Consider the following 53,416-nt stretch of genomic DNA (forward strand, 5'->3'; position numbering starts at 1 on the left):
AGATCCTCGATCTGGTTCATCTTCGTCTTCTTCTTCTCGAGGGCGCGCCGGGCCAGATCTTCCCGGTCCTGCTGGACGGCCGTTCGGGCCTGTTCGTTGTGTTTCTCGACGTTCTCCTCGAGGCGCTTCTTTTGCATCTCCAGGCGCTTCTTCTGGGTCGTCAGGTCGGCGATACCCCGTTTGACCTCCTGGAGCTGATCGCGCATCTGCTCGTAGGAGTAGTCGAGCGTCTCGGTCGGGTCCTCGGCCCGGTTGAGCACCGAGTTGATCTTCGAGCGGATGACGTAGGAGGTCCGAGAGAGGATGCCCATACGGCTACGTATGGTTCCCCGGCCTTAAAAACATCACATCGGCGACAGTCGAGCCGCATATCGCCGCCGTCGAACGGATGACGGCAGCGATTTTCGCCCTCGACGGCCGACCGTTCGGCCCGGGGCTTCCGACGGGTGAACTGCAGTAGCTACTATACCGTTCGGACACAACGGGCGACCGTGACCGACGTCCTCGTTCCCGGCGGTCGCGACGTCCGGGGTCGACTCGACGAACCCGACGAAGCGCCCGCGGGCGTCGTCGTTGCCTGCCCACCCCACCCCCAGCACGGCGGCTCCCGTAGCGATCAGCGACTGGTCGCAGTAAGCGAGACGCTTCGCGAGGCGGGGGTCGCCTGTCTGCGGTTCGACTACGGCGAGTGGGACGAGGGCCGCGGCGAGCGCGAGGACGTCCGGAACGCGGTCCGGTGGGCCGACGACCGGTACGACCGGGTCGGGCTCTTCGGCTACAGCTTCGGTGCCTCCCAGGCGCTGCTGGCAGCCGCCGACGTCGACCGACCGCTCGCAGGCGTGGCCGCGCTGGCACCGACCGAGTCGCTGGGACCGGAGCTCGACGCGACCGCCGCGCTGGCCCACGTCGACGCGCCGACGCTCGTGCTGTACGGCGAGCGGGATACGACCGTCAACTGGGGGCCGGTCGTTGAGCGGGTCCGCGAGCGAGGCGACGAGACCGTCGCGCTGCCGGCCGACCATTTCTTCCTCGGAACCCGCGAGGAGATCGCCAGGAACGTCCGGACGTTCTTCGCGGAGCGGCTCGGGACGGGCTAATCGACCCGAGAAACCACCGGTTACACCGGCGTAGTCTCGGCCTGATACGTTCGCGGCCTGGCCGCAGGTCGAGTGCTTGCCCCGTCGTCCGATTCCCGTCCCGCCATCGCCCGGATCCGCGTTACGCAGTGACATCCGTCGACGGCCGCGTCTTTCTCGAGCGCTTAACAATGGTTCCGGGACCGTTCGGATCGACCGACGTATCAATGAGATCGGAAACGTCTCGGGACCGTCACCCGTTCGGACGCGACGGCAGACGTCGTGACGGAGCCGTCCCGGGAAGGGAACGGTGGGGTGGTGTACCGTGAGCGAATCGACCGACCGACCGCTGCGAGTAGCCGAGTCGGGCGCTGCGGGATCGGCAGCCGACGAGGACGATCGCACCGTCGCGATCCACCAGCCCAACTACCTGCCCTGGCTGGGCTACTTCGAGAAGATCCGCCGGAGCGACGTCTTCGTCCTCCTCGACGACGCCGAGTACTCCTCGGACTCCTGGATCAACCGGAACAGGATCAAGACGCCACACGGATGGACGTGGCTCACCGTCCCGGTCCGGGGATCGAGCAGGCCGATCGAGGACGTCGAGATCGTCGACGATGGGTGGCGCGAGACCCACCGCAAGAGCCTGCAGGCGAGCTACGGCGGCGCGGCCCACTACGACGAGTTCGGGGCCTTCTTCGCGGCGACCTACGCGCGCTCCTGGGAGTCGCTGTGCGAGCTGAACGTCCACCTGGTTCGGCAGCTCGCCGATCGGCTCGAACTCGACTGCGAGTTCGTCCGCGCGTCGACGCTCGAGGTCGACGCGACGGGCAGCGAGCGGATCGTCCGGCTCTGCGAGGCACTCGCGGCCGATCGGTACTACTCGGGCGAGGGCGCCCGCTCGTACAACGACCCCGAGCTGTTCGAGGACGCGGGGATCGTCCTCGAGTACCAGTCGTTCGACCCGCCCCGGTACGACCAGCGGTTCGGCGAGTTCCTGCCGAACCTCTCGGTCGTCGACCCGCTGTTGAACGTCGGGGCCGAGCGGACGCGGGAGCTGTTGGGGGTGGGAAGCGACGATGGGTAGTGCCGACCTCGAGGGGTGGGCCGAGGACTTCAGCTACGACTACTACCGGGCGCTGATCGGAGCGGTCCGGACGAACTTCGAGCTGCGGACGCTCTCGGAGTACCGCCCGGACCGCTCGCCGGACGAGCCCGTCGCGTTCCTGCGTCACGACGTCGACGTCTGTCTCGAACGCGCGGTCGAACTGGCAGAACTCGAGTACGAGCTCGGGGTGGAGGCGACGTACATGATCCTGCCCGACTCGCCGCTGTACGACCTCGAGTACGAACGGGATCTGGTCCACCTCATCCACGAGTTCGGCCACGAGATCGCGCTGCACTGCGATCTCTCCGGCGCCGATCCCGCCGATCCCGGCGGCGAGAACGGGCTGGTACCCGCCGAGCGCCGTCGGATCGACGCCGCCAGACGATACCTGGCGGAGCTGGGGATCGACCCGGTGGCGTCCATCTCGTTTCATCGGCCCTCCGAGCGCGTCCTCAGGGGGCCCCGAATGATCGACGGGATGACCAATGCCTACAATCCCGACCTGCTGGCGGCGTACCTCTCGGACTCCAGCGGGCGGTGGCGGGAGGGGGACCCGCTCGAGTCGATCCTCGAGCGCGCCGGCGCCGACCGGCTGCAGGTGCTCACCCACCCGGTCTGGTGGGGCGAGCGCCACGCGCCGCCCCTCGAGCGGTTCGCCGCGGTCGCCGCGGAGCTCGACGCGATCGATACCCGAACGTACGAGGAGCTGGTCTCGATCTACCCGCCCTACGGCGAGCGGATCGACGCGGATCGCGTCCTCGCCTGAGACGCCGACGGAGGGCCCGTCCCGTCTTCGGCGCGGCCCGCGTCCGCGGCCGAAGCCCGAGCGGTCAGTCCCGGCCGTGTCGAGTCACGCACTTCGGGAGCCCGATCAGTTCGACGGGTTCCGAGTTGTCCGGCGAGTAGACGACCATCTGGCCTTTCTCCATGTAGGGCACCTTCGACTCGAGGTTCGAGGGGATGTTGACGCTCTTGATCGCGTCCTCGTCGCCCAGGTTGAGGACGACGGTGGTGTTGATCTGCTTGAAGACGGCGTCGTCGATGTCCTGGGGGTCCTGCGTGATGAGAAAGAGCCCGAGCCGCTCCTTGCGGCCCTGCTTTGCGGCCTCGGTGAACTTCGTGATGACCTTCCCGGCCTGGACGCTGTCGGCGTCAGTGAGAAAGTTGTGGGCCTCGTCCATCCCCAAGATTAGCGGCGTCTCCTTGATCCGCTCGTAGGTCGGATCGTTCGAGAGCTTCTGGTCGATCAGCAGCGAGGACAGCGCGAGGACGACCGTCTCGGTCGCTCGCGAGTCCGAGACGTGGTAGGTCGGGACGACGGTCAGTCCGCCGGGGCGGACGAACTCGTGGACGAGGTCGGTGATCGGGCGGGCGTCCTGATCGAAGACGTGGCCGAACCCGAGGACGCGACGGCGGACGGCGTCGAAGGTGGCCTCATGGACCCGCCCCGACTCGTCGAGTTCCTCGCGCAGGGCGGGATCGTCCAGAAACGAGGTGAACTGCTCGTAGCTGCCGTCGGCGCCGTACTGCTGGCGGAACCGGGGAAGAAGGACGCTCACGAGCGCGCCGTACTGGTTGTCGTTGAGCCCGCTGCCGGCGACGAGAAACGGGTTGTCGTGGACCATCGAGAACGGAATGGTGAACTCGACCTGCTCGGCGCGGTGGTGGCCCGCCGAGTAGCTGGCGTCGCCGACCTTCGGGACGAACGCCGTGGTGTCCGCGACGCCGCCGTGGGCGACACCCTCGCGCTCGAGACGGCGGGCGAACTCGTCGTCCAGCTCGGGGTTGTCGTCGTGCATCTGGGCGTACTCGTCCTGGGGGTCGAACTGGACGACGGCCGGCCCCACGGTGCGGCCGTCCTCCATCGGATACTGGCGCTCGTCGGCGAGATACTGCCGCAGGACGTTCTTCGCGGCGTGGGTCTTCCCCGAGCCGGTGCCGCCCGCGACCAGCGTGTGTCGGAAGACGAGCGGATCGCCCGCGGCGTAATCGTCCTTCAGTCGATAGTCGATCGTCGGCGGCGTCGCCGCCGTCCGCACCTTCTCGCCCCCGACCGAGAGGTGGCCGAGGAAGACGCCGTCCTCGGGCATCTTCAGCCCCGTCTTGATCTCGGTCGTGTCGTTTGCCTGCCGGACGACCGTCTGAGGTTTGGGGACGCGGTCGGTCATCCGACGCTTGAGTTCACCGCCCTCCTCGTAGAGGACGGCAACGGGTTCGAGCGAGGCGACGAACTTGTAGTCGGCCTCGTCGACGTCGTCCCGGCGCATCGCGCGGCGGGCGTGGATCTCCGTCGCGTCGTCGGCGTGGTACTGCTGGGCGTACTCGAGGCCGGTGATCCGACAGAACAGCGTCTCGCCATCGGGGTAGGGCGCGACCAGGTAGCTGCCGATCCGGACCGCCGAGCGGTTGCCGCTGGTGACGTAGGCCCGCAGCGACGTCTCCTCGGCGTCCTCGGCGATGCGCAGCCCCTGGGAGACACAGATCGTTCCGATGCCGACGTCCTCGCCACGGGGGGCAACACGCGTGGACTCGAACTCGTCTATGTCCTCGGTCGACGACGTGTTCGAGTCCGCCGGGTCGGCGGCGTCGAACTCGCTGAAATCACCCAGATCCGTCATATCACGCCCATGAGGGGCCGTCTACAAACGCGTTTCCCTCCGGGGCAAACAGCGGAGTCGGACGTGTCTCGGAGGGCGTTATCGGCCCGGGCCCCGTACCGTCCCGGTGCGGGGATCGAACTCGACGGCGCCGACGTCGGCCATCGCGGGGAGATGCACGTGGTGAAGCGCGATCCGCGCCTCCGACCGGTCAGCGAACGAGCCGACCTCGTGATCGAGGAGCTCCGCGGCAAGCGCCTCGATCGAGACTGGCCGGTCGAATTCCGAGAGAATTACGTACAGCCGCGTTCGAACCGGGTGGACGAGCGTTTCGAGCGTTCGCTCGTCGGCGCGATCGCCGTCCGCGAACAGCGCCGAGAGGTCGTCGACCGGCAGCGGTCGGTCGACGCTTCGAGAGACGGTCTCGCCGTCCCACTCGAGGATCCCGTAGTCGGACAACCGCGGCAGGTGGTTGTGGACGAGCCCGATCCGGATCGTCTCCCGGTCGGTTGCCTCCCGCGACGCGATCGCGTCGACGAGCTCCTCGAGGGTGGACGCGCCGTCCTCGAGAGCTGCAAGCAGATGGAGTCGTTCGGGATGGCGGAGTACGTCGTACCATTCCCGCGAAGCAGTTGCTGTCCCCCCTCGTGACCCATCACCGCTGATCTGTGCGTCCGAACTCATTAACGAAAGGCAGCACTGCTAGGGGAATAAACCCGGCCCCGAAACAGTTTGGGTTGAATTTCTTATACGTATTCGGTACGTTCGGAGAAGCAGCCGTTGACGGTTGGAAACGGCTAACCAGATGGGTAGCGTCGTTGCGAACGGGTCGGCGCTAGGTCACCCACAGCTCGGACGCGTGGAAGCGTTCGGTTCGGATATTTTTTGCGTCTCGGCGCCGTAGTTAGACACATGTTTATCGTACGCGGTCGTGCGGGCGGAACCGAACTCACCGGAACGGTGTACGAACGTGGGGAACGCCCCCCGACGTTCCGTGGCGCACCCGACGAGGACGCCGCGTACGTCTGGATCTGTGACGAGTTCTACGAGGTCGACAGCGGCGGCAGCGTCCAGATCATCGACGGCCGGGAGGTCAACCTCGCCTTCGAGTCGCCGATGCCCCGCGGGTTCGACACTCGCGAGCAGGCCCTCGAGGCGGCCAGAGAGCACGTCCGTACGCAGTTCGCCAGGATCGGCGTCGACCGCCACGCCGTCGAGATCGAGATCGAACAGGAGCCGTAGCGCCAGTGGATCCGTAGCTTGTGGACTCGTGCGTCTGCTACGTACTGTTTTCTGGAAACGGGGGACACGCCTGCATGGCTTGCCTGATATGATAGTCCTTTTCGGAGGGATCGTCACATCGTAACGCCGTTTCGAGATTGGCAGTACACGTTTCTCGCAAACCGAGCATGGTGTCTCTCATCGAAGTACCCAGTTCTCGCCCGGAAACCATCTCGGGAGTTAACCGATAGAGTCTGCAAGAGAGCTCCGCTGTGGGGGTGTCCGGACTGACGTTTAGCGTTGGAATCGTCGCGTTCTCTGCGATAACAGCCATCGCATCGGTTTCCTCGTCTTCTGGCACGGGGTCGAGTTTCCCTCTTACGATGACGCTTTTCGTCGGACGTTCGGTATAGACAGTGAACGTGGCAATGTCGGTCGTTTCGATAAACGCTACCTTCGTACTGTCTGCCGTACAGACGAGTTGAAAGTACAGCGAACTCCCATCGTAGCCGAATGATTGCGGGATAGCGTACGTTTCTGTCCCATCAGTTAACGACAGCACACCCGAATTTGCGTTGCGGAGCAACTCGGCGGTCTCGCTCTCTGTCAGCTCGCTGGTAGCCATATCTAACAGTTCCCTCTCCGAGAATATACCACTGAGGAGAATTATTGGAGAATGGGAACAACAATTCGTATTGAAGGCTGCTCTAGCAGCGGTCGAAAGAAGATAAGCAACCCGGCCAGACGATAGCGCACGAATCTCGAAGACGATCTGTTGTCTGATTACAGATACTACAGGAGAAAGCCCACGGCTTTAGCCGTGGGATGAATCCGTCACTGACGCTACCCGTGCCTGCAACTCCCCCTATCCGTCCAGTAATCGAAATCGACTGCTCCGAAACGGCTCGTCGTCGGTGCCTCCTAAAGGTGTTATTTCGCTCGACCACCGAGGATGTGTATGCAGTGGTGTGACCAGCCGACGGGATCGCTCGGGAGCGAGGACGGACGGTTCCGGACCCGACGCCGGAGGGAAAAAGCGTGACCGACGACCGTCTCCCGGCCGAACATCTCTCGCCGCTTGCCACGCTCGTCGACCGCGTCCTCGCGGGCGTCGGCTACGAGGTGGCGACCGCCACCGACGCCGTCGACGACGCCGTCCCCGGCTACGGCGGACTGTTCGACCCCGCGACCACCCGGGACGAGTTGCGTTCCGCACTCGAGGAGCTGCTGGCGTCGGATCTCTCCCGGCCGCCCGCTCCCGAGCCCACGGGCGACGCTTTCGTCCTCTACGTCGACGGCAGTTCGCGCGGCAACCCTGGCCCCGCAGGTGCTGGTGCCGTCATCATGGACGCTGCGGAGGACCAACTTGCCCGTCTCGGCCGTCCCGTCGGCTCCCGGACGGGGAACAACACCGCCGAGTACGTCGCCCTCCAGCTCGGGCTCTCCGAACTGCTGGCCCGCTACGAGCCACGCAGGCTGGAGGTACGCATCGATTCGAGGACGGTCATCCGAGACGTCTGGGGTGGCGAGGACCCGACGGAGCCGGGCGTCGAGGTCTACAGCGAGGCCGTCGCAACGGCGCTGTCGAGCGTCCCGGACCACCGGTACACGCACCTGGCCGACAGCGACCCGAACCCCGCCGACGCGCTGGCGACGGTGGGGGCCGATATCGCGGCGTTCGGGCCGGGGTAGCAACCGATGGACTCGATTGCCGTTCCGTTACTCCTCGTTTGGCGGAGCGATTTCGTTATGCAAAACGTCGTGTGAAACTCGTGCTACGTACAGATGTGTATGGAACGGAGCGGGTCGGAGAAGCGTACGCCGAGCGAAGCGAGGCGTTTCACCGACGGCGAGCCCGACGGGCGAGCTGTCGGCCTTTTTTCATCGAAGTTTTTTGCCGGGGGTTGAGGCTGACGCCTTCGGCGTCAGCCGATGCCCTCGGTAAAAAAGTTCGCTGTACGTAACGATCCAACGACTCAGATTCACGACCCAAACTGGATACCGAAACCGGACTACCAACTGCTGTTAGGCGTCCTCGATCCAGCGGTGCTCGTCGTAACTGCGGTCCTGACTCGTCTCGAATCGGCCCTCGAGGGTCTCGCGGAGCGAGCGCTTCTCGGGGGCGCTGATCCGGGCGAGTTCGTCGGCCTTGCCGACGATCGTGGGTGGACCGTGGGCGACCGCGACGTCCTGGAGCAGCTGCCGGGTGAGCCGCTCGCGGGTCTCCGGGTCGCGGGTAACGGCGTAGGGAGCCTCGACCCGGTACAGCAGGTCGTCACGGGGGTCGTAGACGACAAAGAAGGTGACCTCGTAGGCCTCGCGGGGGAGCTCGCGGTCGATTCCGAGCGCGTCGCCCTCCGCGGAGAGGGGGCGATCGACCCCGGCCCGCGAGCGAAACCAGTTCGTGTAGGTCAACGCCGAGGTGTCTCGCACCCAGCGTTCGCCGTCGACGTCCTCGACGTACTCGCCGCGCTCGAGCAGCCGGGTGAACATCGCGGCGTCGTTCGTCCAGGGGGCGCTCGCGTCGGTCGTCCCCCGCACCGCCCGGGTGATCGCCTTCGTCGCCGGGTTCTTGACGAACCCGACGAGAGGAACCTCGCGCTCGACGAACCGTTCGACCAGCCGGACGTAGTTTTCCAGCACCGTGGTCGGTCGCGGGTCCTCGAGCAGGAAGTCGGCGAGGTCGGGGTGCTGGTCGGCCCAGCGAAGCAGACCGCGCGGGTACAGCGGCCCGTCGAGGACGAGCAGATCCGAGACCTTGTCGGCGTGCTCGTGAGCGTGTTCGCTCTCGGCGAGATAGAGCGCCAGCGCGTGGACGACCCCCTCGGCGAACCGATCGAGCCGGCCGATCTGGATCACCCGTCGCTTGCTCGTCCCCTCGTCGAAGCGGTCCCAGTCGTCGTTCTCGACGCGGGCGGTCGCGTCGCTCGAGTGGACCGTCATCACGGCGGTCCGCGAGCGGTGGAGCTCGAGATCACTGGGGGTCGCGCTCATCGCCGCCTGGGCGACGTCGATGACGAGGCCGTTCTTGAACGTCGTCGGGTTGATCGTCCCCGCGTCGAGGCCGTGCTCGGTCGGGAACGGCGGATCGATCAGGGCGACGTCCTCGCAGTCGACCAGCCGTCGGGACTGCTCGTCGATCGGCTCGAGGACGACCCGTCCATCCTGGCGGAGCGGGTCGAGAAACTGTTCCCAGACGGTTTCGGCGAACGCGCGGCGGTCGCGCTCGTCGGCGCCGTGGTCGATCCGTCCCGCGAGCTGAGCGATGCCGTCGAAGTGGACGGGATCGAGGGTCATGCCAGTGGCGTTCCGCCCCACTGTCAAATATCCCGCGGTCGGCACCGCGACGTTGGCCGACAGCGACAGCTAGTTACGCCAGGCGGCGCAGCCCTCGGGTATGGACGCTGCGCTGATCATCCTCGATGGCTGGGGGCTCGGCGACGACACCGGACGCGACGCAGTGAAAGCGGCGGAGACGCCGGCGTTCGACCGCCTCTCGGCGGCGGGCGCCAGCGGCCGCCTCGAGGTCGCGGGCCGACGGGTCGGCCTGCCGGACGGCCAGATGGGCAACAGCGAGGTCGGCCACCTGAACATCGGCGCCGGGCGGGTCGTCTACCAGGAGTACACCCGCGTCTCGGATTCGATCGCCGACGGCTCGTTCCGCGAGAACGCCGCGATCGAGGACGCCTTCGAGAACGCCCGCGAGAACGATGGGCGCGTTCACTTCGTCGGGCTTGTCAGCGACGGCGGGGTCCACGCCGACCACGAGCACCTCCACTCGCTGATCGAGCTGGCCGGCGACCGCGAGGTCGAGGCCGTTACCCACGCGATCACCGACGGTCGCGACACCTCCCCGACCGGGGGCCGAGAGTACCTCGCGACCCTCGAGGACGTCGTCGACGAACATGGCACCGGCGACGTGGCGACCGTCACGGGCCGGTACTACGCGATGGACCGAGACCAGAACTGGGAGCGCACGAAGCGGGCCTACGACGCGATCGTCGAGCGCGAGGCCGACTTCGCGGCCGACTCGGCCGTCGAGGCCGTCGAGGAGTCCTACGACCGGGGCGAGACCGACGAGTTCGTCGAGCCCACGGTGATAACGGGCCAGCCTGCACTCGATGACGGCGACTCGGTCGTCTGGTTCAACTTCCGGTCCGACCGGGCGCGCCAGCTCACGCGGATGCTCGCGGACATCCGAAGCGAGGACTGGACCGACGAGTTCCAGACCAGTCCGCCCGACGCCGAGGTCGTCATGCTGACCCAGTATGACAAGACCTTCGACCTCCCCGTCGCCTACCCGCCGAACCAGCCCGAGAACGTGCTGGGCGAGGTGCTGGCCGACGCCGGGCGGAGCCAGCTTCGGATCGCCGAGTCCGAGAAGTACGCCCACGTCACCTACTTCCTCAACGGCGGCCGCGAGGTCGAGTTCGACGGCGAGATCCGCAAGATCGTCGAGAGTCCGGACGTTCCAACCTACGACCGCCAGCCCGAGATGAGCGCGCCCGCGGTGACCGACACGGCGATCGGGGCGATCGAAGGCGAGGGGCGAGCGAAGCGAGCGCCTCGAGAAAGCGAGCGGGGAGGAACGACCCGCGAGCAGTCCGACGATCCGGACGTCCTCGTGCTCAACTACGCCAACCCCGACATGGTCGGCCACACGGGCGACTACGAGGCCGCGATCGAGGCCGTCGAAGCCGTCGACACCCAGCTGGGTCGGCTCGTCGACGCCCTCGAGGACGCTGGCGCCCACGTCCTCATCACCGCCGACCACGGCAACGCCGACGATATGGGGACCGAGGAGGACCCCCACACCGCCCACACCTACAACGAGGTGCCGTTCGTCTACGTCGCCCCCGACGGCACCGGGGACGGACGGACGGTTCGGCCGGCCGGCACCCTCGCCGACATCGCGCCGACGATCCTCGAACTGATCGGGCTCGATCAGCCCCCCGAGATGACCGGCGAGCCGCTGCTCGAGTAGTCCACTGTCCCCCTACGAGCCGTTCGCGTCCGTTGATTTCCCGAACATAATCGACTGGTGACTTTATTAGCTACGGGGCAGAGGTCACAGCCATGAGCGACGAGCAGGACGACCACCGATTCGCGACCGACAGCGTTCACGCGGGTCAGGAATCCGACCCGACCACGGGCGCGCGAGCGCCGCCGCTCTACCAGACCACCTCCTACGAGTTCGAGGACACCGACCACGCCGCCGCGCTGTTCGGGCTCGAGGAGGTCGGCAACATCTACTCGCGGATCATGAACCCGACCAACGCGATGCTCGAGGAGCGGATCGCGACGCTAGAGGGCGGCGCCGGCGCGCTCGCGACGTCCTCGGGGATGGCCGCGTTCGATCTGGCGACGTTTATCCTCGCGGACGTCGGGGACAACATCGTCTCCGCGTCGTCGCTGTACGGCGGCACCTACACCTACCTCACACACACCGTCGCGAAACGCGGTATCGAGACGAAGTTCGTCGACACGCTCGATTACGACGCCTACGCCGAGGCGATCGACGACGACACCGCCTTCGTCCACCTCGAGACGATCGGCAACCCCGCGCTCGTGACCCCGGATATCGAGCGCATCGCGGATATCGCCCACGAGCACGACGTCCCGCTGTTCGTCGACAACACCTTCGCGACGCCGTATCTGTGTCGCCCGCTCGAGCATGGCGCCGACCTCGTCTGGAACTCCACGACCAAGTGGCTCCACGGCGCGGGCTCGACGGTGGGGGGCGTCCTCGTCGACGGCGGTTCGTTTCCGTGGCCGGAGGGCGACTACCCCGAGATCACCGAGCCAAACCCCGCCTACCACGGAATCAACTTCTCCGAGACGTTCGGCGAAGGGGCATTCGCGGCCGTCGCCCGCACCCGGGGACTACGGGACCTGGGCAACCAGCAGTCGCCGTTCGACGCCTGGGTGACCCTCCAGAAACTCGAGTCGTTGCCCCTTCGGATGGAGAAACACTGCGAGAACGCGATGGCCGTCGCGGAGTATCTCGATGGTCACCCCGAGGTCGACTGGGTTACGTATCCGGGACTCGAGAGCCACGAGACCCACGACAACGCAAGCGAGTACCTCGAGGGCGGGTACGGCGGGATAATCACCTTCGGGCTCGAGGGCGGGTACGACGCAGCCGAGACCGTCTGTAACGAGGTCGAGCTGACGAGCCTGCTGGCGAACGTCGGCGACGCGAAGACCCTGATCATCCACCCCGGGAGCACGACCCATCAGCAGCTCTCCGAGGAGGAGAAACTCGCCAGCGGCGTCACTGACGACCTCGTTCGCATCTCGGTCGGGATCGAGGACGTCGAGGACGTGATCGCCGATCTGGACCGGGCGATCGAGTCGGTCTGACGACGATGGGGACGCGGCCGCGACGCAATATTTATCCTCCGCCCTGAACAACCGTTCGGTCAGTACCGTTCCGACCGACGCCCTCCCGAGAGCTACTCACGTGACTGACACACTGGAACCACCCGTCGTCGAACGCGGAGCCGCGTGCGCCCGTCGACCGGCGATGGATCGACGAGAACTGCCATGAGACGGACGATAACGCGGCGACGAACGACGATCGAGAGCGCGCTCCGGACCCACCTGCCCGAGGCGTTCGATCGATCGCCCGAGGAGTTGCTGGAGCTGGACCGTCCGCGACTCCAGGGTCAGGTCTTTCTGGCGCTGGTCGACGGGTTCGGCCACGACCGACCGCTCGAGGACGTCGTCCCGATCGCGGCCGCGCTGGAGCTGGTCTCCCTGCAGCGCCGTCTCCACCGGGTCGCGGTCGACCAGTCTCGTCGGACCGGCGACCATCCCACGGACGACGTGCTGGTCGGCGACCTCCTCGAGTCGAAGGCATTCGAACTGACCACCGGGTTCGACGCCGAACCGGAGCTGGTCGAGCGCTGTTTTGCCGTCCTCGTCGAGGCGACCCGGTCGACCCAGGAGGGGGAGTGGGTGCTTACGGCCCCGAAAGCGGAATCCGAGACGCCCGATCGCGTCGACGATCGACGCCTCGGTGCGGTGACCGGCTGTGCGGCCGAGATAGCGGCGCTAATCGCCGATATCGATTCGCACCGGGAGCTGGCCAGGAAAGCGAGTGCGCTCGGCGTTCGCGTGCGGCGATACCGCGACGACGGCCGACTCCCGGCCGACCGGGAGCGGTTTCCCGCGGATCGGTCCGCGTGGATCGAGCCGATCCTCGAGTCGTGTCCGCCGACCGCCCGAGCGCCGGTTCGCGACCAGCTGTCGGCGATACTCGCAGAGAGCCTCGATCGGGAGCCGACTGATCCGATCGCGTAGCTGTCCGGCACCGCTGGTTCGTCGTCGTTCCGCCGACTGACTGAACGTTCAGTTTAAGCGTGTGCGGCACGAAGAAACACTCGTCCCATGAGCAACCAACGGATCTCCCTGTCGGACGACCTCCGGAACGCACACGAGCAATCGCGGTTCCACGTCTGGAACGGGATCGGCGCGGCGATCATCTCGCTGTTCGTGCCGATCTTCGGTCCGCTGGCGGCCTACAGTGGGTACAACCTCGTCCAGTTGATGGAACGGCAGTGGTTCGGCGTTCTGCTTGGCGTGTTCGGTGTCGTCAACTTCGCTCTGTGGATCGTCGCCGTCCTGTTTCTGCTCTGAGTCCCGGAGCCGTCCGAGGACGAACTGTCGGTCCGGCGTCGGTTTTGGATCGCCGTTATCAGTTCGTCCGCTCGGCCGTCCCGATCACTCGGCCTCGAGCAGCCACCGCTCGATTCGGTCGTAAAGCGTGGCCCTGTTGCGTTCGATGAGCGACCGATCCTCGAGCGCGACGCCACGCTCCATGATCCCGTAGCTCGTCGAAAAGAGGAGTTCGGCCTCCCGCTCGGGATCGACGTCGACGAACCGTCCCTCCTCGACGCCCCGGCGGATCGTCTCGGTCAGGGCCTCGAGGACGATCTCGTCGGAGCGCTTGATCTGTTCGTGGTAGGACTGGTTGTGGGGTGCCTGCGAGCGGATCTCGAAGAAGGCCCGCCGGAATCGGAGCGCCTCGTTGTCCATCTCGGCGGGGAGCAGTCGATCGATCAGCGCCAGCAGCTGCTCGTAGGGATCGTCCGGGGCGTCCTCAACGAGCGTCGCTTCGAGGTGTTCACAGAGGTGGGCGAAAAAGTCGTTCAGAATCTCTTCTTTGCTCTCGTAGTGGTAGTACAGCAGGGACTTGCTCTTCTCGAACTCCGCGGCGATCTCGGACATCGTCGTCTCCGGATACCCGTTTCGTGACAGCGCCCGATACACCGCGTCCATGATCGCCGCAGTCGTCTCGTCGAGATCTTCGCCGAGCGTCATCGACCGTTTCCCACCGGAGGTTCCGCCCATAGCGAACGAATCGTCGATGACCCATAAATACTTCAGGATCTCTCGACTGCGCTCGCAAGCGGTACGGCGGCTCCGTCACCCCTTCGGTATCGAGCTCGGCGTGACTCTCACCGAAACGACGATAATTGTTAACACCGGTGTAGCGCCAAGCCCAGTCTATGTCGAACGCCGCCGCGGTGCTTACCCGGTTGCGGTCGGCCTCGTCGCTGGCCGTGGTCTGTCACGATGATCCGGATCCGGACTCGCTGGCGTCGGCGATCGCACTCGAGTCACTCGCAAGGACGTGTGGCGTCGAGACCGTCGACATCCTGTACGGGGGGTCGATCGTCCACCAGCAGAACCGCGCCTTCGTCGACCTGTTCGACGTCACGCCCCGTCGCTACAGCGACGCGAGGCTCGAGGCCAACGAGCTCGTCGCGTTCGTCGACCACTCGGTGCCCGGCGAACACAACCAGGTTCCACGGGGGACGCCGATCGATATCGTGATCGATCACCACCCCTCGGAACGGACGGTTCCGAGCGACGTGATCGACGTTCGTGAGTCCTACGGGGCGACTGCAACGATCCTCGCGGAGTACTTCCTCGAGTCAGAGCTCGAACTCACGCCCCGGATCGCCTCGGCGCTGTTGTTCGGGCTTCACCGCGAACGGCTCGATTTCTACCGCCAGCCGACCGACCGGGAGTACGCGGCTGCGGCCGCCCTCCACGAGCGTACGGACCCCGAGCGGCTTCGCGAGCTGTACGGCGTTTCCTTCCTGCCCGGCAGCGTCGACGCGTTCGGCGACGTGATCCACAACCGGATCCGTCAGGGTTCGTGTCTGGTCTCCTGTATCGGTCGCCTGGAAAACAGGGTCGCGCTCGCACAGGGAGCCGACTTCCTCCTCAACATCGACGGCGTCGACACCGTCCTGGTCGGCGGCGTGATCCGGGACGAGGTCCATCTGAGCGGTCGGACCACCAGACCGGATCTCGACCTCGGCGAGTCGTTCGGTCGACTGTTCGGCGATCGGGGCTCCGTCGGCGGCCACGACGATATGGCCGGCGGACAGCTCCCCCTCGAGGACGTCGCCGGCACGACCGACGCCGAGGACGTCCTCGTCGAGCGACTCCGGGACCGAGTCGGCCGTCGGTTCCTCGATGCGGTCGCAGGCGACGCCGCCGAACCGGACGCCTGATTCGTCAGGCGTGTCGTCTGGAGGCGAGAAACCACACACTACAGTGACGACGACCGCCCGGGATGGGACTCAGCGCTCGCGCGCGCTCGCGGCGTCCCGATCCTCACCCTGCGGGTCGGGCTCGTCCCCGTCGGGGTCGCGGCGGTCAAGGCCGATCGGCAGGCCGAGCCCGTCGCTTCCGTCCGTGCCGAGCAGGCGAGCGAACCGTCGTCGGTCCGCGGCGTGTCTGTCGAGACTCATGCCGTTCGAAGACGGGAGCGTCCCCGATAGTAATGCGGCCCGTTTTCGAGGAAATATCGGACTTCGTCGCGAAACGAACCGTCCGGTCCACGCGAAGCGCAACACCCTTTCGGCGCAGGCCCGTCTACGACGGTAATGAGCGAGCTTCCCCGGTCCGTCGAGCGCGAGCTCGAGGACCACGACGCCTTCGCCGAGCGCGAGAACGGCTACGAGCTGACGACGACGGTGTTCGAGACGACGGTGACCGCGACCGACGCGGACGGCAAACGCGACGGTCGGTTCCGTGTCGTCGTCTCGCTGCCCGGCCTGGACGCCGCGGTCGCCGACGAAACGGTCGCTCCCGTCGTCGAGGACGGCTGGTTCGAGACTCTCGAACGACGCCTCGCGGACACGTTCACCGTCGCCCACACGAGCACCCACGAGGAGCCGACCGTCGAGCGCGACGGCGAGACGGTGCGTGTCACCCTCGAGTACGTCGCCTGGGACGCCGGCGAGGGCGTCGCGGACGCCAAGGCGCTCATCGAGTACGTCGAGGGAACGTACGCCCAGGGGTTGATCCCCGGCTACGAGTACCGCGGTCCGGCCGCGACGCTGCTCGAGAACGCCCAGGGCCGCGGCCAGGAGGCCGCGGAGGGTGGCGGCGAGAGCGGCGGGATGCCGATGTAGCGACGACGACACGCGAGCGCCACAGAAGAGCGTCGCTACGCTCGAGGGTCTCACGAACGCCGACGGTGCCGGTTCGGCCGTGGAACCGTCAGTCCATCGCGATGTAGGTCTGGGTGTCCTCGACGCCGTTGATCCCCTGGATCTCCGTCGCCGCGATCTTCTTGACCGCGGCGGGAGTGTCGACGGTCGCCTTCGCGATGATGTCGACGTCGCCCGCGACGATATGGGCCGTCTCGACGCCGTCGATCGACTCCACGCTGTTTTTCAGCCGGTCCGCCTCGCCCGTGTTCGCCTTGATCATGACGTACGCTGTGACCATCAGTTGACACCTCCCGTGCCCGCGTTCGCCGCCGCGCGAGTCGCCGATTCGCCGACGATCAGCTGTCTGACCTCGCTCAACACCTCGTAATCCGCCAGCACGACGATCCGATCGCCGGTCTCGAGGGACTCGTCCTCGGAGGGGATGCCGAGTGGATCATCGCGCTTGCCGAAGGCGACGACGGTCGCGTCGGCCGGTAGCTCGAACTCGCTGATCGAGTAACCGTTGATCGGAGCCTCCTCCGTGAAGGTGAGTTCGACGATCTGGAGGCTCGGCGCGATGTCGGCGATCGCCCGGATCGTCCCGCCCAGCAGGGCGTTTTTCGCGCCGATCGCGCCCAGCCGTTCGGGGTAGATGATCTCGTCGACCTCCTCGGCGTACTTGCGGTAGATCCCCTCGCGGTAGGCCTCGTCGATGCGCATGACCGTCCGACAGCCGTGGTGTTTGGCGATCATACAGGCCGTGAAGTTGACGTTCATGTCGCCTGTCAGCGCGCCCACGGCGTCGGCGTCGCCGACGCCGGCGTCCTCGAGGATCGTCTCGCGGGAGCCGTCGCCCTCGACGGCGGGAAACTCCTGGTTTCGGGCGCGTCGTACCTTCGTCTCGTCGCGTTCGATGACGGTCACCTCGTGTCCCTCCTCGCGCAAGACACGCGCTGTGCGCAGGCCGACTCGTCCGGCACCGATGATCACGAACCGCATGAACGGAGGGTACGCCCGCCCCCGCCAATAAGTTTGCCCTGGTGACTCATACCATTCGGCTCTCCGCCGACAAAAGGCTTTAGTCATGTCACGGTGTACCACACCAGCGAGATGGTTCACGCCTTCATCATGGTGAAGACGGCCGCCGGAAAGTCCGAGGGGCTGCTCGAGTCGATCAGGGAGCTCGGCTCGGTCGCCGAGGCCCACATCGTCGCGGGCAACTACGACATCATCGTCGAGGTCGAAACGGAGGAGGTCTACGAGATTCTCAAGGCCGTCTCGTCGGACGTACAGGGGCTGGAGGGCGTGACCGATACCAAGACCTACATCGCGATGGACTGATCGCCGCTTCGCGAGGCCGTTCCGTTCGCTCGCGCTGTTTCGTTTGCTCCCGCAGCTTCGAGCCTGCGTGTTGTGGCCGCGAACCTTTCGGACAGCGAGTGGGACGCCTGGCCATGACAGACGATCGTCCCGACTTCCTCGAGGACGCACCCGACGTCGAGTGGCCGGAGGAGGGGGATTCCGACGGCCCCGACGACCTCGGTCCCGCCTCCGAGGACGACGTCGAACTGATCGGGATGGCGAGTACGGGGACCCCGGTGTTACACGGCGCCGAGTCGAGCATGCTCTACCACGGCGAGGTCACCGAGGACGGCCGCGTCACGCCCCGGTTCGACGACGAGGGCGACGTCGATCTGGGCGACGATGACGACGGCTCGCTGTCGGACGCGATCGCCGAGATCGGCGAGCGGCTCGGCTGGGACTCGCTGACCGAGTACGGCCGCGACCACTGGGACGGGTCGGAGTCGCCGAAGGAGTGAGGATCTCCCTCGCGGGACGGCTCAGCGGTCGAGTCCCCGCAGCTCCTCGCGCTCGGCAAACGCCTCGAGCCACGCCCGCTGGTCGTCGAGTCGCGGCGTCGGCTCCTCGTAGACCGGCTCGAAGACCGCTTCGGGGTCGGGCTCGGGCGCCGACTCGGCGATCTCGACCGCCTCCTCGAGCTCCGCCTCGGCTTCCGCCTCGACGTCCTCGACGAACGCGTCGTCGAGGACGCCCTCCTCGCGGAGGTAGTCCTCGTAGCGCTCGAGGGGGTCGGCTGTGCGCCAGTCGGGGAGGTCGTCGGGCTCGTCGCGGTACCGCGAGGGGTCGTCGCTGGTCGTGTGGGCCCCCTGTCGGTAGGTCAGGCTCTCGACGAGGACGGGATGGCCCTCGCGGGCCCGGTCGAGGGCGGCCGCGACGAGCTCGCGCACGGCGAGGGGGTCGTTGCCGTCGACCCGAACGCCTTCGAAGCCGTAGGCCTCGGCCTTCCGCGCGATGGTGTCGCTCGCGGTCTGGCGCTCTCGGGGCGTCGAGATCGCCCACCCGTTGTTCTCACAGAAGAAGACGACGGGTGCCTCGAAGACGCCCGCGAAGTTCAGCCCCTCGTGGAAGTCCCCCTCCGAGGTCGCCCCGTCACCGAGATAACAGCAGATCGCCCGGTCGTCGCCCGCGTAGTTGGCGGCCATCCCCAGCCCGGCGGCGTGGGGGATCTGGGTCGCGATCGGCACCGCCTGCGGGAAGACGTTCAGCTCGTGGCCGGAGGCGTACTCGGGGTACCCCCGACGGAACAGCAGGATGTCGCTCATCGGAACCCCGTGGGCGAGTTGCATCGCGTTCGAGCGGTAGGTCGGCACGAACCAGTCCTCGTTCGCGAGGGCGTGGGCGGCGCCGACCTGGGAGCCCTCCTGGCCCCTGTAGGGTGGGTAGCCGCTCATCCAGCCACGGCGCTGCAGGGCCAGCGCCCGCTCGTCGAACCGACGCGCTCGCACCATGTCGCGGTAGATCTCCAGGGCCTCCTCGACGGAAACGCGACTCTCCTCGAGGACGGTGTCGCCGATCACGCGGTGCATGCGAGTTTCCTCGAAGCAGACCCTGAAAGCAATTGTGGTGAGTGGCGACGCGGCGGGATCGGCCGCGGGCCAGGACTGGGTGGCGGCGACCGCGAACGGTCACCCCTTCCGGTGAGCGTCGAGCCGGCTCTCGAGGACGTCCTCGACGCGCTCGAGGACGACCTCCGGCGGCTGGGTAGCGTCGATCCGAACGAACCGGTTGGGATAGCGCTCGATCAGGCGCTCGTAGTTGTCTCTGACCTTCGAGAGATATTCGACGCGCTCGAACTTGTTGGTCGCTCCCGCCCGCGCCGCGGCCGTCTCCGGATCGACATCGAGGTAGATCGTCAGATCGGGCTCGATCGAAAACGCGGTGTGGATCCCGACGACGTACTCCAGCGGACGGGTGATTCGGCCGTCCTCGGCCAGCGTCGCCCCCTGGTAGGCGTACCGGGAGTCCGAGTAACGATCCGAGATCACCAGCTCGCCGCGCTCGAGGGCGGGCTCGATCACCCGCGTGAGGTGGTCGGCGTGGTCGGCGGTGTACAGGAACAGCTCCGCGAGGGGGTCGGCGTCCTCGTCTTGAATCGATCGGTAGACCGCCTCGCCGTACCACGATCCCGTCTCGCCGGAGGTCGGTTCGGTCGTAAACGTCGCGTCGGGGTAGACGTCCCGCAGGGCCTCCCAGACCGTCGTCTTCCCGCTCCCGTCCAGTCCCTCGAGGGTCACGAGCATACCCGCACGTCGCTCGGGCGAATACAAGACGCCATCGGCATCGTTCCGACGACCCTACCAATGTCGCCGTCCATTATTTGTCCGTCGAGAGACCTAGTACAGCTATGAACGTTCTCGTCGCCGGCGGCACGGGCTTCATCGGAACGCACCTCTGTACGGAACTCCACGAGCGAGGCCACGACGTGACTGCGCTCTCACGGAACCCCGACGACGCCGACCTCCCGTCGGGGATCGACCTGGCGATGGGCGACGCCAGCGCCTACGACTCGATCGTCGAGGACGTCGACGGCCACGACGTCGTCGTCAACCTCGTCTCGCTGTCGCCGCTGTACGAACCCCCCGAGGGAACCAGCCACCACGAGGTTCACCTCGGCGGGACCGAGAACCTCGTCCGGGCCTGCGAGGAACGCGGCGTCGACCGGTTCGTCCAGATGAGCGCGCTCGGGGCCGATTCCGACGGCACGACCGACTACATCCGCGCGAAAGGCGACTCCGAGACGGCCGTCCGGGAGTCCGACCTCGACTGGACGATCGTTCGCCCCTCCGTCGTCTTCGGGGAGGGTGGCGAGTTCGTCGAGTTCACGAAGGAGCTGACGACGCCGTACGTGACGGGGCTCCCCGGGGGCGGGAAGACCCGGTTCCAGCCGATCTGGGTCGGCGACCTCGTTCCGATGCTGGCCGATATCGTCGAGGACGACGCCCACGTCGGCGAAACCTACGAGTTCGCGGGACCGCAGGTCGCGACGCTGGCCGACGTCACCGAGCTGGCTTACGAGGCCGAGGGGAAGTCGGTCACCATCGTTCCGATCCCGATGGAGCTGACGAAGCTCGGGCTGACGGCCGCCAAACCGGTCCCGTTCATCCCGTTCGGTCCCGACCAGGCCCGGTCGCTCGAGATGGACAACACCCTCGCGGACAACGACGTCACCGCCTTCGGCTTCGATCGCGAGGAGTTGACGACGCTCCGGACGTACCTCGAACTCGAGGTCGAGGCGCCGGCGGCGGACTGAGCGCTCGGGGAAGCACGGGTTAGCGGGAAATATAGACGATTCTGAAATTCATCTTTGACACAAAACTTATGCCCGCGATCGCACTCGTTGGGAGCGAACGGAGCTCCCTGATATCAAATGAAACTGGCGATGATCGGATTCGGGCAGGCTGGCGGCAAGATCGTCGATCGCTTCCTGGAGTACGACGATCGGACCGGCAGCGGGATCGTCCGGGCCGCGGTCGCGGTCAACTCCGCGAAGACCGACCTGATGGGCCTCGAGCGGATCCCCGAGGAGAACCGCGTCCTCATCGGACAGGCCGAGGTCAACGGCCACGGCGTGGGCGCCGACAACGAGCTCGGCGCGGAGATCGCCGAGAACAACGTCGACGAGATCCAACACGCGATCGACTCGATCCCGACCCACGAGGTCGACGCCTTCCTGATCGTCGCCGGGATGGGCGGAGGAACCGGCTCCGGCGGCGCGCCGGTGCTAGCCGACCACCTCAAGCGGATCTACACGATCCCGGTCTACGGGCTCGGCGTGTTGCCCGGCGCCGACGAGGGCGGGATCTACACGCTCAACGCTGCCCGCTCGTTCCAGACGTTCGTCCGCGAGACGGACAACCTGCTGGTTTTCGACAACGACTCCTGGCGCCAGACCGGCGAGTCCGTCGAGGGGAGCTACGAACAGATCAACGGCGAGATCGTCCGTCGCTTCGGCATCCTCTTCGGCGCCGGCGAGGTCCGCAAGGGCCAGGAGGTCGCGGAAAGCGTCGTCGACTCCTCGGAGATCATCAACACCCTCGCCGGCGGGGGCGTCTCCACGATCGGCTTTGCCAGCGAGGACGTCGATGTCGACGCCGGCGGCGGCCTCCTCTCGCGGTTCACCGGGGGCGACCCCGGCGACGAGCTCGACACCGCCGAGACGACCAACCGCATCACGAGCCTCGTCCGCAAGGCGACCCTCGGGCGGCTCACCCTCCCCTGCGAGGTCGAGGGCACCGAGCGGGCGCTACTGGTACTGGCCGGTCCCTCGGCCTACCTCAACCGCAAGGGGATCGAGCGGGGCCGAACCTGGCTCGAAGACGAGACCGGGAGCATGGAGGTCCGGGGTGGGGACTACCCGCGCCGGGAGAGTGAGGTCGCCGCGGCCGTGCTCCTCTCGGGCGTGACGAACGTCCCGCGGATCAAGCGCCTCCAGGAGGTCGCGATCGAGGCCCAGGACCGGATCGACGACATCGAGGCCGAACGCGAGCAGAACCTCGAGGACCTCGTCGAGGACGAGGAAGACGAGCTCGAGCCGCTGTTTTGAGCTCCGACGCGTTTTTGGGCGCGTGCCGGCAACGGTAGCCGAATGCGCGTCCTCGTTCCGTTCGCTGCCGACGAGCCGAAAACGCGCCTCGAGGGCGTCCTCTCGCCCGCCGAGCGGACGGCGTTCGCACGGGCGATGTTGTGCGACGTCGTGGCCGCGACCGACGCCGCGGGCGGCGAGCCGACGGTTCTCTCGACGGCACCGCTGGAGTTCGAGCTCCCGCGGGCGACCGTCGTCGTCGACGACCGCCCGCTCACTCCGGCCGTCGACGCCCGGCTGCCGACCGCCCCGGGCGACGAGCCCGTCGCCGTCGTGATGGCCGATCTCGCGCTGGCGACACCCGACGTCCTCGCGGAGCTGTTCGACACCGCGGGAGACGTCGCGATCGCCCCCGGTCGCGGCGCAGGGACCAACGCCCTCGTCGTGCGCCACTCCGAGTTTCGCGTCGACTACCACGGCGGTTCCTTCCTCGATCACCGCGAGATCGCCGCCGAGATCGGGGCCGAGCTCGCGGTCGTCGACTCCTTCCGGCTGGCCACAGACATCGACGAGCCGGCCGACCTCGTCGAGGTGCTGGTCCACGGCACCGACCGCGCGCCCGCCACCCTCCGGGAGCTGGGGTTCGAGCTCGACGCCGACGACGGACGGGTCGGCGTCGCCCGGGTCGGGAACGCGTCCTCGGGCTGAGTTCGGACGCTGCGGTACGCGCCACCGTGAGGCCGAGGCAACGTGAAGTCCTTATGTACTCGGGCCGGACAGTTCCGGGTGATGATCCCCGGCGCGAACGAGTACGGCGTCGCCCTCGAGATCGACGAGACGGCCGTCGAGCGACTGCTCGCGGTTACCCCCGAGGACGTCGCCGCGCCGCCGGAACTGCGCTTCGCGCGGAACGTCTTCGTCCCGCTGACGACGGCCTGCCGGTATACCTGCACCTACTGTACGTACTTCGACCCGCCGGGGGAAGCCTCGCTGCTTACCCTCGAGGAGGTCCGTGAGATCTGCCGGCGGGGCGCCGACGCCGGCTGCACGGAGGCGCTGTTTACGTTCGGCGATGATCCCGACGACCGCTACACCGAGATCCACGCCCGGCTCGACGAGTGGGGGTACGACTCGATCCACGACTACCTGCGGGCGGCCTGCGAGGTTGCCCTCGAGGAGGGGCTGCTTCCCCACGCCAACCCCGGCGATCAGACCCGCGAGCAGATGGAGACGGTGGCGGATGTCAACGCCAGCATGGGCGTGATGCTCGAGACGACCGCCGAGGTCGACGCCCACGCGGGTCCCAGGCAGAAGGAACCGGGCCAGCGGCTGCGGACGATCGCGAACGCCGGAGAGCTCGATATCGCCTTTACTACGGGGATCCTGGTCGGCGTCGGCGAGGACTGGCGCGATCGGGCGCGGAGCCTGCTCGCGATCCGCGAGCTCCACGAGCGCTACGACCACGTCCAGGAGGTGATCGTGCAACCGGTCGTCGAGAACGAGCGCTGGTCCGACGGGAGCCCGGACCTCGAGACGATGCGCCGAGTGACGGCGATGGCCCGCGTCGCCCTGCCCGATGTGATCTCGGTGCAGGTCCCACCCAATCTCGCCCCGGCCCGCGAGCTGATCGACTGCGGCGTCGATGACCTGGGCGGGGTCTCGCCGATCACCGACGACCACATCAACCCCGATTACAAGTGGCCCGCGCTGCGGGAGCTCAAGGAGATCGCCGACGCCGCGGACGTCCCGCTTCGCGAGCGGCTGCCGGTGTACGAGCGGTTCCTGCCCGACGACCTGCGCACGGCGGCGTTCGACGGCGTTCCGGCGGACGGAGCCGACGCCGGAACGGCCGACCGCGAATGGATCTCGCCGCGGATACGGGACGCCCTCGAGGCCGAGGACGCATCCGGCGAACGGTACCGACGCGTACTCCGGGGCGCCGCACCCGAGTGACGACGCGGGAGTCCGGCGACGCCTTCTCGATTCCGGGACCGCCAGCGACGGGAACCACCCCACGGCGTTCCCGTGGCCGTTGCAACGCGATCCGTTTTCCCCGTTCGTCCCGAACGCGGACTCATGGGGGGCGCCGACGCCGACGAAACGCTGGAGTCGTACGGTACGACCGTCGACAAGCGGGAGCGGCCCCTGTACGCGATCCTCGACTGGATACTCCTCAGAGGGGATCGGCTCTTCATCGCCGTTGCGCTCACCCTCGTCGCGTTTCTGCTCCTGCTGACGGGACGCGTCCTCGGCGTCGTCTCGTTCGTCAGTGACGACTCGCTCACGCGACTCGTCGACGGGATGATCGCGGGAACGATCTCCGTTACCACGCTCGTCGTCACCGTCAACCAGCTGATCCTCTCGCGGCAGTTTCAATCGACCGGCGAGTTCCGAGACAGGGTCACGGGCGTCATGGAGTTCCGCGAGGACGTCGAGGCCAGCACGGGCGTTGCGGCGGCGCCGGCGGCGCCGAGCGGACAGTTCGCGCTGCTCGTCGACGAGATCGAGGCGCGGGCGAACCGCCTCGGGGAGACGGTCGCCGACGCTCCCGACGGAGCGGCCCGAGAGCGAGTCGAGGCGTTCGTCGCGAGCGTCCGGGCGGACACCGATCGGGCCAGCGAGACGCTCGATCGAGCGCGGTTCGAGTCGCCGACCGTCCTCACCGCGGCGATAGCCTACGACGACGCCTGGCAGACCTACGCCGCGGGATTCCTGCGCGACCGACACGACGACGAGCTGTCCGCGGACGCCCGCGAAGCGCTCGACGAGCTGGTCGACGCGATCGAACTGTTCGCCACCGCTCGCGAACACTTCAAGACGACCTACCTCCAGCGAGAGCTGACTCGGCTCTCGCAGCTGACGATCCTGTTCGGGATCCCGGCGGTAGTGGCGGCGCTGCTCCTGGGACTGCTGTACGGCGGGATCGGCGGCCCGACGATCAGCCACACGTACGCGCCGTTCGTCGCGAGCGGGCTAATCGCGATCGTCTTCTCACCAGTCGCCCTGCTGTCGGCGTACGTTCTCCGGGCCGCGGCGATCGCATACCGAACCACCTCGATCGGGCCGATGCTCCCACAGAAGGGTCCCGACGAGGGCCCGTTCGAGGTCGACCACGAGACGGACCTCGACGAGCGGGCGGACTGAGAGGTATATGTTGACTCGGCACGTACCACTCGTATGCACAGCGAAACCATCGCGTTCGGCGGCCCACTGGCCGGACTCGTCGTCGGCGCTGCGATCCTCGTCGGAAGCCTCTTCCTGAGCGGGCTGTCGGTCGTCTCGGTTATCGGCGGCGCGATCGGCCTGCTGGCCATCGCCGTCCTCGCGCTCGCGGTCGCCCGTTCACCGGCGGACGCCACGGTCGAACTCGAGGAGCGCGAGGACGAGGAGTCGCGGCTCGCTCGGGGCGCGAAGTAGCTCAGACGATCCGGTACCGGTCCTCGGCGATCCGTTCGAGGGTCGCCGCCTCGCGGAGACTCACGACCTGCCCGGTCGGGGTCGGCTCGATTACGGCGTCGGCCGCGACGTCCGCGAGCGTCCCCAGGAGCTGTGCTTTCGGTGGCCCCTGGGTCGCGCCACAGTCGTAGATCGTGAGCAGCCCGCGATCGCTCCTCTCACGCTCGTAGACGACGAGGTGGGCGTGGTTCGGGAGCCGCCAGGCACCGTCGTTGGTCGGAACGAGGTGGTTCACGGCCGTCCGAACGATCGGCGGGCGGAAAAAGCTACGCGGCACTCGCCGACCGGAGTCTCGTCCTCGGGTGACGCCGCCGACCGACTCAGTCGTCGGCCGGAGCCGTCCGTTCCGCCTCGGCGAGCAGCGGCGTCCCGTCGGCCTTCGGCCCCAGTTCGGGGCCGAACGGCGCGTCCTCGGGGTCGATCACGCGGCGACGTTCGTAGTCGGTCGAGCGCTCGACCGGAGTTCGGCCGACCGAGGAGATCAGGTCGACGTAGTCCGCGAACGAACGGAACTCGCCGTACTCGCCGCCCGCGCGCTTGGTGATCTCCTCCGAAAGGATCGTCCCCATGAAGTCGTCGGCGCCACAGGAGAGCATCTTCAGCCCCTGCTGGTCGCCGTACTTGACCCACGAGGACTGGATGTGATCGACGTTGTCGAGGAACAGTCGCGAGACGGCGATCAGGAGTTCGTCCTCGTCGTCGCTGGGGCCGCTGGAGACGACGTCGTGCTCGAAAAGCGGCGTGTTCTGGTGGACAAAGGAGAGGGGAACGAACTCCGTGATCGCGCCGTCGACCCGTTCCTGGAGCTCCCGTACCCGCTGCAGGTGCATCGCGCGGTGGGCCTCGTTCTCGACGTGGCCGTACATGATCGTCGCGGTGAGCCCGAGCCCGACGTCCGCGGCGGCCTCCATCGCCTCGAGCCACCCCTCCGTGCCGATCTTGCCCGGACAGATGACCTCACGGACCTCGTCGACGAGGATCTCGGCGGCCGTGCCGGGGACCGTGTCCAGTCCTGCCTCCTTGAGCCGTCGGTAGACCTCCTCGTAGGACCAGTCGGTACCCCGCCGGGCGTGGTAGGCCTCCTCGGGAGTCATCGAGTGGACGTGAACCCCGTCGACGCTCATCGCTTCGAGCTGTTCAGCGTAGGTGCCGGGATCGGTCGCGTACCGCTCGGGCGGTTTGAAGTTGACCGCCTTCGGGTCGGGGTGGTCCCGGAGGATCTCGAGGTGTTCGTCGTCGAGCGCGAACGCGGGGTGGAGCCCCGACACCGAGGTAACCTCGTAGATCCCCCGTTCGACGGCGTCGGCGACGATCTCGCGGGACTCCGCGGGCGTCTTGGTAAAGCCCTGGGTCTCGACGTCGGCGTCGTTCTCGAACGTGTGAGCCGCGTCTTTGAAATTACAGAACAGACAGCCGACGTTGCAGGCGGTGGTGACGTTGTTGTTCAGGTTCGCGACGAAGGTGACCTCCTCGCCGACGTCCTCGGCCCGACGGCGGTCGGCGGCCTCCAGCACCTGCTCCTTGCGCCGGCGATCGATCCCCTCACTCCCCGTCCCAGTCGTCAGCAGTTCGATCGCGTCCTCGACCGCGAGTCGGTCGCCGTCGCGGGCCTTCGCGAGCGCGTTCTCGAAGGACTGGTCGGTCTCGGGAACGTGATCGAACGTGAGGTCGTCTTCGGTCACCGGTCGCTCCATCGGCGTATCGATGCCCGTACAGCGAGAAAAGGATGGTGATCGCCGGGAGCGAACGCGCCGAGCGAACCGCCGGGGGTCCCGACGGCGGGTGCCGACCGTCCGGGAACCGGCCGGATACTGAAACCTTCTTACCGTCCGGCCTCCGCAACTGATATATGAACTGCGGCCGCCCGGCTGCCCAGAGGTGTCTCGGATGACGAGCGTCAAGGAGTTTCACGTCCAGGAGGAGGCAACCGCCGACAGCCTCGGAAAGGGCTCGTTCGTCTTTACCGACGACTACTCGGTGTTCGACTGGGGGAAGATGCCCGACCAGATCCCCGACAAGGGCGCCAGCCTCTGTACGATGGGCGCGTTCAACTTCGAGCTGCTCGAGGACGCGGGGATCCCGACCCACTACCGCGGCGTCGTCGAGAACGGCGAGGTGTGCTCGCTCTCGGAAGCGTCCCGCCCGCCCTGGCAGATGGCGATCGATCTGACCCAGGTGCCGGACCTGCCCAACGAGGGCCGGGAGTACGACTACGACAGCTACCACGAGGACGCGGGCGAGAACTATCTGGTTCCCCTCGAGATCGTCTTCCGGAACCGCGTTCCGATCGGCTCGAGTCTGCGCCGTCGCACCGAGCCCGCCGACCACGGGCTCGAGTTCGAGCAGTGGCCAGACGAGCCCGTCGACCTCCCGGAGCCGATCGTCGAGTTCACGACGAAGTACGAGGAAACTGACCGCCAGCTCGACCGCCAGGAGGCCGACGCGATCGCCGGGAAGGCCGATCTCGAGACGCTCGAGGAGCTCGCCCTCGAGGTCAACGAGGTCATCACCGAGCAGGCCGCCGAGACCGAGCTGGTCCACCAGGACGGGAAGATCGAGTGTCTCTACTACGAGGGTGACGTCGGCGTCGCCGACGTCGTCGGCACGTTCGACGAGAACCGCTTCAGCTACGGGGAGACCCAGCTTTCGAAGGAGGTGCTTCGCCAGTACCACAAGCGGACCCAGCCAGAGTGGGTCCAGGCCGTCGAGGCCGCAAAGGCCGAGGCGAAACAGGAGGACGTCGCCGACTGGAAGGCACTCTGTGACATCGAGCCGAACCCCCTCGACGACCGGGTTCTAAAGACCGCCCGGAACATGTACTGTGCCGGCACCAACACCTACACCGGGATGGACGTCTTCGACGCACCGCCGCTGTCGAGCGCGATCGGCTCCGTGCAGGGGCTGTAGTCGGCTGCTTTTTCCGTCTCGTCTCTCACCCGAACGCCAGGAGACTCGCTGTCCGGCCAACGGCCCAGAGCGCGGCGACTGCGACCAGCACCGGCACGACCACGTTCGAGCGCCAGCCACTGGCGGTCGAGTCGCGTCCTCGGGTCAGATTGGTTCCGATCCAGACGAGGTATCCGCCGCCCACCGCGAGGACGGTGCCGATCGGGGCGCCCACGCCGAACGCGAGGGCCACCTGACACGCGCCGATAACCGCCAGGCCGATCCCAACGACGCGGTCCCGATCGACGTCTCGAAGCGATCGCTCGCCGCCCGCGAACCGGAACGGGTCGGTTCGACTCATACGAAATACTATCGCTGAGATGACATAACCGTTCCGCCGTGCTCTCGGGCCACGGGTCGCGCTTTCGACGTCCGAGGACGTCCGACGATCAGTCCGCCGCCGGGGCGGTCCGTCCGCGCTCGGCGATCGGTTCCGCCAGCCGGTCCGCGGCCCGGCGGGCGCCGGCGACGTTGCCCGCGAACGGGCCGACGGTGCCCGCCGCCAGCGCGCCGGTGACGAACACCGGTGAGCGACTCCCGTCCTCGCGGCGCCACGCCAGCGTCCCGTCGTCGAGGACGGGCATCCCTCGATGACCGCGCTCGAGGTCGAGCGTTGTGGCGACGCGGTCGACGAACGGGTGGTCGAACACCGGGTCGAACCCGGTCGCGAGGACGATCCGGTTGGCCGAACAGCAGCCCCCGTCGGCGAGCAGGAGCCGGACCTCGCCGTCGACCGCGCGGGCTGACGCGACGTCGCCGACTCGGGTCCGTAGCTCGCCCGCGTCGACGGCGTCCTCGAGGCGGTCGAGCAGGGTCGGGGGGACGGTGGCGTCATTGCGCGCCTCGCGGACGACCTCGAGGCGACGCCGGGAGCCCGGCGGATGGCGGTGGAGCTCGCGCTCGATGTGCGACCAGTTGATCCACTGCGGGTCGGCCTCGATGGCCGCGTCCTCGAGTTCGCGTCGCGAGAGCAACGTTACGGGCTCGCGATCGGCGAGACAGGTCGCCAGCTGGGCTGCGGTGACCCCGCCGCCGACGACGATCGTTCCCTCGGTTCGGCGATCGGGGTCGAACCCGTCCCAGACGTGGGTGAGCCGATCGACTCCCGTCGCCCAGTCGGGAGTCCGGTACCGTCCCCCGTGACCGATCGCCAGCACGCAGCTTCGGGTCCGGATCGGGCCCGCGTCGGTCTCGAGGACGAGCCCGTCGCCGTCCTCGGCGATCGTGTCGACGGTCGCCCGTCGGTGCAGCGATCGGAGCTCTTTGCGCTCGATAACGCGGTCGGCGTAGTCCAGAAACAGCGACAGCGACGGCCGACGGGGGTACCCCGGCGTCGGCAGAAGTTCCTCCTCGCGGCCGCGGGCCTCGGCGAAGTTCTCGAGGCCGAACGGTTCGGTGCCGACGTGGTGGACGAACGTCGAGCGCATCGCGTCCATCTCGCAGGCCCGGGCCTTCCGCCGGAACGAGGCCAGCAGCCGCTCGTTGGGGTCGACGATCCGGACGTCCTCGCGCTCGAGAGCGACGTCCTCGAGCAGCCGCTGTGCGAGGTTGGTGCCGTGGATCCCGCCGCCGACGATGACACACTCGTACACGGATCCCGGTACGCGCTATTATTACTTTAGACATTCGACTTAACAACCATTGGGTGGGTAGTCGAGAGAGGATAATATCTCAACCGACCCCGTGCCGGCATGAGGGTTTTCGTCCGTGCGACGCGTATCGGTACTATGCCGGACGGAACTTTCGGCGACCGACTCGGGACGTACCAACAGCGCTTCGACAGCCTCGACGCGACCGTCGCCGCGTATATGGATCGGTGGGGGATACCCGTGTTACGGGCTGCGATCGCCGTCGTGTTCATCTGGTTCGGCGCGCTCAAGGTGGTCGGCGTCTCGCCGGCCGGCGAACTCGTCGCGGCGACCGTCTATCTCGTCCCTCCCGATCTGTTCATCCCCGTCCTCGGCGTCTGGGAGGTGCTTATCGGGGTCTGTCTGCTCTATCGACCGCTGATCCGGCTCGGGATCTTCCTGCTCTTTCTCCAGCTACCCGGTACTTTTCTGCCGCTTGTCATCCTTCCCGAGGCGGTGTACGTGTCGTTCCCGTACGCGCTGACGGTCGAGGGACAGTACATCATCAAGAACCTCGTCATCATCGGCGCCGCGCTCGTGATCGGCGGCTCCGTCAGAGAAGACGTGTAGTTAGCCGGCCGATCCACGCGAGCGCGAGCGCGAACCCGATCGCCGCCGTGGCCTGACGGGCGAGCATCTTCGTCACGAACCGGGTCGAGACCTCGCGGGCGACCGTAATCGCGGTGACGAGACAGGGCAGGAGTACGCCCGCGAGGTAGACCGCCACGAGTACCTGGATCGGCGAGAGCGCGGCGATCCCGCTCGTGTCGGCGGTCAACAGCGCGATCCCGTCTTTGCGAATCGAGGCGAGGACGATCGGCAGGGCGGCCTCGGCCGGCAGCCCGAACGCGCTCATCGCCGGCGCCAGGGCGCCGCCGAGTCGCTCGAGGACGCCGGCGTGGTCGAGCAACGCGGCGACGACACAGATCGCCGCGAAGACGGGCAGCGCCGTGGTGAGGAAGCTCGCGAGCGAGGATCGCGCCTCCCGCCAGATCGCGCGCGGGCGGGGCCACTCGAGGAATGTGCGCCGATCGACCGCGAGCGACGCCGTCCGGGCCTCCCGCGGCGCGACGAGACGAACGTACAACAGCGTCGTCACGACGAGCACCACGAGGTAGGGAACGACGAGCCAGCTCATTCCGACGGCGGCAAGCACCGCGAGCGTGGCCGGGAACTGGTAGGAGCAGGCCGCGCCGAAGGAGATCGCCGAGATGGTGGTACAGCGGGTGCAGTCCGAGCAGCTCCGGGTGCTGGTCACGGCGGGGACGTTACAGCCAAACCCCATCACGACCCGGACGAGATCCCGCCCCGTCAACCCAACGCGGCGCATGACGGGGTGGAGCGCGGTCGTCACCCGCGTGACGAGCCCGCTGGCCTTGTACGCACCCATGAACAGGGCGAAGATCAGCATCGTCGGCAGCGCCCAGACGAACAGGAACGGCCCCATCGCGAGCAGGCCGTAGTCGCTTACGAGAACGGCCGTTATCGGCTCCGGCAGCGCCGCCGTCTCGGCCCACGCGACGGCGGGCTCGAGGGTCGCGCCGACGACCGGGTCGAGTTCGCCAGCGACGGTGTTTGCGAACCAGACGGCGACGACGGCGGGAAGGAGGAGGACGAGCGTGCTCGCGATCGGACCCAGGTACGGGCGCTCGAGGATCGTCTCGGCCGGCTCGATCTCCCAGCCCGCGCGGGTCGTCATCTCGGCGGGAAACGAGCCCGCGTAGCGAAGCGCTTCCAGGACCGCCCCCGCGTCGGCCCCCGTCGGCGAGCCGGTATCGGGAGCGACCCCACCGTCGGCCGCGACCCGCGTCAGCCGACGGGCGTCGACGGGGACGACCGGAACGCCGAGATCCGACTCGAGGGAAGCGACCCGCTCTCTGGCCGCCGAGCTATCGTCGATCCTGTCCCAGTGGGTGACGACCACCGCGCCGGGACGCCCCTCGACGAGCGGCAGCAGGTCCGCGAGATCCCGATCGAGGTCGGTCGCCGGAACGACGAGGACGACCCGGTCGGTCGCCTCCAGTTCCGCCAGCGCCTCGCGGGTCGTCTCGGTGTCGGCCTCGAGGGTGATCCCGGGCGTGTCGACCAGCTCGAACCCGTCGGTCCGATAGACCTCGCTCGAAACGGTCGACCCACCCAGCTTCTCGTCGGCCGGGCGCGAGCCGGTGAGACCGGCCGTGAGCGCGGATTTACCAACGCTTTCCTTCCCGATCAGGACGAGACGCTCGCGGTCCGAGCTCATGTGTCCGTCCTCCGATCGGTCCCGCCTCGATACTCCTCGTCGAGTCCTCGAGCCGCCGTGACAGCGGCGCGCCGGAATCGGTGTCTCACTGGCGCGTCACTCGGCAGCCACAATTAATAATAGTACTGATTAATATAATAACTACTATTATCTCCGAGACCGTATTCACAATCGAATGCGCGACAACTCGACACCGGTTACGGTACTGTCCGGAACGCTTGGCGCCGGCAAGACGACCGTTCTGAACCGCCTCCTGCGGGAAACCGACGACCAAATCGCCGTGCTGGTCAACGACATGGGAGAGGTCAACGTCGACGCCGAACACGTCGCCGAATCCTCCGACATCGCCGACGAGGACGAGGAGCTGATCGAGCTCTCGGACGGCTGTATCTGCTGTGAACTCCGCGGGGACCTCCTCGAGGCGATCGACGAGCTCACCCGCGAACGGGCGTTCGACGCCGTCGTCGTCGAGTCGACCGGCGTCGCCGAACCGCTCCCGGTCGCCCAGACACTGACGATCGGGTTCGACCAGAGCGACCTCGAGCCCACCGAGTTCTACGCGGAGACCGGGATGGAGCCCCTGGAGGACTGCCACCTCGATACGACCGTCACCGTCGTCGACGCCCACCAGTTCGACGCGGCGATGCGCTCCGACGAGATCCTCGACGACGACGGCACCGAGAAACACCTCGGCGACCTGCTCGTCGAGCAGGTGGAGTTCTGCGACGTCCTCCTGCTCAACAAGTGTGACCTCGTCGACAAGGCGACCCTTGAGCGGATCGAGTCGACCCTCGAGGCGCTCCAGCCCCGCGCGGAGATCGTTCGCACCGAGCACGGCCGCGTCGACCCCGACGTCCTCGTCGACACGGGGCGGTTCGACTTCGAGGACGCGAGCCAGTCGGCGGGCTGGATCCGGGAGCTGCATGAACCCCACGAGTCAGCCGAGGAGGAACACGGCGTCACCTCGTTCGTCTTCGGCGCCCGCCGCCCGTTCCATCCCGAACGCTTCGCGGAGCTGCTCGACTCGTTTCCCGACGAGGTCGTCCGCGCGAAGGGCCACTTCTGGCTCGCCGGCCGTGGGGACGAGGCGCTGACGATCAACGTCGCTGGCCGATCGATCCGTGTCGGTCCCGGCGGGCCGTGGACCGACGCGCTGCCCGAACCCGAGCGCAGCGAACGCCTCGAGGAAAACCCCGAGATCGAGGACAACTGGCACGACCGGTGGGGCGACCGCAGCGTCCGTCTGGTCGTGATCGGCACCGAGATGGACCACGAGCCGCTGCGGGCCGCCCTCGAGGACTGCCTGCTCACTGATTCGGAGCTCGACGAGGACTGGTCGACCTACGAGGACCGGTTCCCGACGTTCGAGCTCCCCGAAGACGAGCCGACGGCGGAGCCCGAGGACGACTCGAACCAGGAAGAGATCGGGATCGCGGACTGAGAACGAACCAGTGACCGAGCACGATACCGACGCCGATCCGTTCGCCGACGCGCGGGCCGAGGCCGACGGCGACGTCTCGCCGTGTTACGAGGCGTACGTCGCGCGTCGCGACCACCGGCCCGACAGCTGCACGATCTACTGTGCGCTCGACGGTGAATCGATCGAGGACACCTGGATCCGCGCGAAAGGCGACGCGTTCGTCTCCCGCGAGGACGCCAGGTAAGGACTCGCTCACGCCCCAACGACGTAGTATACCGACACACCACACGACGATGTCAACCCACTTCCAGACCGCAGTCAGATCCAACGTCTCGCACGCGACCCGACGCGAAGCCATCGACCGCCTCGTCGCGGAGGACGAGCAGCGCAATCTCGCGCTCCTCGTCGAGATGGGCGGGCTCCGCGGGGAGTTCCGTCGCCGAGCCCTCGAGGGACTCGGCGAGTGCAACGCGGCCAACCACCTCGAGGAGCTTGCCGACGATACGACGGTCGACCCGTCGCTGCGGCGTCGTGCGGCCGAGCTGTCCTAGTTCCGCCGACGCCGCCGGGAGTCCCGATTCGGTTAGCAGCGAATCGGCCGGCGTTGTTAAATTACAGCCGGCTCGATTACCTATTTACTAGCAACTCTTTTTAAGTATCGAACGTTCAGTTAACAACGCTATGGCATACAGCTGCTCCACCTGCGACGAGTCGTTCCAGTCCGCGGCAGGCGTCACGCAACACGTCGCGCTCCACCACAACACCTGTGCCGTCTGCGACGACGAGTTCGACGACGCGGACGGCCTCCGCGAGCACGTTCACGCGAGCCACTGACGACGAACGACAGCTTCGTTTTTAACGGTCGAGGCCGCCGAGAGCGAAACGCCCGCGATCAGCAGTCGCAGTAGTCCGGCTCGCAACACTCGAGGTCCTCGACGATCATCCGTTTCTCCCGGTACTCCTCGAGCGGCCCCGTCTCGACCCCGAGTCGGTCGCCGAGCTCCTCGGCGACGACGGCGAAGCGCTGGCGGAACTTGTAGATAAAACAGAACTGCTGGCCGTTGTGTGCGACCTGCGGCCCGGCGAGGAACAGGCCTGGCGTCTCGGTCGATTCGTCCCGGTCAGTAAGCGCTGGGAACGAACCGTCGAACGCGAACAGATCCTCGACGACCGCGAGGCTTCCTTCGAACCCGGTCGCCAGGATCGGCGACACCCGGGAGCGGTAGCGGTCGCCGTCGCTCGCCGTCACCGCGTACCCCTCGTCGTCGCGTCCGATCTCCTCGATGCGAGCGTCGGCGACGAGCTCGATCGGCGCGCCGTCCTCGAGAGCCGTCTCGAGGCGCTCGCTCGTCCGCGGCGAAAGCACCTCGCTCGGGTCGGGACTGCGGAACTGCCAGGTCCCCTCGTCGTCCAGCACCGTCACCGAGCGTCCCGCTTCGGCGAGTCCCAGCGCCGCGTCGATCCCGCTCTCTGCGCCCCCGACAACCACGACGTCGGCCGCGCCGTCGACCGCTGCGCCGGCGCCGTCGGCGGCAACCCGAGCCGCCGACCCGTCCTCGTTCGCGACGCGATCCGCGTACCCCGCCCACGAGTCGACGGCCGCGACGTGAGTGCCGTGGACGGCGCCGTCGATCCCGGCATTCGAGGGGTACTGGTACTGGCCGGCGGCCCAGACGACGTAGCGGGCGCGGATCGGTCCCTCGTCGGTCTCGAGGACGAACCCATCGGTTTCGTCGGCCCCTTCGCGGACGACCGAGTCGACGTCGACGCCCGTCTCGACGGGCAGCTCGTGGAACTCCGCGACGGCCTCGAGGTACTCGGCGTACTGCTCGCCCGTGGGGTGTTCCCGATCGAGCGCCAGCGCGGGGGAGGTGTCGACCGTGATCGCGTTCAGATCGCGCACGCCGAAGGCGTTAGCGGGGAACGACGGCGTCAGCAGTCGCATCTCCTCGGGCCAGCTTCGGAAGGAGGCGCCGATCCGATCACGTTCGAGGACGGCGTACTCGACGTCGAGCCGTTCGAGCGCGACCGCGGTTCCGAGCCCGGCCGGGCCGGCCCCGACGATCGCCACCTCGAGGGAGTCGTTCATACTGGATCGGTGAGTGTCGAGGTTTAATAATATTGTGTGAGAAGTTACTAAGAGATAGTATTATATCTGGACCGAATAGCAAGGCTGGCTCGTGGAGCACCGATTCGCGGAGCTTTTAGCCGACCGGGGACTGGGATCGATATCGATGACTCGACAACCGCTCGAGCGGAGGTGGCTTCGATGACGACCGACCTGACCGAGATCACCGTGATCGGAGACGACGACACCGGACTGGTCGCCCGCGTGACCAGCCTCCTGTTCGAGCGCGGAGCCAATATCGAGGACATAGACCAGGCGGTTCGGGACGATGTCTTCCGGATGAACCTCGCCGTCGACACCGCGGAAATGGTCTGTACCGAGGCGACGCTTCGGGAGGACCTCCACGAGCTCGGCGAGGACCTCGGGCTCGACGTGCAGGTCCGGTTTCCCGCCGACCGTGAGACCCAGCGGATCGCGGTGCTCGGTACCAGCGAGAGCCACTGTCTGGAGGCGCTGTTCGAGGCCTGGGCGAACGACGAGCTCGGCGCCGACATCGGCGTGGTCATCGGCAACCACGACGACCTCGAACCCCTCGCCCAGCGGTACGACGTGCCGTTCCACGACATCGGCGACGAGAACGGCCAACAGAACGAGGCGCGGCTGCTCGAGCTGCTGGCGGAGTACGACGCCGACCTGATCGTCCTCGCGCGGTACATGCGCATCCTCAGCCCGAACGTTGTCTTCCGCTACGAGGACCGGATTATCAACGTCCACCCCTCGCTGCTGCCCGCCTTCCCCGGCGCCGAGGCCTACCGCCAGGCCCTCGAGGAGGGTGTCCGGGTGGCGGGCGTCACCGCCCACTACGTCACTACGGATCTCGACCAGGGGCCGATCATCACCCAGCGCGCGTTCAACGTCCCCGACGACGCCGACCTCGCGGAGATCAAGCGGCGGGGCCAGCCCCTCGAGGCCGACGCCCTGCTCGAGGCGGTGCGGCTCCACCTGAACGGCGACGTCTCGGTCCACCGCGGCCGAACGAGCGTCCGCGAGAACGAGCGTGATTACCAGCTGGGGCTGCCCGACGAGATGGACGAGCTCACCCCGGATCGACCGGTCGACGGGATCGCCGACGCCGTCACCGACGCCGACCCTATCACTGACGGCGACGCCGACGCGGCACCAGAAGAGAACGACGAGGACGACGCCGACCGGGAGACCGAGCCGGAACCGCCGGCGAGCTAACGCCGCCAGGTCTCGGGAGACAGTATCCGTTGCGGACGGTCTCGCGGTTTTCGACGCCGCCGCTACTCACCGACGTTCGATCAGCTTCGGCGCGACCGCGACTCGCGTCGATCGCGCCGCGAGTTCGTTGGGACAGTCTAGACGTCGTTCGGATCGATCGTCACGCCCTCGAACAGCGGGTGGAGATCGTCGTCCAGCTGTGCCTTCAGGTCCTGAAGCTCGCCCTGGGTGAGCGTGGCCGCGATCGCGTCGGTGACGCCGTCGGCAAACTGCTCGGCGTCGCCATCCTCGACGTCGGTTCCCTGGAGGTGGTTGCTGACGCGGTCGACGAACGCCTCGCGATCGTAGCCGGCGCCGTCGTGGTCGGCGTCCTCGACGATCGAGGCCAGCTCCGAGGGGAGCTGGGCGGCGACGTCCTCGGCCTCACCGCCCGTCAGCGTCTCGCCCAGCGTCTCGAGGACGGCCTCGCTGGCGATCTGTGCGCGATCGATCGTCTCGAGGTGACTCGCCTCCTGTACGAGCTTGTAGAATTCGTTTTCCTGCATAGACGAGGATTACACGGTGAGCAGTATCGGGGTTCGGCCCTCAGATGCAAGTCGCCTCATGATCGTTCTCGCCGTCGGCAAACGGCGACTCGGCGTCACCGGATGTCGCGGTATCGCCGCCGTGCCGGTCGTCGACATCCTCGAGGAACGCGCCGAGGTCGATCCGATCTACTGGCGCGAGCGTCACTGCGACGCTTATGCTTTCGCAGATGGTACTCTTACCCATGGCACAGCGAGAGGTCCAACAGGAGCTGTCGGTCGACCAGTACACGCTCGGGCTCGTCGGCCCCGACCAGGAGTGGGCGGGGACCGTCGCCGACGGCGGACGGATCGAGACCTACACACCCCCGGGCTGCTGGGGCCCGATGATCACACCGGAGTTTCGCGGCGGTCACGAGGTCACCCGACCGATCCGTGTCGAGAACGCCGAGGTCGGCGACGCCGTCGCGTTGAAGATCCGAGACGTCGAAGTGACGAGCCTCGCGACGAGTACGGGCTCGATGCGCGAGCGAACCGAGGCGTTCGGCGACGACCCGTTCGTCGACCACCGCTGTCCGGAGTGTGGCACCGAGTGGCCCGAATCGGTCGTCGAGGGTACGGGTGAGGACGCGATCCGCTGTGCGGAGTGTGGCGCCAACGCCTCCTCGTTTGGCTTCGAGTACGGCTACACCGTCGTCTTCGACGAGGATCACACGGTGGGGATCACGGTCGACGAGGACGCCGCGACCGACCTCGCCGAAGACGCCGCGGAGCTGATGGACATTCCCGACAACTCCCGGCAGCACCCGATCCTGCTGTACGCGCCCTCGGAGATGCCCGGCACGCTTGGTCGGCTGCGGCCCTTTATCGGCAACGTCGGAACGACGCCATCCGTGGAGCTGCCCGACTCCCACAACGCGGGCGACTTCGGCCAGTTCCTCCTCGAGACCGACCACGACTGGGGGCTCGAGAGCGAGGACGAACTCGAGGCTCGCACCGACGGCCACATGGATATCCCGCAGGTTCGCGCGGGCGCGACGCTGATCTGCCCGGTGAAAGTCGACGGCGGGGGCGTCTACGTCGGCGACCTCCACGCCAACCAGGGCGACGGCGAACTCTCCTTGCACACGACCGACGTCAGCGGCACGGTGCGGATGGACGTCGAGGTGATCAAGGACCTCGAGATCGACGGCCCCGTCCTGCTGCCCAACGAGGAGGACCTGCCGTTCATCAGCAAACCGTACAGCGAGGACGAGCTCGCGGCGGGACGCGAGCTGGCCGCCGACCACGACGTCGACCTGCTCGAGGAGACGGGACCGATCCAGGTCGTCGGGACAGGCGCGACGATCAACGACGCCACCGAGAACGCCTTCGACCGCGCCGGCACACTGCTCGGGATGAGCGAGGGCGAGGTGCGCTCGCGGTGTACGTTCACCGGCGGGGTCCAGATCGGTCGACTGCCCGGCGTCGTCCAGCTCGACATGCTCGCGCCGATGGACGTCCTTGAGGACCGCGGGATCGCCCACCTCGTTCGGGACCAGTACGACGTCCTCGACGCATAGTCGACCCCGTGCTCGGTCGTCGAGCGTGATCAGTCGGCTTCGTTGGTCTCGATGGTCGCGCGGTCCTCGCTCGAGACCGTGCCCAGCTGTGCGGATCGGTTCTCCGAGAGCAGCGGCGTGACGGCCAGTATCAGCATCGCGATCATAAACACCGCCAGCATCGAGAGAACGACCGCCGTGACGCCGAACGGAACGATACTGGCGAGGAGACTGCCGGACGCGATACCCGCGAGGGATCCACCGAAACTGACGAGACTCATCGCTTTCGACCACCCGTTTCGTATCGAGTGGCATGAGTGTTACTTTTCCGTGACCGACCTGCTGGAACCGCCGCCTGGCGTCGGACGGGTGGTGCGATCGAACGGCATTTACTCACGCAGCCGGACGTATTCGTATGGAGATACCCGAGGGGCTGGGGTCACACGTCCTCGATACTCTCGCGCCGAACATCGCGGTGCTGGACGACGAGGGCACGATCCTGAGTACGAACGACGCGTGGAAGTCCTTCGCCGAGGAGAACGAACTCCAGCCACCGGTCGGCAGCGTCGGCGTCAACTACCTGGAGATCTGTGAGCACAGCGACAGTCCGCACGCCGAACAGGCGGCCGAAGGGGCTCGGGCCGTCCTCGATGGCGACCGGGAGACGTTCACCCTCGAGTACCCATGTCACTCGACGGGTTCCCAGCGGTGGTTCCAGCTGACCGTCAGGCGCACGCGCTACGAGGACGAGCTGTACGCGATCGTCTCTTACCGGAACATCACCGAGCGCAAGTTGAGCGAACAGCGCGTCGAGGAGTCGAACGAACGCCTCCAGCAGTTCGCCTACGCCGTCAGCCACGACCTTCAGGAACCGCTGCGGATGATCACGAGCTACCTCGGGCTGATCGAGCGCCGCTACGAGGACGAACTCGACGAGGACGGCCAGGAGTTCATCGAGTTCGCCGTCGACGGCGCCGAACGGATGCGGGACATGATCGAGGGGCTGCTCGAGTACTCCCGGGTCGAGACCCGCGGAGATCCGTTCGCGCCCGTCGACCTCGAGGCCGTCCTCGAAGAGGTCAGCACGGACCTCCAGATGGCCGTCGACGACGAGGCCGGCGAGATCACGATCGAATCGCTGCCGACGGTCGAGGGCGACCGCAGCCAGCTCCGGCGGCTGTTCCAGAACCTGCTCGAGAACGGGATCACGTACTCCGGGGAGGAGCCCCCGCGGATCCGCGTCGAGGCCGAGGCAAGCGACGGCGAGTGGATCGTCGCGGTCAGCGACAACGGGATCGGGATCGACCCGGAGGACCAGGACCGGATCTTCGACGTCTTCGATCGGCTCCACAGCCGCGAGGAGTACGAGGGGACGGGGATTGGGCTGGCGCTCTGTCAGCGGATCGCCGAACGCCACGGCGGGACCGTCGACGTCGAGTCCGAACCCGGCGAGGGGTCGACGTTTTTCGTGACGCTACCCGACGCCGAGTAACGCCGACGGTCGCGACGCCGGGCTCGCCCCGTTCGGCGTGACCCCAGTTCGTCCAGTGTCTTCGAGAACGAGACACCCCACCGTGTCCGGTGTCTCGAATCTATCATCTCCGCGACCCGGTGTACCCCATCGTGTCCAGTGTCTCCCGAACCGGTTCGCGTGGCCTCACGTTGCTCTCCTCCCCACTACGTCCAGTGTCCGAGCTCGATCGAGTGTGGGTGAGAAGGAGCGGGTGTCGCGTCCTCGGAGTCGACTGATGGCTCGAACCGAGCAGACGCCACGATCGCCGTCGTCGCCGATTAGGCGCCGCGATCGAGGTGGTGTTCGATCGCCTCGGTCATCCCCACCACGTCCACTGTCTCGTCGAGCGCCTCGAGCAACAGGTCGGGGTTCGTATCGAGGGAGTACTCGTAGTACCGCCCGCCGACCTCGCCTTTGTTCCGTTCCACCCGGCTCGCGATTCCGAGCATCGCAAGCTCGTTGAGGTGATCCCGCATCCGGCGCAGAACCAGCGAGTCGGCCGCCGCCCGATCGCAGACGATCTCGTAGCGATCCTGGATATTCCGGGCCCGCGTCGGCGTGTCGCCCTCCTCGTGGAGCATCACCAGCGCGTAGAGAACGAGATGACCCTGCTGGGTGAGCCCCGCAACGCCGTCGACGATACGACTCCGTTCGAGCGACGCCCGCGCCTCGTCGACGTGGGCCTCCGTGATCTGCTCGACCCCGCGAGTCGTCGAGCGGTAACCGACCCTTTCAATTTTGAAAGTCGACCGCCGATCCGGAGCGGTCCCGGCCCGCTGTGCAGCCGTCTCGTTTTCGATTCTTCCCTATCCACGAACGTGGATTCAAAACGAAAGCCGAAAGCGTTTTTGAGCACGGATACGGGGTAACGGATAATGACGGCCTACACCGCGACGGTGACCGTTCGACTCAAACGCGGCGTCCTCGACCCCGAGGCCGAGACCACGAAACAGGCCCTCAAGCGGCTGGGATTCGAACTCGAGGCGCTGCGATCGGCCGACCGCTTCGAGATCGATCTCGAGGCCGACTCCGACGAGGACGCCCGCGAGCGCGCCGACGAGATGGCCGAACGACTGCTCGCGAACCCGACCATCCACGACTACGACGTGGAGGTCGACGAGCGGTAGATGACGGTCTCGATCACGACGACCGAGACCGTCGGTCGCAACACCGCGGGGTGGCGACTGTGACGGTCTCGATCGTCAGATTCGGCGGTTCGAACTGCGACCGCGACGCCGAGCGCGCACTGGCTCACCTGGGGATCGACGCCGAGATCGTCTGGCACGAGGACGGCCTCCCTGCCGACACGACCGGGATCGTCCTCCCGGGCGGGTTCTCCTACGGCGACTACCTCCGTGCGGGAGCGATGGCCGCGCGCTCGCCGATCATGGCCGAGGTTCGGGAAGCTGCCGCCGACGGAACGCCCGTTCTGGGAATCTGTAACGGCGCCCAGATCGGCTGCGAGTCGGGGCTGACCGAGGGAGCGTTCACGACCAACGAGAGCGCCCGGTTCCAGTGTGAACCGGTGTTCCTTCGCGTCGAACGTACGGATACGCCCTGGACGGCCGCCTACGAGGAAGGTGAGGTCATCGAGGTGCCGATCGCCCACGGGGAGGGACGCTACGAGATTCCCGACGATCGCCTGGCCGAACTCGAGGACGACGACCGCGTCCTCTTTCGGTACTGCGACGCCGACGGCGACGTGAGCGCGGGCGCGAATCCGAACGGCTCGAAGGGCGGCGTCGCCGGCCTGCTCGGCGAGCGGGAGACGGTCGCGGTGTTGATGCCCCATCCCGAGCGTGCGACCCTCCCCGACGTCGGTCCGACTGACGGGCAGGGGATCCTTCGCGGATTCGCCGACGCCTGAACTGGCCGATAGCTTTATCGGCATACTGGTCTGTCTTCTGAACAGTATCGCGATAGTATAGGTCGACGCCGACTCGCCCGTGATCGACCGGGCGGGCGATATCGGCCAGTCGCGGGAACGGGTTATGGGTACGGCAACGCACGTCGTCTGTGTCGGGACGCCCCTCCCGCCGAACGTCGAGGACGTGCTCGAAGACGTCACCGACGCGGTCACGGTCGCCGTCGCCGAGACGGCCGCCGACTGTCTGGCGGGACTCGAGAGCGCCGACTGCGTCGTCGCGACCGACGCGGTCCCCGACACGACCTGTCCGGAACTCTGTTCGCAGATCGCGCGTCGTCGTCCCGAACTCCCGGTCGTCGTCTTTCCGGCGACCGGCAGCGAGGAGCTAGCGGGCGAAGTAATCGCGGCCGGCGCCGACGGCTACGTCCCGCGATCCCAGGGGCTCGAAACGCTTCGGTCCCGTCTCGACGGGCTGATCGGGGACGGCTCGAACGAACGCCACGAGGACGGGGCCGGCCGGAACGCCGCGGACGACCGGGACGAGAGCGGCGATCGAGCGCAGTGTCGGGACTCGAGCCCGAACGGCGGCTCGAGCCGTCTCGAGTTGCTCGTCGAACAGTCCCCGCTCGCGATCGTCGAGTGGAACCGCGAGTTCGAGGCGGCGAGCTGGAACCCGGCTGCCACCGAGCTGTTCGGCTACGCGCCGGCCGAGGCGCTCGGCGAGTCCGCGTTCGATCTGGTCGTCGCCGAACGGGATCGAACCGAGGTTGCGAACCACTGGGAACTGCTCGTCGAGGCCGACCTCGAGGAGTCGTTCCGGACGGTGAACCGGAACGTTCGAGCCGACGGCACCGAGCTCACCTGCGAGTGGATCAACACGCCGCTGATCGAGGACGGCGAGGTCGTCCGCGTTCTCTCTTTCGTTCGGGACGTGACGGACGACCTCGAGCGGGCGAACGCGCTCGAGGCGCTCCAGGAGACGACGCGGCGGCTTGTCGGAACGTCCTCTCCCGACGAGGTCGCCGAGATCATCATGGAGGCGATCGAGCGCGTCCTCGATCGGTCGCTTGCGGGGGTCTGGTTCGCCGCCGAGGACACGGACCGACTCGAACTCGAGGCGACAGCCTCCCGGCTCGCTGACGACAGCATCGCCCGGCGACCGATCGACCCTGGGAGCGGACTCCTCTGGGAGGCCTACGACCGTGGGGAGCCGATCGTGGTCGACGACGCCACGACCGAACGGCTCCCGTACTTCCTCGAGTACCCCCTCGGAAACGCTGTCGTCTACCCGCTCGGCGATCACGGCGTCGTCTCCGTCTGTTCGGTCGCGGGCCGGGAGCTTGAGGCCGCGGACGTCTCTCTCGTCCAGGTCCTCGCCGCGGCGGCTGAAACGGCCCTCGATCGGACGGCCCGGCGACGCGAGCTCGAACGTGCGAAGACGATCGTCGAGGCCGTCGGCGACAGTATCTACGCGGTCGACCGCGACGGTCGGTTCGTCGCCGTCAACGACATGCTTGCGTCGGTGACGGGGTACGACAGGGAGGCGCTTCTCGGTCGGCACTTCTCGTCGGTGCTGACCGACGAGAGCGTCGCTCGAGTTCGCGAGCGAGTCGACGAGTTCGAGCCGGGCGCTGCGGACACTGCGACCGACGAGGTGACTGTCTCGACTCGAACCGGAGAGCGAATCCCCTGTGAGGCGACGACGCGGCTGCTGTGTCGGGACGGCGACCCCGAAGGAGCGGTCGGCGTCGTCCGCGACATCAGCGACCGCAAGCGAATGGAACGCGAGCTCCGTGACCGACGCGCGAAAATCGAGAGCCTCCACGAGGTCGCCTCCCGACTGGACGACTGTGACTCCCCCGAGGAGATCTACGAGCTGGTCGTCGAAACGGCCGAGGACGTCCTGAACTTCGACGTCTGTGTCGTCGATCGGATCGTCGGGAACTCTCTCGAGAAGGTCGCGCTATCCTCACAGCTCGACGACGCGGACTACGTCGAGCGGATCGACGTCGAGAGGGGAGTCGCGGGACGGACCTACCGGGAACAACGGACCTACCGGATCGACGACGTCGATCGGTGTGACGACGCCATGGAGGACGCGAACGCCTACAGCTCGATTCTGAGCGCCCCGGTCGGCGACCACGGCGTCTTCCAGGCGGCCGCGAGGGAGCGGGGGGCGTTCGACCGCCACGACGAGGAACTGGTCGAGCTGTTGCTCTCACACGCCGTGGACCAGCTGGATCAGCTCGAGTCCGAAGAGAAGCTCCGCAGCGAGCGCGACCGGTTCGCCGCGCTGTTCGAGAACGTGCCCGACGCGGTCGTGAGTCTGCGCCACTGTGACGGCGAACCGATAATCGAGGCGGTCAACCCCGCGTTCGAACGCGTCTTCGGCTACGCGGAGGCGGAGCTGGTCGGGGAACCACTCGACGAGTTCGTCGTTCCGCCCGGAACGAGCGACACGCCCGCCGAGCGGGACCCTCGCGTCGACGAGGGGACGGTCGTCGAGACCGAGGTCAGACGACGCACCGCCGACGGCTTTCGCGAGTTCGTCCTCCAGCTCGTGCCGATCGAGCTCGAGGAGTCGGACGGCCGATCGTTCGGCCTCTACACCGACGTCACCGAGCAGAACCGGCGTCGCAAGCGCCTCGAGATCCTCAACCGGGTGTTGCGCCACGATCTGCGAAACGGGATGAACGTCATCGACGGCTGTGCGGAGCTGCTCGCCGAAAGCCTCGAGGGGACGGACGCGGCTCGGGTCCGGACCATCCGCGAGCGGTCGCGGGATCTCACCTCGCTCGCCGAGAAGAGCCGCACCGCAGAGTGCGTCCTCGATCGCGACGCCAATAGCCGCCCGGTCAACGCCGCGGCGCTCGCCGAGCGGGCAGCCGACCGCCTCGAGGACGTCCATCCCGACGTCGACCTCGGGCGGTCGCTTCCCACGTCGGCGCCGGTCATCGCAAGCGCGGACCTGCGAACGGCGATCTACCAGCTCCTCGAGAACGCGGTCGAACACCACGACGGGGTGCCGTCGGTCGACCTCGAGCTCCGGGAGCGACCCGAGGAGGACCTGGTCGTGCTGTCGGTCGTCGACGACGGACCGGGAATCCCCCCGGAGGAACGGGCACTGCTCAGCGACGACCGGGAGATCACGCAGCTGCGACACGCGAGCGGGCTGGGGCTCTGGTTAGCTAACTGGGTCGTCTCGCAGGCGGGCGGACGGCTTGCGTTCGCCGACAACGAGCCCCGGGGGACCGTCGTCAGGATCGAACTACCGCGGGCCGATCCGGAGGCGATCGGACCGGCGTCGGATCGGTCCGCGTCCGAGTAGTCCGGCCGTCGCCGCTCCAGGCGACGGGGCGATCGGAAAACAGGCGCTATCGGGTCAGCGGCTGGTTGAAGCTCCGCTCGCGTTCCATCACGACCTCCCAGGTCCGTTCACACTCGCAGGAGACCTGCTCGAACACCGAGGGGTCCTGGCGCAGATCGAAGTCCTTGATCGCCTTCTGGACGAGGTCGTCACACTCTTGGCAGTTGTGTGGGCCCCGGTCGGAGCCGTGGCCGACCGGGTCCGAGACGACGATGGCGTCGACGTCAACGGTCTCGCGGAGGACGTGGGCGACCGACCAGAGCCACGGCGGCCGGTAGCCGTCCTCGAAGTAGAGGTCGTCGACCATCGTGTACCGCTGGACGTTACAGGGGTTCATTGAGACGGTGTGACAGCCCTCGACGGCGGCACAACGCTCGACCGAGGCGATCATGTCCGTGACCGCCTCGGACTCGGTGAGGAAGGGCGGCTTCATCAGCAGGTAGGCCTTGATCCCTGCGGCGGCCTCGCTCGCCTCGGTGTCGGCCGCGGCGGCCTCGGCACAGGCGTCCTCGAAGTCCGCGAAGTCGAAGTACTTGTTCACGCAGTCGTGGCGGACGCGGTCGGTCGCGGTCTCGAGCCCGATCGCGACGTCGGTGTCGACGCCGTGACGGGTGAAGTCGGCGATCTTCTCGCGGTCGACGAAATCCGGCAGCGACTCGACGACCATCCGTTCGCGGTCGGCGAACGTATCGGCGATCGCCTGTCGGGTTTCGGCCCCGACCTCACGCTCGTCGAGGAAGGAGCCGGAGGTGTAGATCTTGATGAGGTCGGCGGGCTCGTCGGCCTCGTCGGCCTCGTGGTCGAGACAGATGTCGATCTGGTCCATCAGTGCCTCGTGAGAGACGCTGCCGCCGTCGACGCTCTCGGCGACGTAGCCACACATCGTACAGCCGCCGGCGCGGGCCCACCGACAGCCGCCGGTGTTCAGGATGATCGTCAGACTCTGCTTGACGCCGTCGGGAGTGTTGTCCTCGTCCACCCAGACACGGGTGGGCTCGTGGGGGTCGTAGCTGGCCTCCTTCCGGGAGCGGATCTCCCGCATGACCTGGTTGTGGGCGTCCATGCCCTTGCCCTGCTCGTAGACCTCGGGCGTGGGGTGACTCATTATCGGAGAAAGCGGCCCGGTGCCTAAAGCGCCTTCGTCTGGACCGTCGACAGGCACATGACAACGCCGTGCCCGGACCGAACAGTTACACCGTCGGTCTCACAACGAACGGACGATGCCCATCGGACCGACACAGGTCGCTCTCGGGGCGCTCGTTCTCGTCGCGATCGGGTTCACGTGGCGCTACGGGGGACGTGACCGCTGGCGGGCGCTCGTCGCCGACAGGTTCGTTTACGGCGTTCCGTGGGGAACGCTTCTCACCGTCGGAATCGTTGTCGCGTTCTACCTGTTTGCCCAGGGCGGGCTCCGACACTGGAGCGAGCCGCTGACCTACCCGTTCATTACCTGGTCGTATCTTTACCCGCTCGGCTGGCTTACCGCCGGTATCGCCCACGGCTCGCCCGAGCACCTGGTGGCGAACATGACCGGGACGCTCGCGTTCGCCCCGATCGCGGAGTACGCGTGGGGACACGACCCCACACGTCGAACTGCAACCGACGCGAACGGCGACGACACTGGGCTGTTGGGGCGGCCCTGGTTCCGTGCGGTCGTCGCGTTTCCGGCCGCGTTGCTCGCCGCCGCGTATCTGACGGCGTTCTTCTCGCTCGGACCCGGACTCGGCTTCTCCGGAGCGGTCTTCGCCATCGCCGGCTTTGCCCTCGTCACGTACCCGCTCGCTACTATCGTCGCAGTACTTGCATCCAGCGGGCTCCAGTTGCTGTACGACGCCCTGACACAGCCGGTGGTTCGCGAGGCCGTTGAACGAGGACCCCCAGCGCCGCCCGAGTGGGCCGGGATCGGCTTTCAGGCCCACCTGCTGGGATTCCTGGTCGGGGTGCTCCTCGGTATCGCTCTCCTGCGGCGTCGGTCCCGTCGCCCAACCCCCGCACGTCTCGTCCTCGCGACGGCTCTGTTCGGACTCGTCCAGTCGCTCTGGCTGCTCGTCTTGCCCGCCGCCGAGGACGTGTTCACCCTCTATCGGGGTGCCGGCGTCGTGCTCGTCTTCTCGCTCGCGATCGGCACCACCGTCGCCGTCACGGGTAGCGATCGCCCGCTCCCGCGGGTGGTGCCGATCGAGCGGGCGACCCGGCGTCGACTCGCCGGCGCGTGGCTCGCCGTCCTCGTGCTCGCCGTTCTGGTCGGTACCGTGGGGCTTCTCGTGGGCGACCAGCCGGTACTCTTCGGGCTGGGAGTGGTGCTGCTGGTCGCGACGCTGCTCGCGCTGCCGGCGCTGCCGTCGGTCGTTCCCGACCGGATGCTCTCGAGTCCGCTCTCCCGGCGCCAGACGGCGATCGCCTGTCTGGGCGTGCTGACGCTGCTGGTCGCCGTGCCGAGCATCCCGTTCGGTCTGACGGTCGTCGACGACGCCGTTCCGGGAACCGGCGAGGTCGAGGTCGAGGGGTACGCCGTGACCTACGAGCAAAACGTGACGGTTGGCCAGGACTCGGTCGTCGACGTCGACACGAACGAGTCCGAAACCCGGCGGGACGGGGTGGTCCTCGTCAACGCCGATCGCGAGATTTCGACCGTCTCCGTCCGATCCGATCTGCTCGAGTACGCCGGCGAGGGCAGCGTCGACGTCGGCGGGTTCGGCTGGCGCGAAACGGTCGACGTCGAGCGAACCGGCTGGGAGGTCGTCGGAAACGAGACGGCCTACGCCGTCGACCTCGAGATCGACGACGAGACGACACGGTCGTTCGCCTCCGACCCGGTTCGAGCCCACGCAACGGTCGACGAGCAGACGTTCCACGTCGTGCCCGACGAGGAGACGTTCCTGCTCCGCGTCACCGAGGACGGTGCCGACGTCGGCGAAACGGCGATTCCGTCGGCCAACGAGACGGCGACGGTTGGCGATCTCCAGGTCTCGACCGAGGAACTCGACGGGGTCGAACGGGTGGTCGTCGAAACCGACGAAACGGAAGTACAGATCGCCACGCAGGAACGGTACGCGGCCGAGACAGCGGCGGAAGAACTGGACGAAATCGAGGAGCCGTAACCCGTCGAACGGTGTCGTCTAGGGCCCGCGGCGGGAGCGCTGACGACCCGGTGCCGACCGAGAGGATCAGAGCCGCATCTCTCTGGTTTCGACGGCATCGCAGGACGAACAGACGAACCGATACTCCACCCAATCGCCGCTCGTCGAGACGTTCCAGCCGCTGTCGTCGCGGTAGCCGCAGTGCCGACATCGCAGCTCCGAGTCGTCGAACTTCTTCCGCAGCCGTTCGAACGGTGACTGGTGTGGTGACATATGATACCATTTATCGCGGTATGCTATAACATTCATTACGATTTCGCTGATAGATCCGCGGCTTCGACGGCATGGTTCTTAGGGATCGCCTCCGTACGGGAGAGCATGGATAGTGTCAGCGGGACGCACGAGCCCGGGAACGGGACGGCCGTCCTCGAGCGGTTCGTCGATCCGGTGGTGGCTGTGACCGACGGGGTGATTACGTTCGCGAACGGAGCCGCCCGGACCGAGTTCGGGTTTCCGGCGGAGTCACTTCCCCGGGAGCCGGAGTCGGTCCTCGGTGCCTACTGGAGCCGAATCGAGGACGCACTGACCGAGACGACGGTCGGGACGGCTCGGCACGTCTCTCTCGAAACCGCGGCGTACGACGCCCGCGTTCACCGGGGGGCGGAGGGGGCGACGATCGTGTTCGAACCGCCCGAGGATCAGGATCCGCCCGCGAGCGATCGGTCGGTCAAGGATCGAGCGATCAACGAGGCCCCGGTGGGGATCACGATCTCCGATCCGAGCCGCGAGGACAACCCGCTGGTCTACATCAACGAGGCCTACGAGGAAATCACGGGCTACGACTACGAGGACGTCGTCGGCCGCAACTGTCGGCTCCTGCAGGGCGAGGACTCCGATCCCGACGCGGTCGCGGAGATGCGGGCGGGAATCGAGGAGGAACGTCCGGTCACCGTCGAGATCGTCAACTACCGCAAGGACGACACCCGGTTCTGGAACGAGGTGACGATCGCGCCGGTCCGTAACGACGCAGGCGAACTGACCCATTACGTCGGCTTCCAGAACGACGTTACCGCCCGCAAGGAGGCCGAGCTCGAACTCGAACGTCGAACCGAAGAGCTCGAGTACATCCTCGAGCGGATCGAGGGACTGATCCAGGACGTCACCGACGTCGTCGCGGGCTCGACCTCTCGCCGGGAGCTCGAGGCTGTGGTCTGTGAGCGCATCGTTACGGAGGAGGCCTACGAGGGCGCCTGGATCGGCGAACGAGATCCGGCGACCGAGCGCATCGAGGTCCGTGAACGGGCGGGCGTCTCCCTCGATGCGTCCTCGATCGACGACGACCACCCGGCCGCGGTGGCCCTCGAGAGCCACGCCGTCGCCGTCGACGGTGACGGCGAGACGACCCGCGCCTCGTTCCCCTTGCGGTACAACGGGATCGATTACGGCGTGTTGACGGTCCGGACCGACTGCGGCCGGACCATCGACGACCGGGAGTCGGTGATTCTCTCGGCGCTCGCCCGAACGATCGCGAGCGGTGTCAACGCCCGCGAAACCAGTCGCACGCTCGCGACTGACGCCGTCGTCGCCGTCGACGTCGATCTCACCGATCCGGCGCTTGCGCCGGTTGCGCTGTCGGCGGCGACGGACGCCCGCTTCGAGTATCGGCGGTCGGTCCACCGAACCGGCGACGGAACGGCGTCGCTGTTCACGGTCGAGGGAACGACCGCCGAGGCGCTCCGGACGGCGGCGGCCGAGCTCCCGGCCGTTTCCCTCGAGGTGCTGGTCGAACACGAGGGAAGCTGTCTGGTCGAACTCCACGACGAGGACGATCCGGTCGGCTGGCTCTCGGACCGCGGTGTCCGGACCATCTCGATCGAGAGCGAGGACGGCAGCGCCCGCCTCTCGCTCGAGATTCCGCGGTCGGCGAACGTCCGCTCGGTCGTCGAAGCGATCGAAGACCGGTACGACGGGACCGACGTTGTCTCCTTTCACCAGCGCGAGGGCGAGGGCCGGTCCCGACAGGAGTTCGCCTCGCGGCTCGAGGAGTCGCTCACGGACCGTCAGTTCACCGCGTTACAGCGGGCGTATCTGGCGGGCTACTTCGAGTGGCCCCGTCCGACGACCGGCGAGGAGCTCGCCCGGACGATGGACGTCTCGCGGCCGACCTTCCACGAACACCTCCGGGGCGCGGAGGCGAAGCTCTGTCGGGCCTTCTTCGGCGACGACTAGCGCGAGCGGTCGTTATGGTCCGAATCGGCACATGCTGCACCGACGTTTATGCGGGTCGGCGTCGAGACGACTGCTATGTACGAGTTCGCAACCGCGGTTCCGCTCCAGCTCGGCGGCGTCGACTTCCTCTACTGGGCAGTCATCTTCATGGTTCTGGCGCTCGTCGCCGCCGCGGTCGGCGCCGGCGGCGTCGCGGGGGTCTCGATGGAGATCGCGCGGATCTTCGTGCTGATCTTCATCGTCCTCGCGGTGATCGCACTCCTGTTGTGAGGACGGCGCCGGCGATCGTCGCCGGTGACGAGGGAGACACAGAAGCGAGTGTCGGGCTACCGGTCGGTTCCGATCACAACCGGCTCGCGGATCTCGAGGGCGGTCTCGAACTCGTCCTCGCGGTCCGTTCGACGGCCGATACGCAGTAGTTGCTCCTCGTGGGCGCGCTCGACGGCCGAGAGATCGCGGTCGTCGATCCCCAACTCGTCGCCGAGCTCCGCCCAGTGGCCCGTCTCGACGGCGAACGCCTCGAGGTCGTCGTCCTCGTACAGCCGTTCGTACCGGCGACGGTAGCGCTCGCGCTCTTTCGCCAGCCGCTTCTGGACGATATCGACCAGATCGGGAAGCTGGGTGGGTGTGACGCTTGACTTCGCGGCGGCGAGCAACAGGATCTGTCCCTCGATTGGCTCCCCCGCCATCAGCCACCCGCGCGCATCGCCTTCTGGGCGAAGTCCTCGACCAGGCCGTCGAGCGCGTCGGGGTCGCCCTCGAAGACGACCGTCACCTCGGTCAGCGTCAACGACGGGCCGACGCCGACGGTCTCGGAGGAGATCGTCGCCGTCCAGTCCTCGCCCGCAACGGTCTCCTCGTCGACCCGCTCTCCGCCGAGGTTCGTCAGGTATCGTCTCGCGAGTCGCTCGGAGATGCCCCGGAAGGAGCGTTCGACCCGCGTTCGTTCTGCCATACCTCCCGTTGGACCGCCGGGAAAATAAACCTCGTCGGTCAGACGGACAGGAGTCCGTCTCAGAGTAGCCCTCTGAGCAGGACGACCGAGACGACGCCGGTACACAGCGCAAGCAGGATGCTTTCGGTGCGCCACATCACGGCGACGACGAGGACACCGGCGCCCCACTCGGCGGGGCCGCCCGAGGCGAGCTCCGGTCCGAGGACGGCGATCACGATCGCGCCGGGCAACACCGAGAGGGCGGCCTCGAGGCGTTCGCTCGCCTCGATCCGGTTGAGCAGCCAGAGGCCGCCGGTCTTGGTGGCGTAGGTGACGACCGCCATCACGAGGATGACGCCGACGACGACTGGGTCGAGCGAGAGTGCGAGTGTGTCACCGATCATGGCGGATCACCTCCACGAGCGCGGCGGCGAACCCGCCAAGCAGGATGTACCACTGGCCCGGGAGCAGTTCCGCGGCGACGAGGGCGACGCCCAGCGAGGCCAGCCAGGGGACGAGCGTCGACTGCCCCTCCCAGAGCTCGGCTGCCAGCGCGAGGAACACGGCCGCGAGGACGAAGTCGAACCCGTACTGTGCGGGATCGCCGATCGCCTCGCCCGCGACGGCGCCGACGATCGTCGAACCGACCCAGAAGGTCCAGATCGCGATCCCGCTGCCCAGCAGGAAGGCGCCGCGTCCGTTGCCCGACCGGAAGTCCCGCATCGTCAGCGCCCAGTTCTCGTCGGCCATGAAAAACAGGCTGCCGTAGGCCTTCCCGGGCGAGAGCCGCTTGAACCAGGGCTGGAGCGCCGCGCCCATCAGCGAGTACCGCAGGTTGATCGCGAACGTCGTGATCACGATCGCCGCGATCGGGATCGGATCGGCCCACAGCTCGACGGCGACGATCTGGGAGGCGCCGGCGACGACGACGGCGCTCATCAGCGTCGCCTCCGCGACGCTCAACCCGACCTGGCTCGCCAGCACGCCGAAGGCCACGCCGTAGCCGCCGACGCCGA

At 67.3% G+C, this 53,416-nt stretch carries 61 protein-coding genes (2 of these 61 only partly in view); 34 read left to right on the top strand and 27 right to left on the bottom strand.

The window, feature by feature from the left end; genetic code table 11:
• A protein-coding gene (locus tag NATOC_RS02075) for a PspA/IM30 family protein (protein WP_015319756.1) crosses the window boundary here: on the bottom strand, positions 1 to 311 show its start. It extends 517 nt beyond the left edge of the window; only the first 311 of its 828 coding nucleotides appear in the window; its start codon is at positions 309 to 311; its stop codon lies off the left edge, out of view.
• Positions 312 to 491: 180 nt separating this feature from the next.
• Here NATOC_RS02075 and NATOC_RS02080 point away from each other — a divergent pair, with 180 nt between their 5' ends.
• The 3 genes from NATOC_RS02080 (at position 492) to NATOC_RS02090 (ending at position 2,950) form a co-directional block, all read left to right on the top strand.
• Positions 492 to 1,097 carry an alpha/beta hydrolase gene (locus tag NATOC_RS02080; RefSeq protein ID WP_015319757.1) on the top strand — a complete coding sequence of 202 codons (606 nt, stop codon included), beginning with the start codon at positions 492 to 494 and terminating at the stop codon, positions 1,095 to 1,097.
• A gap of 304 nt (positions 1,098 to 1,401) precedes the next feature.
• Positions 1,402 to 2,163: a WbqC family protein gene (locus tag NATOC_RS02085; RefSeq protein ID WP_157224579.1), complete on the top strand. Its 762-nt coding sequence runs from the start codon at positions 1,402 to 1,404 to the stop codon at positions 2,161 to 2,163.
• Positions 2,156 to 2,950, top strand: a complete 795-nt coding sequence (locus NATOC_RS02090) for a polysaccharide deacetylase family protein (RefSeq protein WP_015319759.1) — start codon at positions 2,156 to 2,158, stop codon at positions 2,948 to 2,950. The genes NATOC_RS02085 and NATOC_RS02090 overlap by 8 nt, the downstream gene beginning before the upstream one ends.
• 64 nt (positions 2,951 to 3,014) lie before the next feature.
• On the opposite strand, the gene NATOC_RS02095 is transcribed toward NATOC_RS02090, so the two are convergent.
• A complete protein-coding gene (locus NATOC_RS02095; RefSeq protein ID WP_015319760.1) occupies positions 3,015 to 4,802 on the bottom strand; it encodes an ATP-binding protein in 1,788 nt (595 codons plus the stop codon).
• 78 nt (positions 4,803 to 4,880) lie between these two features.
• A complete protein-coding gene (locus NATOC_RS02100) occupies positions 4,881 to 5,465 on the bottom strand; it encodes a DUF7344 domain-containing protein (protein ID WP_015319761.1) in 585 nt (194 codons plus the stop codon).
• 228 nt (positions 5,466 to 5,693) lie between these two features.
• On the opposite strand from NATOC_RS02100, the gene NATOC_RS02105 reads away from it, so the two are divergent.
• Positions 5,694 to 6,023, top strand: coding sequence for a DUF7113 family protein (locus tag NATOC_RS02105; protein ID WP_015319762.1), 330 nt, complete (start codon positions 5,694 to 5,696; stop codon positions 6,021 to 6,023).
• A 37-nt stretch (positions 6,024 to 6,060) separates the two neighbouring features.
• On the opposite strand, the gene NATOC_RS02110 is transcribed toward NATOC_RS02105, so the two are convergent.
• Positions 6,061 to 6,627 (bottom strand): pyridoxamine 5'-phosphate oxidase family protein, encoded by a 567-nt coding sequence (locus tag NATOC_RS02110; protein ID WP_015319763.1) that lies wholly within the window; start codon positions 6,625 to 6,627, stop codon positions 6,061 to 6,063.
• Between the two features lie 413 nt (positions 6,628 to 7,040).
• Between NATOC_RS02110 and NATOC_RS02115 the strand changes: the two genes are divergently transcribed.
• A complete protein-coding gene (locus tag NATOC_RS02115; RefSeq protein WP_015319764.1) occupies positions 7,041 to 7,694 on the top strand; it encodes a ribonuclease HI family protein in 654 nt (217 codons plus the stop codon).
• A gap of 333 nt (positions 7,695 to 8,027) precedes the next feature.
• Here NATOC_RS02115 and NATOC_RS02120 read toward each other — a convergent pair whose 3' ends face one another.
• Positions 8,028 to 9,299: a DNA double-strand break repair nuclease NurA gene (locus tag NATOC_RS02120; RefSeq protein WP_015319765.1), complete on the bottom strand. Its 1,272-nt coding sequence runs from the start codon at positions 9,297 to 9,299 to the stop codon at positions 8,028 to 8,030.
• A gap of 100 nt (positions 9,300 to 9,399) precedes the next feature.
• Here NATOC_RS02120 and gpmI point away from each other — a divergent pair, with 100 nt between their 5' ends.
• The 4 genes from gpmI (at position 9,400) to NATOC_RS02140 (ending at position 13,643) form a co-directional block, all read left to right on the top strand.
• Positions 9,400 to 10,986, top strand: a complete 1,587-nt coding sequence (gene gpmI, locus NATOC_RS02125; protein ID WP_015319766.1) for a 2,3-bisphosphoglycerate-independent phosphoglycerate mutase — start codon at positions 9,400 to 9,402, stop codon at positions 10,984 to 10,986.
• Between the two features lie 92 nt (positions 10,987 to 11,078).
• On the top strand, positions 11,079 to 12,365 hold the full coding sequence (locus tag NATOC_RS02130) for an O-acetylhomoserine aminocarboxypropyltransferase/cysteine synthase family protein (RefSeq protein WP_015319767.1): 1,287 nt from the start codon (positions 11,079 to 11,081) through the stop codon (positions 12,363 to 12,365).
• 183 nt (positions 12,366 to 12,548) lie between these two features.
• Positions 12,549 to 13,307 (top strand): polyprenyl synthetase family protein, encoded by a 759-nt coding sequence (locus tag NATOC_RS02135; protein WP_049888623.1) that lies wholly within the window; start codon positions 12,549 to 12,551, stop codon positions 13,305 to 13,307.
• 87 nt (positions 13,308 to 13,394) lie between these two features.
• On the top strand, positions 13,395 to 13,643 hold the full coding sequence (locus tag NATOC_RS02140) for a hypothetical protein (protein WP_015319768.1): 249 nt from the start codon (positions 13,395 to 13,397) through the stop codon (positions 13,641 to 13,643).
• Positions 13,644 to 13,727: 84 nt separating this feature from the next.
• Here NATOC_RS02140 and NATOC_RS02145 read toward each other — a convergent pair whose 3' ends face one another.
• Positions 13,728 to 14,357, bottom strand: a complete 630-nt coding sequence (locus NATOC_RS02145) for a TetR/AcrR family transcriptional regulator (RefSeq protein WP_015319769.1) — start codon at positions 14,355 to 14,357, stop codon at positions 13,728 to 13,730.
• A 158-nt stretch (positions 14,358 to 14,515) separates the two neighbouring features.
• Here NATOC_RS02145 and NATOC_RS02150 point away from each other — a divergent pair, with 158 nt between their 5' ends.
• Positions 14,516 to 15,532: a DHH family phosphoesterase gene (locus NATOC_RS02150; protein WP_015319770.1), complete on the top strand. Its 1,017-nt coding sequence runs from the start codon at positions 14,516 to 14,518 to the stop codon at positions 15,530 to 15,532.
• Positions 15,533 to 15,601: 69 nt separating this feature from the next.
• On the opposite strand, the gene NATOC_RS22170 is transcribed toward NATOC_RS02150, so the two are convergent.
• Positions 15,602 to 15,772 carry a hypothetical protein gene (locus NATOC_RS22170; protein ID WP_015319771.1) on the bottom strand — a complete coding sequence of 57 codons (171 nt, stop codon included), beginning with the start codon at positions 15,770 to 15,772 and terminating at the stop codon, positions 15,602 to 15,604.
• 135 nt (positions 15,773 to 15,907) lie between these two features.
• On the opposite strand from NATOC_RS22170, the gene NATOC_RS02155 reads away from it, so the two are divergent.
• Positions 15,908 to 16,438, top strand: a complete 531-nt coding sequence (locus NATOC_RS02155) for a DUF5813 family protein (RefSeq protein WP_015319772.1) — start codon at positions 15,908 to 15,910, stop codon at positions 16,436 to 16,438.
• A gap of 88 nt (positions 16,439 to 16,526) precedes the next feature.
• On the opposite strand, the gene NATOC_RS02160 is transcribed toward NATOC_RS02155, so the two are convergent.
• Together NATOC_RS02160 and NATOC_RS02165 are read right to left on the bottom strand one after the other, a co-directional pair.
• Complete coding sequence (locus NATOC_RS02160; RefSeq protein WP_015319773.1) at positions 16,527 to 16,757, bottom strand: Lrp/AsnC family transcriptional regulator; 231 nt, start codon at positions 16,755 to 16,757, stop codon at positions 16,527 to 16,529.
• Positions 16,757 to 17,458: a potassium channel family protein gene (locus NATOC_RS02165; protein ID WP_015319774.1), complete on the bottom strand. Its 702-nt coding sequence runs from the start codon at positions 17,456 to 17,458 to the stop codon at positions 16,757 to 16,759. The genes NATOC_RS02160 and NATOC_RS02165 overlap by 1 nt, the downstream gene beginning before the upstream one ends.
• Before the next feature lie 111 nt (positions 17,459 to 17,569).
• Here NATOC_RS02165 and NATOC_RS02170 point away from each other — a divergent pair, with 111 nt between their 5' ends.
• Complete coding sequence (locus NATOC_RS02170) at positions 17,570 to 17,800, top strand: Lrp/AsnC family transcriptional regulator (RefSeq protein WP_015319775.1); 231 nt, start codon at positions 17,570 to 17,572, stop codon at positions 17,798 to 17,800.
• Between the two features lie 113 nt (positions 17,801 to 17,913).
• Entirely contained in the window at positions 17,914 to 18,279 is a 366-nt protein-coding gene (locus tag NATOC_RS02175; protein WP_015319776.1) for a hypothetical protein, read from the top strand.
• A 21-nt stretch (positions 18,280 to 18,300) separates the two neighbouring features.
• On the opposite strand, the gene pdhA is transcribed toward NATOC_RS02175, so the two are convergent.
• Together pdhA and tmk are read right to left on the bottom strand one after the other, a co-directional pair.
• Positions 18,301 to 19,347, bottom strand: coding sequence for a pyruvate dehydrogenase (acetyl-transferring) E1 component subunit alpha (gene pdhA / locus NATOC_RS02180; RefSeq protein WP_015319777.1), 1,047 nt, complete (start codon positions 19,345 to 19,347; stop codon positions 18,301 to 18,303).
• 99 nt (positions 19,348 to 19,446) lie between these two features.
• Positions 19,447 to 20,061, bottom strand: coding sequence for a dTMP kinase (tmk, locus tag NATOC_RS02185; protein WP_015319778.1), 615 nt, complete (start codon positions 20,059 to 20,061; stop codon positions 19,447 to 19,449).
• Between the two features lie 104 nt (positions 20,062 to 20,165).
• Between tmk and NATOC_RS02190 the strand changes: the two genes are divergently transcribed.
• From NATOC_RS02190 to NATOC_RS02215, 6 genes are all read left to right on the top strand, one after another.
• A complete protein-coding gene (locus NATOC_RS02190) occupies positions 20,166 to 21,071 on the top strand; it encodes a complex I NDUFA9 subunit family protein (protein ID WP_015319779.1) in 906 nt (301 codons plus the stop codon).
• A gap of 117 nt (positions 21,072 to 21,188) precedes the next feature.
• The gene (locus tag NATOC_RS02195; RefSeq protein WP_015319780.1) at positions 21,189 to 22,364 is read left to right on the top strand and encodes a tubulin/FtsZ family protein; all 1,176 of its coding nucleotides are present in this window, start codon (positions 21,189 to 21,191) and stop codon (positions 22,362 to 22,364) included.
• A gap of 42 nt (positions 22,365 to 22,406) precedes the next feature.
• The gene (cofC, locus tag NATOC_RS02200; protein ID WP_015319781.1) at positions 22,407 to 23,051 is read left to right on the top strand and encodes a 2-phospho-L-lactate guanylyltransferase; all 645 of its coding nucleotides are present in this window, start codon (positions 22,407 to 22,409) and stop codon (positions 23,049 to 23,051) included.
• Between the two features lie 81 nt (positions 23,052 to 23,132).
• Positions 23,133 to 24,296, top strand: a complete 1,164-nt coding sequence (gene cofG / locus NATOC_RS02205) for a 7,8-didemethyl-8-hydroxy-5-deazariboflavin synthase subunit CofG (protein ID WP_015319782.1) — start codon at positions 23,133 to 23,135, stop codon at positions 24,294 to 24,296.
• Between the two features lie 123 nt (positions 24,297 to 24,419).
• Entirely contained in the window at positions 24,420 to 25,487 is a 1,068-nt protein-coding gene (locus NATOC_RS02210; RefSeq protein WP_015319783.1) for a hypothetical protein, read from the top strand.
• A 33-nt stretch (positions 25,488 to 25,520) separates the two neighbouring features.
• Positions 25,521 to 25,760 carry a hypothetical protein gene (locus tag NATOC_RS02215; protein WP_015319784.1) on the top strand — a complete coding sequence of 80 codons (240 nt, stop codon included), beginning with the start codon at positions 25,521 to 25,523 and terminating at the stop codon, positions 25,758 to 25,760.
• 1 nt (position 25,761) lies between these two features.
• On the opposite strand, the gene NATOC_RS02220 is transcribed toward NATOC_RS02215, so the two are convergent.
• Together NATOC_RS02220 and cofH are read right to left on the bottom strand one after the other, a co-directional pair.
• Entirely contained in the window at positions 25,762 to 26,034 is a 273-nt protein-coding gene (locus NATOC_RS02220) for a hypothetical protein (RefSeq protein ID WP_015319785.1), read from the bottom strand.
• Between the two features lie 85 nt (positions 26,035 to 26,119).
• On the bottom strand, positions 26,120 to 27,493 hold the full coding sequence (cofH, locus tag NATOC_RS02225; RefSeq protein WP_015319786.1) for a 7,8-didemethyl-8-hydroxy-5-deazariboflavin synthase subunit CofH: 1,374 nt from the start codon (positions 27,491 to 27,493) through the stop codon (positions 26,120 to 26,122).
• A gap of 193 nt (positions 27,494 to 27,686) precedes the next feature.
• On the opposite strand from cofH, the gene NATOC_RS02230 reads away from it, so the two are divergent.
• Entirely contained in the window at positions 27,687 to 28,706 is a 1,020-nt protein-coding gene (locus tag NATOC_RS02230; protein WP_015319787.1) for a phosphoribosylaminoimidazolesuccinocarboxamide synthase, read from the top strand.
• Positions 28,707 to 28,731: 25 nt separating this feature from the next.
• On the opposite strand, the gene NATOC_RS02235 is transcribed toward NATOC_RS02230, so the two are convergent.
• Together NATOC_RS02235 and NATOC_RS02240 are read right to left on the bottom strand one after the other, a co-directional pair.
• Positions 28,732 to 29,046, bottom strand: coding sequence for a hypothetical protein (locus NATOC_RS02235; protein WP_015319788.1), 315 nt, complete (start codon positions 29,044 to 29,046; stop codon positions 28,732 to 28,734).
• 88 nt (positions 29,047 to 29,134) lie between these two features.
• Positions 29,135 to 30,337 (bottom strand): FAD/NAD(P)-binding protein, encoded by a 1,203-nt coding sequence (locus NATOC_RS02240; RefSeq protein ID WP_015319789.1) that lies wholly within the window; start codon positions 30,335 to 30,337, stop codon positions 29,135 to 29,137.
• A gap of 135 nt (positions 30,338 to 30,472) precedes the next feature.
• Here NATOC_RS02240 and NATOC_RS02245 point away from each other — a divergent pair, with 135 nt between their 5' ends.
• The gene (locus tag NATOC_RS02245; protein WP_015319790.1) at positions 30,473 to 30,943 is read left to right on the top strand and encodes a hypothetical protein; all 471 of its coding nucleotides are present in this window, start codon (positions 30,473 to 30,475) and stop codon (positions 30,941 to 30,943) included.
• On the opposite strand, the gene NATOC_RS02250 is transcribed toward NATOC_RS02245, so the two are convergent.
• Positions 30,927 to 32,615 (bottom strand): nucleoside recognition domain-containing protein, encoded by a 1,689-nt coding sequence (locus NATOC_RS02250; protein ID WP_015319791.1) that lies wholly within the window; start codon positions 32,613 to 32,615, stop codon positions 30,927 to 30,929. The two genes, NATOC_RS02245 and NATOC_RS02250, sit on opposite strands and share 17 nt — an antisense overlap.
• A 175-nt stretch (positions 32,616 to 32,790) precedes the next feature.
• Between NATOC_RS02250 and NATOC_RS02255 the strand changes: the two genes are divergently transcribed.
• From NATOC_RS02255 to NATOC_RS22175, 4 genes are all read left to right on the top strand, one after another.
• Positions 32,791 to 34,056 (top strand): CobW family GTP-binding protein, encoded by a 1,266-nt coding sequence (locus NATOC_RS02255; RefSeq protein ID WP_015319792.1) that lies wholly within the window; start codon positions 32,791 to 32,793, stop codon positions 34,054 to 34,056.
• Between the two features lie 10 nt (positions 34,057 to 34,066).
• The gene (locus NATOC_RS02260) at positions 34,067 to 34,279 is read left to right on the top strand and encodes a DUF7511 domain-containing protein (protein WP_015319793.1); all 213 of its coding nucleotides are present in this window, start codon (positions 34,067 to 34,069) and stop codon (positions 34,277 to 34,279) included.
• Positions 34,280 to 34,328: 49 nt separating this feature from the next.
• Positions 34,329 to 34,586 carry a hypothetical protein gene (locus NATOC_RS02265; RefSeq protein WP_015319794.1) on the top strand — a complete coding sequence of 86 codons (258 nt, stop codon included), beginning with the start codon at positions 34,329 to 34,331 and terminating at the stop codon, positions 34,584 to 34,586.
• A gap of 130 nt (positions 34,587 to 34,716) precedes the next feature.
• A complete protein-coding gene (locus tag NATOC_RS22175) occupies positions 34,717 to 34,869 on the top strand; it encodes a C2H2-type zinc finger protein (RefSeq protein WP_015319795.1) in 153 nt (50 codons plus the stop codon).
• Positions 34,870 to 34,927: 58 nt separating this feature from the next.
• Here the strand turns inward: NATOC_RS22175 and NATOC_RS02270 are convergent, their stop codons facing one another.
• Complete coding sequence (locus NATOC_RS02270) at positions 34,928 to 36,124, bottom strand: NAD(P)/FAD-dependent oxidoreductase (protein ID WP_015319796.1); 1,197 nt, start codon at positions 36,122 to 36,124, stop codon at positions 34,928 to 34,930.
• Positions 36,125 to 36,304: 180 nt separating this feature from the next.
• Here NATOC_RS02270 and NATOC_RS02275 point away from each other — a divergent pair, with 180 nt between their 5' ends.
• Positions 36,305 to 37,345 (top strand): formyltetrahydrofolate deformylase, encoded by a 1,041-nt coding sequence (locus NATOC_RS02275; RefSeq protein WP_015319797.1) that lies wholly within the window; start codon positions 36,305 to 36,307, stop codon positions 37,343 to 37,345.
• Positions 37,346 to 37,482: 137 nt separating this feature from the next.
• On the opposite strand, the gene NATOC_RS02280 is transcribed toward NATOC_RS02275, so the two are convergent.
• Positions 37,483 to 37,890, bottom strand: a complete 408-nt coding sequence (locus NATOC_RS02280) for a DUF2267 domain-containing protein (RefSeq protein ID WP_015319798.1) — start codon at positions 37,888 to 37,890, stop codon at positions 37,483 to 37,485.
• Between the two features lie 40 nt (positions 37,891 to 37,930).
• On the bottom strand, positions 37,931 to 38,116 hold the full coding sequence (locus NATOC_RS02285; RefSeq protein ID WP_049888624.1) for a hypothetical protein: 186 nt from the start codon (positions 38,114 to 38,116) through the stop codon (positions 37,931 to 37,933).
• On the opposite strand from NATOC_RS02285, the gene NATOC_RS02290 reads away from it, so the two are divergent.
• Positions 38,115 to 39,431 carry an acetamidase/formamidase family protein gene (locus NATOC_RS02290; RefSeq protein WP_049888625.1) on the top strand — a complete coding sequence of 439 codons (1,317 nt, stop codon included), beginning with the start codon at positions 38,115 to 38,117 and terminating at the stop codon, positions 39,429 to 39,431. The genes NATOC_RS02285 and NATOC_RS02290 overlap by 2 nt on opposite strands.
• Before the next feature lie 29 nt (positions 39,432 to 39,460).
• Here NATOC_RS02290 and NATOC_RS02295 read toward each other — a convergent pair whose 3' ends face one another.
• Positions 39,461 to 39,691 (bottom strand): hypothetical protein, encoded by a 231-nt coding sequence (locus tag NATOC_RS02295; RefSeq protein WP_015319800.1) that lies wholly within the window; start codon positions 39,689 to 39,691, stop codon positions 39,461 to 39,463.
• Positions 39,692 to 39,825: 134 nt separating this feature from the next.
• Here NATOC_RS02295 and NATOC_RS02300 point away from each other — a divergent pair, with 134 nt between their 5' ends.
• The gene (locus tag NATOC_RS02300) at positions 39,826 to 40,902 is read left to right on the top strand and encodes a PAS domain-containing sensor histidine kinase (RefSeq protein ID WP_015319801.1); all 1,077 of its coding nucleotides are present in this window, start codon (positions 39,826 to 39,828) and stop codon (positions 40,900 to 40,902) included.
• A 299-nt stretch (positions 40,903 to 41,201) separates the two neighbouring features.
• On the opposite strand, the gene NATOC_RS23255 is transcribed toward NATOC_RS02300, so the two are convergent.
• A complete protein-coding gene (locus NATOC_RS23255; RefSeq protein ID WP_394296441.1) occupies positions 41,202 to 41,723 on the bottom strand; it encodes a hypothetical protein in 522 nt (173 codons plus the stop codon).
• A gap of 75 nt (positions 41,724 to 41,798) precedes the next feature.
• On the opposite strand from NATOC_RS23255, the gene purS reads away from it, so the two are divergent.
• From purS to NATOC_RS02320, 3 genes are all read left to right on the top strand, one after another.
• Positions 41,799 to 42,050, top strand: coding sequence for a phosphoribosylformylglycinamidine synthase subunit PurS (gene purS / locus NATOC_RS02310; RefSeq protein ID WP_015319802.1), 252 nt, complete (start codon positions 41,799 to 41,801; stop codon positions 42,048 to 42,050).
• 59 nt (positions 42,051 to 42,109) lie between these two features.
• Positions 42,110 to 42,790 (top strand): phosphoribosylformylglycinamidine synthase I, encoded by a 681-nt coding sequence (gene purQ, locus NATOC_RS02315; protein ID WP_015319803.1) that lies wholly within the window; start codon positions 42,110 to 42,112, stop codon positions 42,788 to 42,790.
• 124 nt (positions 42,791 to 42,914) lie between these two features.
• On the top strand, positions 42,915 to 46,118 hold the full coding sequence (locus tag NATOC_RS02320; RefSeq protein WP_015319804.1) for a PAS domain S-box protein: 3,204 nt from the start codon (positions 42,915 to 42,917) through the stop codon (positions 46,116 to 46,118).
• 46 nt (positions 46,119 to 46,164) lie between these two features.
• On the opposite strand, the gene NATOC_RS02325 is transcribed toward NATOC_RS02320, so the two are convergent.
• Positions 46,165 to 47,262, bottom strand: a complete 1,098-nt coding sequence (locus tag NATOC_RS02325; RefSeq protein ID WP_015319805.1) for an archaeosine biosynthesis radical SAM protein RaSEA — start codon at positions 47,260 to 47,262, stop codon at positions 46,165 to 46,167.
• A gap of 115 nt (positions 47,263 to 47,377) precedes the next feature.
• Between NATOC_RS02325 and NATOC_RS02330 the strand changes: the two genes are divergently transcribed.
• Positions 47,378 to 49,258: a rhomboid family intramembrane serine protease gene (locus tag NATOC_RS02330; RefSeq protein ID WP_015319806.1), complete on the top strand. Its 1,881-nt coding sequence runs from the start codon at positions 47,378 to 47,380 to the stop codon at positions 49,256 to 49,258.
• A gap of 66 nt (positions 49,259 to 49,324) precedes the next feature.
• Here NATOC_RS02330 and NATOC_RS02335 read toward each other — a convergent pair whose 3' ends face one another.
• Complete coding sequence (locus NATOC_RS02335) at positions 49,325 to 49,510, bottom strand: HVO_0649 family zinc finger protein (RefSeq protein ID WP_015319807.1); 186 nt, start codon at positions 49,508 to 49,510, stop codon at positions 49,325 to 49,327.
• Positions 49,511 to 49,615: 105 nt separating this feature from the next.
• Between NATOC_RS02335 and NATOC_RS02340 the strand changes: the two genes are divergently transcribed.
• Both NATOC_RS02340 and NATOC_RS02345 read left to right on the top strand, forming a co-directional pair.
• A complete protein-coding gene (locus NATOC_RS02340) occupies positions 49,616 to 51,466 on the top strand; it encodes a bacterio-opsin activator domain-containing protein (protein ID WP_015319808.1) in 1,851 nt (616 codons plus the stop codon).
• 75 nt (positions 51,467 to 51,541) lie between these two features.
• Positions 51,542 to 51,736 carry a DUF1328 family protein gene (locus NATOC_RS02345; protein WP_049888873.1) on the top strand — a complete coding sequence of 65 codons (195 nt, stop codon included), beginning with the start codon at positions 51,542 to 51,544 and terminating at the stop codon, positions 51,734 to 51,736.
• 56 nt (positions 51,737 to 51,792) lie between these two features.
• On the opposite strand, the gene NATOC_RS02350 is transcribed toward NATOC_RS02345, so the two are convergent.
• The 4 genes in view from NATOC_RS02350 to NATOC_RS02365 are tightly spaced (at most 59 nt apart) and all read right to left on the bottom strand, a layout consistent with a single transcriptional unit that may run on beyond the window.
• Positions 51,793 to 52,155, bottom strand: coding sequence for a hypothetical protein (locus tag NATOC_RS02350; RefSeq protein ID WP_015319810.1), 363 nt, complete (start codon positions 52,153 to 52,155; stop codon positions 51,793 to 51,795).
• Positions 52,155 to 52,421 carry a hypothetical protein gene (locus NATOC_RS02355; protein WP_015319811.1) on the bottom strand — a complete coding sequence of 89 codons (267 nt, stop codon included), beginning with the start codon at positions 52,419 to 52,421 and terminating at the stop codon, positions 52,155 to 52,157. The genes NATOC_RS02350 and NATOC_RS02355 overlap by 1 nt, the downstream gene beginning before the upstream one ends.
• Positions 52,422 to 52,480: 59 nt before the next feature.
• Positions 52,481 to 52,804, bottom strand: coding sequence for an AzlD family protein (locus tag NATOC_RS02360; protein ID WP_015319812.1), 324 nt, complete (start codon positions 52,802 to 52,804; stop codon positions 52,481 to 52,483).
• On the bottom strand, positions 52,794 to 53,416 hold the 3' portion of the coding sequence (locus tag NATOC_RS02365; protein WP_015319813.1) for an AzlC family ABC transporter permease. It continues 160 nt past the right edge of the window; only the last 623 of its 783 coding nucleotides appear in the window; the start codon falls outside the window, past its right edge — the gene reads right to left on this strand; the stop codon is at positions 52,794 to 52,796. Before NATOC_RS02365 ends, NATOC_RS02360 begins: the two co-directional genes overlap by 11 nt.

Source organism: Natronococcus occultus SP4 (assembly GCF_000328685.1).
In the GTDB taxonomy this organism is placed as follows: domain Archaea; phylum Halobacteriota; class Halobacteria; order Halobacteriales; family Natrialbaceae; genus Natronococcus; species Natronococcus occultus.

What these genes read in the sequence shown, in the direction of transcription:
- NATOC_RS02190 (WP_015319779.1), top strand. Translation starts at nt 20,166, where the DNA reads ATGAACGTTCTCGTCGCCGGCGGCACGGGCTTCATCGGAACGCACCTC.
- NATOC_RS02130 (WP_015319767.1), top strand. Translation starts at nt 11,079, where the DNA reads ATGAGCGACGAGCAGGACGACCACCGATTCGCGACCGACAGCGTTCAC.
- NATOC_RS02320 (WP_015319804.1), top strand. Translation starts at nt 42,915, where the DNA reads ATGGGTACGGCAACGCACGTCGTCTGTGTCGGGACGCCCCTCCCGCCG.
- NATOC_RS02355 (WP_015319811.1), bottom strand. Translation starts at nt 52,421, where the DNA reads ATGGCAGAACGAACGCGGGTCGAACGCTCCTTCCGGGGCATCTCCGAG.
- NATOC_RS02280 (WP_015319798.1), bottom strand. Translation starts at nt 37,890, where the DNA reads ATGCAGGAAAACGAATTCTACAAGCTCGTACAGGAGGCGAGTCACCTC.
- NATOC_RS02105 (WP_015319762.1), top strand. Translation starts at nt 5,694, where the DNA reads ATGTTTATCGTACGCGGTCGTGCGGGCGGAACCGAACTCACCGGAACG.
- NATOC_RS02095 (WP_015319760.1), bottom strand. Translation starts at nt 4,802, where the DNA reads ATGACGGATCTGGGTGATTTCAGCGAGTTCGACGCCGCCGACCCGGCG.
- NATOC_RS02360 (WP_015319812.1), bottom strand. Translation starts at nt 52,804, where the DNA reads ATGATCGGTGACACACTCGCACTCTCGCTCGACCCAGTCGTCGTCGGC.
- NATOC_RS02265 (WP_015319794.1), top strand. Translation starts at nt 34,329, where the DNA reads ATGTCAACCCACTTCCAGACCGCAGTCAGATCCAACGTCTCGCACGCG.
- pdhA (WP_015319777.1), bottom strand. Translation starts at nt 19,347, where the DNA reads ATGCACCGCGTGATCGGCGACACCGTCCTCGAGGAGAGTCGCGTTTCC.
- NATOC_RS02120 (WP_015319765.1), bottom strand. Translation starts at nt 9,299, where the DNA reads ATGACCCTCGATCCCGTCCACTTCGACGGCATCGCTCAGCTCGCGGGA.
- NATOC_RS02150 (WP_015319770.1), top strand. Translation starts at nt 14,516, where the DNA reads ATGTCGAACGCCGCCGCGGTGCTTACCCGGTTGCGGTCGGCCTCGTCG.
- NATOC_RS02325 (WP_015319805.1), bottom strand. Translation starts at nt 47,262, where the DNA reads ATGAGTCACCCCACGCCCGAGGTCTACGAGCAGGGCAAGGGCATGGAC.
- NATOC_RS02290 (WP_049888625.1), top strand. Translation starts at nt 38,115, where the DNA reads ATGGCACAGCGAGAGGTCCAACAGGAGCTGTCGGTCGACCAGTACACG.
- NATOC_RS02250 (WP_015319791.1), bottom strand. Translation starts at nt 32,615, where the DNA reads ATGAGCTCGGACCGCGAGCGTCTCGTCCTGATCGGGAAGGAAAGCGTT.
- tmk (WP_015319778.1), bottom strand. Translation starts at nt 20,061, where the DNA reads ATGCTCGTGACCCTCGAGGGACTGGACGGGAGCGGGAAGACGACGGTC.
- NATOC_RS02345 (WP_049888873.1), top strand. Translation starts at nt 51,542, where the DNA reads ATGTACGAGTTCGCAACCGCGGTTCCGCTCCAGCTCGGCGGCGTCGAC.
- NATOC_RS02245 (WP_015319790.1), top strand. Translation starts at nt 30,473, where the DNA reads ATGCCGGACGGAACTTTCGGCGACCGACTCGGGACGTACCAACAGCGC.
- cofC (WP_015319781.1), top strand. Translation starts at nt 22,407, where the DNA reads ATGCGCGTCCTCGTTCCGTTCGCTGCCGACGAGCCGAAAACGCGCCTC.
- NATOC_RS22175 (WP_015319795.1), top strand. Translation starts at nt 34,717, where the DNA reads ATGGCATACAGCTGCTCCACCTGCGACGAGTCGTTCCAGTCCGCGGCA.
- NATOC_RS02330 (WP_015319806.1), top strand. Translation starts at nt 47,378, where the DNA reads ATGCCCATCGGACCGACACAGGTCGCTCTCGGGGCGCTCGTTCTCGTC.
- NATOC_RS02100 (WP_015319761.1), bottom strand. Translation starts at nt 5,465, where the DNA reads ATGAGTTCGGACGCACAGATCAGCGGTGATGGGTCACGAGGGGGGACA.
- NATOC_RS02155 (WP_015319772.1), top strand. Translation starts at nt 15,908, where the DNA reads ATGAGCGAGCTTCCCCGGTCCGTCGAGCGCGAGCTCGAGGACCACGAC.
- NATOC_RS02255 (WP_015319792.1), top strand. Translation starts at nt 32,791, where the DNA reads ATGCGCGACAACTCGACACCGGTTACGGTACTGTCCGGAACGCTTGGC.
- NATOC_RS02090 (WP_015319759.1), top strand. Translation starts at nt 2,156, where the DNA reads ATGGGTAGTGCCGACCTCGAGGGGTGGGCCGAGGACTTCAGCTACGAC.
- cofG (WP_015319782.1), top strand. Translation starts at nt 23,133, where the DNA reads ATGATCCCCGGCGCGAACGAGTACGGCGTCGCCCTCGAGATCGACGAG.
- NATOC_RS02135 (WP_049888623.1), top strand. Translation starts at nt 12,549, where the DNA reads ATGAGACGGACGATAACGCGGCGACGAACGACGATCGAGAGCGCGCTC.
- NATOC_RS02350 (WP_015319810.1), bottom strand. Translation starts at nt 52,155, where the DNA reads ATGGCGGGGGAGCCAATCGAGGGACAGATCCTGTTGCTCGCCGCCGCG.
- NATOC_RS02340 (WP_015319808.1), top strand. Translation starts at nt 49,616, where the DNA reads ATGGATAGTGTCAGCGGGACGCACGAGCCCGGGAACGGGACGGCCGTC.
- NATOC_RS02300 (WP_015319801.1), top strand. Translation starts at nt 39,826, where the DNA reads ATGGAGATACCCGAGGGGCTGGGGTCACACGTCCTCGATACTCTCGCG.
- NATOC_RS02270 (WP_015319796.1), bottom strand. Translation starts at nt 36,124, where the DNA reads ATGAACGACTCCCTCGAGGTGGCGATCGTCGGGGCCGGCCCGGCCGGG.
- NATOC_RS02235 (WP_015319788.1), bottom strand. Translation starts at nt 29,046, where the DNA reads ATGAGTCGAACCGACCCGTTCCGGTTCGCGGGCGGCGAGCGATCGCTT.
- NATOC_RS02160 (WP_015319773.1), bottom strand. Translation starts at nt 16,757, where the DNA reads ATGGTCACAGCGTACGTCATGATCAAGGCGAACACGGGCGAGGCGGAC.
- NATOC_RS02295 (WP_015319800.1), bottom strand. Translation starts at nt 39,691, where the DNA reads ATGAGTCTCGTCAGTTTCGGTGGATCCCTCGCGGGTATCGCGTCCGGC.
- NATOC_RS02210 (WP_015319783.1), top strand. Translation starts at nt 24,420, where the DNA reads ATGGGGGGCGCCGACGCCGACGAAACGCTGGAGTCGTACGGTACGACC.
- gpmI (WP_015319766.1), top strand. Translation starts at nt 9,400, where the DNA reads ATGGACGCTGCGCTGATCATCCTCGATGGCTGGGGGCTCGGCGACGAC.
- purS (WP_015319802.1), top strand. Translation starts at nt 41,799, where the DNA reads ATGACGGCCTACACCGCGACGGTGACCGTTCGACTCAAACGCGGCGTC.
- NATOC_RS02285 (WP_049888624.1), bottom strand. Translation starts at nt 38,116, where the DNA reads ATGGGTAAGAGTACCATCTGCGAAAGCATAAGCGTCGCAGTGACGCTC.
- cofH (WP_015319786.1), bottom strand. Translation starts at nt 27,493, where the DNA reads ATGGAGCGACCGGTGACCGAAGACGACCTCACGTTCGATCACGTTCCC.
- NATOC_RS22170 (WP_015319771.1), bottom strand. Translation starts at nt 15,772, where the DNA reads ATGAGTCTCGACAGACACGCCGCGGACCGACGACGGTTCGCTCGCCTG.
- NATOC_RS02140 (WP_015319768.1), top strand. Translation starts at nt 13,395, where the DNA reads ATGAGCAACCAACGGATCTCCCTGTCGGACGACCTCCGGAACGCACAC.
- NATOC_RS02110 (WP_015319763.1), bottom strand. Translation starts at nt 6,627, where the DNA reads ATGGCTACCAGCGAGCTGACAGAGAGCGAGACCGCCGAGTTGCTCCGC.
- NATOC_RS02195 (WP_015319780.1), top strand. Translation starts at nt 21,189, where the DNA reads ATGAAACTGGCGATGATCGGATTCGGGCAGGCTGGCGGCAAGATCGTC.
- NATOC_RS02175 (WP_015319776.1), top strand. Translation starts at nt 17,914, where the DNA reads ATGACAGACGATCGTCCCGACTTCCTCGAGGACGCACCCGACGTCGAG.
- NATOC_RS02170 (WP_015319775.1), top strand. Translation starts at nt 17,570, where the DNA reads ATGGTTCACGCCTTCATCATGGTGAAGACGGCCGCCGGAAAGTCCGAG.
- NATOC_RS02215 (WP_015319784.1), top strand. Translation starts at nt 25,521, where the DNA reads ATGCACAGCGAAACCATCGCGTTCGGCGGCCCACTGGCCGGACTCGTC.
- NATOC_RS02230 (WP_015319787.1), top strand. Translation starts at nt 27,687, where the DNA reads ATGACGAGCGTCAAGGAGTTTCACGTCCAGGAGGAGGCAACCGCCGAC.
- NATOC_RS02275 (WP_015319797.1), top strand. Translation starts at nt 36,305, where the DNA reads ATGACGACCGACCTGACCGAGATCACCGTGATCGGAGACGACGACACC.
- NATOC_RS02145 (WP_015319769.1), bottom strand. Translation starts at nt 14,357, where the DNA reads ATGGGCGGAACCTCCGGTGGGAAACGGTCGATGACGCTCGGCGAAGAT.
- NATOC_RS02165 (WP_015319774.1), bottom strand. Translation starts at nt 17,458, where the DNA reads ATGCGGTTCGTGATCATCGGTGCCGGACGAGTCGGCCTGCGCACAGCG.
- NATOC_RS02335 (WP_015319807.1), bottom strand. Translation starts at nt 49,510, where the DNA reads ATGTCACCACACCAGTCACCGTTCGAACGGCTGCGGAAGAAGTTCGAC.